Source organism: Methylobacterium carpenticola (genome assembly GCF_042748905.1).
Classification (GTDB): domain Bacteria; phylum Pseudomonadota; class Alphaproteobacteria; order Rhizobiales; family Beijerinckiaceae; genus Methylobacterium; species Methylobacterium carpenticola.
On sequence record NZ_JBHZEO010000001.1, the window covers coordinates 2,823,187 to 2,878,455 of the forward strand.

The 55,269-nt window shown below is 70.0% G+C and carries 53 protein-coding genes and 1 pseudogene; 32 read left to right on the forward strand and 22 right to left on the reverse strand.

All coding sequences use genetic code 11. The annotated features are described in order from the left end of the window. Window positions 1-564: 564 nt before the first annotated feature. The 3 genes from ACE101_RS13290 (at window position 565) to ACE101_RS13300 (ending at window position 2,887) form a co-directional block, all read left to right on the forward strand. Window positions 565-1,455, forward strand: a complete 891-nt coding sequence (locus tag ACE101_RS13290) for an alpha/beta hydrolase (protein ID WP_379130057.1) — start codon at window positions 565-567, stop codon at window positions 1,453-1,455. Between the two features lie 146 nt (window positions 1,456-1,601). Next, on the forward strand, window positions 1,602-1,793 hold the full coding sequence (locus tag ACE101_RS13295; RefSeq protein ID WP_379130059.1) for a helix-hairpin-helix domain-containing protein: 192 nt from the start codon (window positions 1,602-1,604) through the stop codon (window positions 1,791-1,793). 893 nt (window positions 1,794-2,686) lie between these two features. Continuing rightward, window positions 2,687-2,887, forward strand: a complete 201-nt coding sequence (locus ACE101_RS13300) for a hypothetical protein (protein ID WP_379130062.1) — start codon at window positions 2,687-2,689, stop codon at window positions 2,885-2,887. A gap of 472 nt (window positions 2,888-3,359) precedes the next feature. Here the strand turns inward: ACE101_RS13300 and ACE101_RS13305 are convergent, their stop codons facing one another. From ACE101_RS13305 to madL, 3 genes are read right to left on the reverse strand one after another with little or no spacing between them, the layout of a single operon-like run. After that, the gene (locus tag ACE101_RS13305) at window positions 3,360-4,028 is read right to left on the reverse strand and encodes a GntR family transcriptional regulator (RefSeq protein ID WP_379138656.1); all 669 of its coding nucleotides are present in this window, start codon (window positions 4,026-4,028) and stop codon (window positions 3,360-3,362) included. Between the two features lie 56 nt (window positions 4,029-4,084). Beyond that, window positions 4,085-4,849 (reverse strand): malonate transporter subunit MadM, encoded by a 765-nt coding sequence (gene madM, locus ACE101_RS13310; protein ID WP_379130066.1) that lies wholly within the window; start codon window positions 4,847-4,849, stop codon window positions 4,085-4,087. Between the two features lie 5 nt (window positions 4,850-4,854). Next, the gene (gene madL, locus ACE101_RS13315) at window positions 4,855-5,301 is read right to left on the reverse strand and encodes a malonate transporter subunit MadL (RefSeq protein WP_379130068.1); all 447 of its coding nucleotides are present in this window, start codon (window positions 5,299-5,301) and stop codon (window positions 4,855-4,857) included. A gap of 248 nt (window positions 5,302-5,549) precedes the next feature. On the opposite strand from madL, the gene mdcA reads away from it, so the two are divergent. From mdcA to ACE101_RS13350, 7 genes are read left to right on the forward strand one after another with little or no spacing between them, the layout of a single operon-like run. Then, window positions 5,550-7,196: a malonate decarboxylase subunit alpha gene (gene mdcA / locus ACE101_RS13320; protein WP_379130070.1), complete on the forward strand. Its 1,647-nt coding sequence runs from the start codon at window positions 5,550-5,552 to the stop codon at window positions 7,194-7,196. A gap of 7 nt (window positions 7,197-7,203) precedes the next feature. Beyond that, window positions 7,204-7,512, forward strand: coding sequence for a malonate decarboxylase acyl carrier protein (mdcC, locus tag ACE101_RS13325; protein ID WP_379130073.1), 309 nt, complete (start codon window positions 7,204-7,206; stop codon window positions 7,510-7,512). Window position 7,513: 1 nt separating this feature from the next. Beyond that, complete coding sequence (locus tag ACE101_RS13330; RefSeq protein ID WP_379130074.1) at window positions 7,514-8,434, forward strand: biotin-independent malonate decarboxylase subunit beta; 921 nt, start codon at window positions 7,514-7,516, stop codon at window positions 8,432-8,434. Continuing rightward, window positions 8,421-9,137, forward strand: coding sequence for a biotin-independent malonate decarboxylase subunit gamma (gene mdcE, locus ACE101_RS13335; protein WP_379130077.1), 717 nt, complete (start codon window positions 8,421-8,423; stop codon window positions 9,135-9,137). Before ACE101_RS13330 ends, mdcE begins: the two co-directional genes overlap by 14 nt. After that, window positions 9,130-9,786 (forward strand): malonate decarboxylase holo-[acyl-carrier-protein] synthase, encoded by a 657-nt coding sequence (gene mdcG, locus ACE101_RS13340; protein WP_379130079.1) that lies wholly within the window; start codon window positions 9,130-9,132, stop codon window positions 9,784-9,786. Before mdcE ends, mdcG begins: the two co-directional genes overlap by 8 nt. Next, window positions 9,783-10,646: a triphosphoribosyl-dephospho-CoA synthase MdcB gene (gene mdcB, locus ACE101_RS13345; RefSeq protein ID WP_379130082.1), complete on the forward strand. Its 864-nt coding sequence runs from the start codon at window positions 9,783-9,785 to the stop codon at window positions 10,644-10,646. The genes mdcG and mdcB overlap by 4 nt, the downstream gene beginning before the upstream one ends. Then, window positions 10,643-11,566, forward strand: a complete 924-nt coding sequence (locus ACE101_RS13350) for an ACP S-malonyltransferase (RefSeq protein ID WP_379130085.1) — start codon at window positions 10,643-10,645, stop codon at window positions 11,564-11,566. Before mdcB ends, ACE101_RS13350 begins: the two co-directional genes overlap by 4 nt. 115 nt (window positions 11,567-11,681) lie before the next feature. Here the strand turns inward: ACE101_RS13350 and ACE101_RS13355 are convergent, their stop codons facing one another. After that, window positions 11,682-12,698: a calcium-binding protein gene (locus tag ACE101_RS13355; protein ID WP_379130087.1), complete on the reverse strand. Its 1,017-nt coding sequence runs from the start codon at window positions 12,696-12,698 to the stop codon at window positions 11,682-11,684. 823 nt (window positions 12,699-13,521) lie between these two features. On the opposite strand from ACE101_RS13355, the gene ACE101_RS13360 reads away from it, so the two are divergent. The 5 genes from ACE101_RS13360 (at window position 13,522) to ACE101_RS13380 (ending at window position 19,018) form a co-directional block, all read left to right on the forward strand. Further along, the gene (locus ACE101_RS13360) at window positions 13,522-14,139 is read left to right on the forward strand and encodes a glutathione S-transferase family protein (RefSeq protein ID WP_379130090.1); all 618 of its coding nucleotides are present in this window, start codon (window positions 13,522-13,524) and stop codon (window positions 14,137-14,139) included. Between the two features lie 55 nt (window positions 14,140-14,194). Then, window positions 14,195-16,288, forward strand: a complete 2,094-nt coding sequence (locus ACE101_RS13365; protein WP_379130092.1) for a 2Fe-2S iron-sulfur cluster-binding protein — start codon at window positions 14,195-14,197, stop codon at window positions 16,286-16,288. A gap of 190 nt (window positions 16,289-16,478) precedes the next feature. After that, entirely contained in the window at window positions 16,479-16,841 is a 363-nt protein-coding gene (locus tag ACE101_RS13370; RefSeq protein WP_379130095.1) for a hypothetical protein, read from the forward strand. Window positions 16,842-16,944: 103 nt separating this feature from the next. Then, on the forward strand, window positions 16,945-17,835 hold the full coding sequence (locus ACE101_RS13375) for a LysR family transcriptional regulator (RefSeq protein ID WP_379130097.1): 891 nt from the start codon (window positions 16,945-16,947) through the stop codon (window positions 17,833-17,835). Window positions 17,836-18,049: 214 nt separating this feature from the next. Beyond that, complete coding sequence (locus ACE101_RS13380) at window positions 18,050-19,018, forward strand: alpha/beta fold hydrolase (protein WP_379130100.1); 969 nt, start codon at window positions 18,050-18,052, stop codon at window positions 19,016-19,018. Window positions 19,019-19,396: 378 nt separating this feature from the next. Here ACE101_RS13380 and ACE101_RS13385 read toward each other — a convergent pair whose 3' ends face one another. Beyond that, window positions 19,397-20,785: an aminotransferase-like domain-containing protein gene (locus ACE101_RS13385; RefSeq protein ID WP_379130102.1), complete on the reverse strand. Its 1,389-nt coding sequence runs from the start codon at window positions 20,783-20,785 to the stop codon at window positions 19,397-19,399. 191 nt (window positions 20,786-20,976) lie between these two features. On the opposite strand from ACE101_RS13385, the gene ACE101_RS13390 reads away from it, so the two are divergent. Next, window positions 20,977-21,381, forward strand: a complete 405-nt coding sequence (locus tag ACE101_RS13390; RefSeq protein ID WP_379130104.1) for a DUF983 domain-containing protein — start codon at window positions 20,977-20,979, stop codon at window positions 21,379-21,381. 86 nt (window positions 21,382-21,467) lie between these two features. Here ACE101_RS13390 and ACE101_RS13395 read toward each other — a convergent pair whose 3' ends face one another. From ACE101_RS13395 to ACE101_RS13465, 15 genes are all read right to left on the reverse strand, one after another. Beyond that, window positions 21,468-24,299 (reverse strand): ATP-binding protein, encoded by a 2,832-nt coding sequence (locus tag ACE101_RS13395; protein WP_379130106.1) that lies wholly within the window; start codon window positions 24,297-24,299, stop codon window positions 21,468-21,470. Between the two features lie 269 nt (window positions 24,300-24,568). Beyond that, entirely contained in the window at window positions 24,569-25,453 is an 885-nt protein-coding gene (locus ACE101_RS13400) for a helix-turn-helix domain-containing protein (RefSeq protein ID WP_379130108.1), read from the reverse strand. Between the two features lie 337 nt (window positions 25,454-25,790). After that, window positions 25,791-26,294 (reverse strand): VOC family protein, encoded by a 504-nt coding sequence (locus tag ACE101_RS13405; RefSeq protein WP_379130109.1) that lies wholly within the window; start codon window positions 26,292-26,294, stop codon window positions 25,791-25,793. Window positions 26,295-26,315: 21 nt separating this feature from the next. Then, window positions 26,316-28,529, reverse strand: coding sequence for an aldehyde oxidoreductase molybdenum-binding subunit PaoC (paoC, locus tag ACE101_RS13410; protein ID WP_379130111.1), 2,214 nt, complete (start codon window positions 28,527-28,529; stop codon window positions 26,316-26,318). Window positions 28,530-28,533: 4 nt separating this feature from the next. Further along, on the reverse strand, window positions 28,534-29,484 hold the full coding sequence (locus ACE101_RS13415; RefSeq protein WP_379130114.1) for an FAD binding domain-containing protein: 951 nt from the start codon (window positions 29,482-29,484) through the stop codon (window positions 28,534-28,536). After that, entirely contained in the window at window positions 29,481-30,116 is a 636-nt protein-coding gene (paoA, locus tag ACE101_RS13420) for an aldehyde dehydrogenase iron-sulfur subunit PaoA (protein ID WP_379130117.1), read from the reverse strand. The genes ACE101_RS13415 and paoA overlap by 4 nt, the downstream gene beginning before the upstream one ends. A gap of 264 nt (window positions 30,117-30,380) precedes the next feature. Further along, complete coding sequence (locus ACE101_RS13425; protein WP_379130119.1) at window positions 30,381-31,214, reverse strand: hypothetical protein; 834 nt, start codon at window positions 31,212-31,214, stop codon at window positions 30,381-30,383. 53 nt (window positions 31,215-31,267) lie between these two features. Further along, window positions 31,268-32,044 carry a VOC family protein gene (locus ACE101_RS13430; RefSeq protein ID WP_379130122.1) on the reverse strand — a complete coding sequence of 259 codons (777 nt, stop codon included), beginning with the start codon at window positions 32,042-32,044 and terminating at the stop codon, window positions 31,268-31,270. Window positions 32,045-32,432: 388 nt separating this feature from the next. Beyond that, window positions 32,433-33,737 carry an LLM class flavin-dependent oxidoreductase gene (locus ACE101_RS13435; RefSeq protein ID WP_379130124.1) on the reverse strand — a complete coding sequence of 435 codons (1,305 nt, stop codon included), beginning with the start codon at window positions 33,735-33,737 and terminating at the stop codon, window positions 32,433-32,435. A 45-nt stretch (window positions 33,738-33,782) separates the two neighbouring features. Further along, window positions 33,783-35,123: an MmgE/PrpD family protein gene (locus tag ACE101_RS13440; RefSeq protein ID WP_379130127.1), complete on the reverse strand. Its 1,341-nt coding sequence runs from the start codon at window positions 35,121-35,123 to the stop codon at window positions 33,783-33,785. 7 nt (window positions 35,124-35,130) lie between these two features. Next, the gene (locus ACE101_RS13445) at window positions 35,131-35,913 is read right to left on the reverse strand and encodes an amino acid ABC transporter ATP-binding protein (RefSeq protein WP_379130129.1); all 783 of its coding nucleotides are present in this window, start codon (window positions 35,911-35,913) and stop codon (window positions 35,131-35,133) included. A gap of 17 nt (window positions 35,914-35,930) precedes the next feature. Continuing rightward, window positions 35,931-36,701, reverse strand: coding sequence for an amino acid ABC transporter permease (locus ACE101_RS13450; RefSeq protein WP_379130132.1), 771 nt, complete (start codon window positions 36,699-36,701; stop codon window positions 35,931-35,933). Further along, entirely contained in the window at window positions 36,698-37,441 is a 744-nt protein-coding gene (locus tag ACE101_RS13455; RefSeq protein ID WP_379130135.1) for an amino acid ABC transporter permease, read from the reverse strand. The genes ACE101_RS13450 and ACE101_RS13455 overlap by 4 nt, the downstream gene beginning before the upstream one ends. A gap of 30 nt (window positions 37,442-37,471) precedes the next feature. Beyond that, window positions 37,472-38,257 carry a transporter substrate-binding domain-containing protein gene (locus ACE101_RS13460; protein ID WP_379138659.1) on the reverse strand — a complete coding sequence of 262 codons (786 nt, stop codon included), beginning with the start codon at window positions 38,255-38,257 and terminating at the stop codon, window positions 37,472-37,474. Window positions 38,258-39,057: 800 nt separating this feature from the next. Continuing rightward, on the reverse strand, window positions 39,058-39,255 hold the full coding sequence (locus ACE101_RS13465; RefSeq protein WP_379130137.1) for a hypothetical protein: 198 nt from the start codon (window positions 39,253-39,255) through the stop codon (window positions 39,058-39,060). 367 nt (window positions 39,256-39,622) lie between these two features. Here ACE101_RS13465 and ACE101_RS13470 point away from each other — a divergent pair, with 367 nt between their 5' ends. The 4 genes from ACE101_RS13470 (at window position 39,623) to ACE101_RS13485 (ending at window position 42,411) form a co-directional block, all read left to right on the forward strand. Further along, on the forward strand, window positions 39,623-39,769 hold the full coding sequence (locus ACE101_RS13470) for a hypothetical protein (RefSeq protein ID WP_379130140.1): 147 nt from the start codon (window positions 39,623-39,625) through the stop codon (window positions 39,767-39,769). Window positions 39,770-40,048: 279 nt separating this feature from the next. Next, on the forward strand, window positions 40,049-40,702 hold the full coding sequence (locus tag ACE101_RS13475; protein WP_379130143.1) for a PRC-barrel domain-containing protein: 654 nt from the start codon (window positions 40,049-40,051) through the stop codon (window positions 40,700-40,702). Between the two features lie 38 nt (window positions 40,703-40,740). Then, entirely contained in the window at window positions 40,741-40,980 is a 240-nt protein-coding gene (locus tag ACE101_RS13480) for a hypothetical protein (RefSeq protein WP_379130146.1), read from the forward strand. Between the two features lie 144 nt (window positions 40,981-41,124). After that, window positions 41,125-42,411: a c-type cytochrome gene (locus ACE101_RS13485; protein ID WP_379130149.1), complete on the forward strand. Its 1,287-nt coding sequence runs from the start codon at window positions 41,125-41,127 to the stop codon at window positions 42,409-42,411. Window positions 42,412-42,536: 125 nt separating this feature from the next. Here the strand turns inward: ACE101_RS13485 and ACE101_RS13490 are convergent, their stop codons facing one another. Beyond that, a complete protein-coding gene (locus ACE101_RS13490; protein ID WP_379138662.1) occupies window positions 42,537-44,522 on the reverse strand; it encodes a 4Fe-4S binding protein in 1,986 nt (661 codons plus the stop codon). A 218-nt stretch (window positions 44,523-44,740) separates the two neighbouring features. Between ACE101_RS13490 and ACE101_RS13495 the strand changes: the two genes are divergently transcribed. The 12 genes from ACE101_RS13495 to ACE101_RS13550 all read left to right on the forward strand — a co-directional run bounded on the left by ACE101_RS13495 (window position 44,741) and on the right by ACE101_RS13550 (window position 55,041). Then, window positions 44,741-45,484, forward strand: a complete 744-nt coding sequence (locus ACE101_RS13495; protein ID WP_379130151.1) for a biotin/lipoate--protein ligase family protein — start codon at window positions 44,741-44,743, stop codon at window positions 45,482-45,484. After that, a complete protein-coding gene (locus ACE101_RS13500; RefSeq protein ID WP_379130154.1) occupies window positions 45,481-46,032 on the forward strand; it encodes a DUF6505 family protein in 552 nt (183 codons plus the stop codon). The genes ACE101_RS13495 and ACE101_RS13500 overlap by 4 nt, the downstream gene beginning before the upstream one ends. 15 nt (window positions 46,033-46,047) lie before the next feature. Further along, on the forward strand, window positions 46,048-47,058 hold the full coding sequence (locus ACE101_RS13505; protein WP_379130156.1) for a DUF6352 family protein: 1,011 nt from the start codon (window positions 46,048-46,050) through the stop codon (window positions 47,056-47,058). A 10-nt stretch (window positions 47,059-47,068) separates the two neighbouring features. Next, the gene (locus tag ACE101_RS13510; protein ID WP_379130158.1) at window positions 47,069-47,572 is read left to right on the forward strand and encodes a DUF3305 domain-containing protein; all 504 of its coding nucleotides are present in this window, start codon (window positions 47,069-47,071) and stop codon (window positions 47,570-47,572) included. Beyond that, a complete protein-coding gene (locus ACE101_RS13515) occupies window positions 47,569-48,288 on the forward strand; it encodes a DUF3306 domain-containing protein (RefSeq protein WP_379130159.1) in 720 nt (239 codons plus the stop codon). The genes ACE101_RS13510 and ACE101_RS13515 overlap by 4 nt, the downstream gene beginning before the upstream one ends. A gap of 87 nt (window positions 48,289-48,375) precedes the next feature. Further along, a complete protein-coding gene (locus ACE101_RS13520; RefSeq protein WP_379130162.1) occupies window positions 48,376-49,011 on the forward strand; it encodes a TorD/DmsD family molecular chaperone in 636 nt (211 codons plus the stop codon). Between the two features lie 90 nt (window positions 49,012-49,101). Continuing rightward, the gene (locus ACE101_RS13525; protein ID WP_379130165.1) at window positions 49,102-49,344 is read left to right on the forward strand and encodes a formate dehydrogenase; all 243 of its coding nucleotides are present in this window, start codon (window positions 49,102-49,104) and stop codon (window positions 49,342-49,344) included. Window positions 49,345-49,351: 7 nt separating this feature from the next. Then, the gene (locus ACE101_RS13530; RefSeq protein WP_379130167.1) at window positions 49,352-52,294 is read left to right on the forward strand and encodes a formate dehydrogenase subunit alpha; all 2,943 of its coding nucleotides are present in this window, start codon (window positions 49,352-49,354) and stop codon (window positions 52,292-52,294) included. Window positions 52,295-52,310: 16 nt separating this feature from the next. After that, complete coding sequence (fdh3B, locus tag ACE101_RS13535) at window positions 52,311-52,907, forward strand: formate dehydrogenase FDH3 subunit beta (protein ID WP_379130169.1); 597 nt, start codon at window positions 52,311-52,313, stop codon at window positions 52,905-52,907. A 110-nt stretch (window positions 52,908-53,017) separates the two neighbouring features. Next, window positions 53,018-54,055, forward strand: coding sequence for a formate dehydrogenase subunit gamma (locus tag ACE101_RS13540; RefSeq protein ID WP_379130171.1), 1,038 nt, complete (start codon window positions 53,018-53,020; stop codon window positions 54,053-54,055). 186 nt (window positions 54,056-54,241) lie between these two features. Beyond that, on the forward strand, window positions 54,242-54,427 hold the full coding sequence (locus ACE101_RS13545) for a hypothetical protein (RefSeq protein ID WP_379130173.1): 186 nt from the start codon (window positions 54,242-54,244) through the stop codon (window positions 54,425-54,427). 56 nt (window positions 54,428-54,483) lie between these two features. Continuing rightward, on the forward strand, window positions 54,484-55,041 hold the full coding sequence (locus tag ACE101_RS13550; RefSeq protein WP_379130175.1) for a hypothetical protein: 558 nt from the start codon (window positions 54,484-54,486) through the stop codon (window positions 55,039-55,041). A 38-nt stretch (window positions 55,042-55,079) separates the two neighbouring features. Here ACE101_RS13550 and ACE101_RS13555 read toward each other — a convergent pair. Continuing rightward, window positions 55,080-55,235 (reverse strand): annotated as a pseudogene (locus ACE101_RS13555) (LysR family transcriptional regulator); the annotation flags it as partial. Window positions 55,236-55,269: the final 34 nt, after the last annotated feature.

Below are 55,269 nucleotides of genomic sequence, written 5' to 3' on the forward strand. Positions count from 1 at the left end.
AAATCGACGCCTTTTCAACAGTTGCAGACCGACTGATTATTGGTTGTATCGAGAAGCAGGTTCGGAGTTGCAATGCCTGCCGACATATGCGCCCATGGCGCGCGCCGTCCTGCTGCCGTAGCCGATGGAGTCTGCAGCCGGAGCAGAGACTCACCGCCTCGGCGTTGAAACCAGAGCGGGGCATCCAGGTTCAAGTCCAGCCATGGCCGGCCGGCGCAGCGCGTCAGGTCATGGTCGGGAATCCTGCTTCATGTCTCACCGGCGTTCGGCATCCTGGTGGCCTTATACGCCTCGCAGGCCTCTCGACAGCGCCGAATGTCAACAAGCGACTATGCCTCATATGACCGATACGATGGTTGCAGACGTAAAAACTTGGGAAATAATTTACGGATCGCCAACCTGTACAGGCGATGGCGTATTCGTCCGGCCTGATGGACGCGGCGCGTGCCTGTTGCCACGGATCGCTGGAGGCGCAGCCTGATGGGGGCGATCCTATCGCGGCGCTCCTTCATGGGGCTCTCTGCTGGCACGTGGCTCCTGTCCGGAACGCCGACCCTCGCGACGATGACGAATCTCGACAAGCCCGCGCAGCTCACCGGCGCAACCAGCTTCGATCTCGGCGGCGGTCAGGGGCGTCCGCCCTGGCGCATCACGCTCTACGTCCCGCCCGGCCCGGCGCCTGCCGCCGGCTGGCCCATCCTCTATCTGCTCGACGGCAATGCCGTGACCGGAACTGCCATCGACATCGAGCGGGTGCAGGCGCCTTACCCGGGCAGCACCGGCATCGGCGCGCGGTTCGCCATCGTCGGGATCGGGTATCCAACGGAGGACGCCTATGACGGGATGCGCCGCTCATGGGACTATACCCCGCCACCGGGTCGATCCTATCCGCCGTACAAACCAGGCGGCCCACCGATTCGAACCGGCGGCAGCCCGGCTTTCCTCGATTTCATCATGACCGAGCTGAAGCCCGCGGTCGAACAACGATGTCAGGTCGATCGGGCGCGGCAAGCTTTATTTGGCCATTCCTTCGGCGGTTTATTCGTTCTCTATGCGCTGACCCAAGTTCCCGATGCTTTCTCGCACTGGATCGCAGCCAGCCCGAGCATCTATTGGGAAGATTCCGTGCTGCTGAAGAGCGTCGATGAGTTCGAGAAGGGGCCGCGCCCATGTGCCAACGTGCTGCTGCTGGCAGGTACTTACGAAGCCGAATTGGCGCCGTTTCAGCGTGATGCTCCAGACCGGGAAGAGCGCCTCGCCCGCCTGCAGCAATCCCGCACGGTGGATTTGGCGCGCCTCATGGCGGACCGACTCGGCAAGCTCCCTGGGCTCACGAGCATGTTCCAGGTCATTCCGAATCGAACTCACATGACATTACTGCCGGAAGCTCTCAACGAAGCGGTAGCGTTCTCTTTTTCTGGAACGACGAAATCGTGCGTGATAGCGAATCCTTGAAACTCGGAGTCATTTCTGAGGCTGATGGTCATAGAGGTGATTATCACTTGCACGTACGAGTTTGAGTTTCGGAAACTCCGTCCGTCGCGGGCGGAACAAGAGCGGGCGGCCACCGTTGCGATGGAACCGTAATCTGAGGGCAAGCGATGGTCGATCTCAACACGGCAACCGCTGAGGAACTGGACAGCGTGCCCGTCCTCAAAGGCCACGGCTTCGAGATCGTGCGCTATCGGGAGGAGCGTGGCCGGTTCACCAGCTTGCGGCAGCTCGATGAAGTGCCGGGCCTCAGCGGCAAGACGGACGGCGTCGCGGATCAGATCACGATCGCTGACACCTAGGCCGCTCCGCCGCCTCCCGCCCTGCAGACGTGGGCATCGAGAAACACCGTTCTTAGAGCAACTTCCGACGAAGCGGATCCCGGGTCGTCGCAGACAATGCGGTAAAATCAAAGACCTGGAGCGGCGCCCGATCGCAGCGTGATCGGGCGCCGCTCTACAGCCCGTCTGCAAAACCGATCGTGAGGTCGGGGCGAGCGCTCCTGGCTACATCTCGGCGATCGAGATTCGGCGGGCGGCTGCGCCGACAGCGCGTCGCCTGTCTCTCGGATGATCGTTGGTGGGATGCTGAAGCCGTATGGCGACATGGCCCGGGCCGGCCTCCGCGGCGCATCCCGGCGGCGGATCCATTGGCGGCGATCCGCACGATGCGAATGGGGCCGGCTCACCGCTAACCACGACACCTTCGGCAAACCGGACAGCAACCTCGCGGCAATCTGCCAGCGCTGTCGCAGGCTATCCGATCGGCTCAGGCACCGACGACGGCGCGGGCTGACTCTGTTCCCGTGCAACGCCGCAGGTGAGCCGTTCCGTGCGTCCTGCCGGCTTGCGCGCCTGACCGCATCGCGCAGACTGGCCCGGCGCAGGATCAGAGCCTGGCCGGGCGCGGTCGCATGTAAGGTCTTCAAAGAGCCATACGTCGGAGATCAGGTTTCACCTTTCCGTTGATGTCAAGGTTGGAACAGCCAAGGATCAACTATCCTAAGATACAATCCAGTGGCATCGCCCGGCTTGTCTTTTTGACGACAGGATGGCCGGAGTGACATGGGGACAAGGATTGACTGGTGGGCGGGTTCCATTCCCCGGCGGTGATTTCGTTTGTGCGCTGCATCAGCCGCTCTCCTGCTCGCCATCGAGGGGGTTGCCGGTTGCGCCCGACGAGCCATATGGCCGCCATGGCCGAGCCGAACGTGATCGTTTTCAAGCCCGTCTCGCCCCTCGACGGCGAGCCGATCCTTGATGCCGCAACGCGGGAGCGGCTGGGACGGGAGCTGCAAGCCCTCTATGCGCCCGTCCTCGACGAGGTGCTTGATCCCCGCTTGGCCGAACTGCTCGAGCAGCTGGCACTGGATCGTGCCGCCATACGTCGCGACTGATCGGTTGTCCGGACGATCGCTTCCGGACCACGGATCACAAGCCCGCGCGGCGATCGAGCGAAGCCGGTTTCCGCAGTGCGACGCGATGGCCTCATACGGTTTCCGGATGATCGCTTCGCGATGCGGAAACCGGCCTCGCTCAGGCGCCGCGCGGGCTCGTGATACGGTTTCCGAAAGTGGTCTTCCGGAAACCGTATCAGCCATCGCCGAGCCATCAATCGGACATCGGATGACGAGCCGGAACAGCGCGCGCCTCGCCCATCCTAAGATGGTCCGACCGTTGAGGCGCAGGACGTGACGCTCGTCGCGCGGGGGCTCGGCATCGGCCCCTTCGATCCATTCGGGGCCGCCACCCTGGGGGACCAGGGTTTCCCTGCGCTGGGCGAGCGCGATTCCGCGCCAGGGCCGATATCCGCATCCGCCGGCAAGGCTCTCCTGCGATGATCATCCGGCGGCTCGCGGGCCGAGAGGTCTACGCGCTCGCGTGCTCCGCCACGTAGCGGCCGAGCGCGCTTGCGGCGTTGAGCATGTGGGCGCGCATCCGCCGCGCCGCGGCGTCGCCGTCGCCCTCCGCGATCGCCCGCAGGATCTCGCCGTGCTCGGCATGCGAGCGCCGGATGCGCTCGCCGTGGCGCAACTGCGTGCGGCGGAAGGCCGACAGGCGCGCCCGGATGGTCAGCGCCTGCTCGGCCATGAAGCCGTTGTGGGTCGCGCGGTACAGGCCTTCGTGGAAGGCGCGGTTCTGGGCGTCGTAGGCGTCATAGTCCTGCGCGGCCACCGCCACGGCCGACTGCTCGTGCAGGTTCATGAGGGCGCTGAGTTCGAGCGGCGTCATCCGGTAGGTGGCCAGCCGCACGCAGAGCGCCTCGAACTCCGCCGTGGTCTCGAACATCTCCATGATCCGCTCAGGCGTCATGCGCGTGACCACGACCCCGCGCCGCGGCCGCACCTCGACGAGGCCGCTGGAGGCGAGCTGGCGCAAGGCCTCGCGCACCGGGGTGCGCGAGGCGCCGAAGCGGTCGGCGAGGTCCTGCTCGTCCAAGGCGACGCCCGCCGGGAGGGCGCCGGAGGCGATCTCGTCCGTCAGGGCGTTGCGGATCTGGTCGGAGAGGAGACCCCGCCCTTCGACACTGCCGTCCATGGCGTCACCATCGTTCGTCTCGCCGGGCGCACCCGCCCGGTCGAGTTCCGCCCCCGTCATCCCACGAGCGCCCGCACGATCAGGAACAGCAGCGAGGGGCCCACGAGGCAGCCGATGCCGGTGTGGAACGTCGCCGTCAACGCCCCGTAGGGAACGAGCTTCGGATCGGTGGCGGCGAGCCCGCCCGCGACGCCGCTCACCGTGCCCATCAGGCCGCCATAGGCCATCGCCGAGCGCGGATTGTCGAGGCCGATCAGCCGGGCGACCAGGGGCGTGCCCACCATCACCATCACGGCCTTGGTGACGCCCGTGGCGATCGAGAGGGCCATCACGGTCGAGTCGGCGCCGAGGGCCGCACCCGTCACCGGCCCGACGATGTAGGTGATGGCGCCCGCCCCGATCGTCGTGATCGAAACCGCGTCGTGGTAGCCGAAGGCCGCCGCCGTCAGCGTCCCGACGATGAAGGGCAGCACCGTGCCGAGGGCGAGCGCGACGACGCCGAGCAATCCCGCGCGGCGCGCCTCGATGACATCCACCTCGAAGGCGGTGGCGACGATCGCGAAGTCGCGCAGCATCGCCCCGCCCATCAGGCCGATCCCGGCGAAGGCCGGGATGTCGGCCAGGCCCCGCTTGCCGCCCGTGACGAGCCCGCCGAGATAGGCGAGCGCGAGGCCGAGCACGATGGCGATGGCCGAGCCGTGAACGCGCCCGCGCGTCACGCGTTTGCCGATCAGGTTCGACACCAGCATCAGGCCGCCGATGACCGCGAAGGCCGCCACGAGGCTCTGTTCGACGAAGACATGATCCAGCATGTGCAGCATGGGGGTCACCTCCGGGCCGGCGTGGGATAGGGCGCCTCGTCGGTGTCGCCCGCGATCACCGAGCCGCCGTGTTCGACCTCGGCGCTGTCCTTCGCCGGCTGGCCGCCGATCCGGCCGAGCAGAGCCGTCGCGGCGAAGCAGAGGAGCACGCTGCCGACCGCCGCGATGATCACGATCGGGCCGCCGCTCACCGCCGCGACGACGTTCTGCTGCGCGGCCATGGCCACCACGATCGGGATGTACATGGTCGCCCAGAACTCGACACCGAGCTGGGTGGCGTGGCCGAGCCGGCCGTGACGCACGAGCCAGACCCGGGCGGCGATCAGCAGCATCATGGCGATGCCGACGCCGCCGACATTCGCTTTCACGTTGAGCGCGATCCCGAGCAGGTCACCCAGGAACACCCCGATCAGGGTGCAGAGCGCGAGGAGCGCGACGCCGAGGATCGTCATCGGCCGTCCTCCCCGCGCGTTCCCGCCCGCACGGATCTGCGGCCCGGACAGGGCCCTGCGCATGCACTCGCCATGCGGCGCCTCCTTCCCGTATCCCTAGTTTTGTTCTGACCATCCATTCGTATACATGTTCTTGACGTCGACGCAAGATGGAATACAAAGAGGCCCCATCAAGGCGTTCTCGAATGCGGCCAAGGTCGAACAGCGAGAATGCGTATACGCAGGCACCCCAGCAGGGAGCGGACCGGATGAGCGGCTGGCATCAGGAGCGGACAGCCCGCGACGCGCGGATCGCGGCGGGCCGCGCCCACGCCACGGGCAAGGTCGTGGCGGCCGACAAGGCGGTCGAGCTGCTGGAGGCGGTGCTCCGGCCGGGCGACCGGGTCTGCCTGGAGGGCGACAACCAGAAGCAGGCGGACTGCCTCGCGCGGGCCCTGAGCCGGTGCGACCCGGCCCGCGTGCACGACCTGCACATGGTCCAGTCCGGCATCGTGCTACCGGAGCACCTCGACATCTTCGAGCAGGGGATCGCCAAGCGCCTCGATTATTCCTATTCGGGGCCGCAGGGCGGGCGCATCGCCCGCATGCTCTACGGCGGGCAGATCGAACTCGGGGCGGTGCACACCTACCTGGAGCTGTTCGCCCGCTACTTCGTCGACCTCACCCCGACCGTGGCGCTGATCGCGGGGGTCTCGGCCGACCGCGACGGCAACCTCTACACCGGGCCGAACACCGAGGACACGCCGACCGTCGTGGAGGCCACCGCCTTCAAGAACGGCGTCGTGGTGGCGCAGGTCAACGAGATCGTCGACCGCGTGCCGCGCGTCGACATTCCGGGCGACCGGGTCGACTTCGTGGTCGAGGCCGACGCGCCCTTCTACGTCGAGCCGCTGTTCACCCGCGATCCCGCGGCGATGACCGAGACGCAGATCCTGATGGCCATGATGGCGATCAAGGGCATCTACGCGGAGTACGGCATCCGCCGCCTCAACCACGGCATCGGCTTCGGCACCGCCGCGATCGAGCTGCTGCTGCCGACCTATGCCGAGCGGCTCGGGCTGAAAGGCAGGATCGCCACGCACTGGGCGCTCAATCCCCACCCGACCCTGATCCCGGCGATCGAGTCGGGCTGGGTCCGCCAGGTCCACTGCTTCGGCTCCGAAGTCGGCATGGACCGCTACATCCGCGAGCGCCCGGACGTGTTCTTCACCGGCAGCGACGGATCCTTGCGCTCCAACCGCGCCTTCTGCCAGACGGCCGGGCTCTACGCCTGCGACCTCTTCATCGGCTCGACCCTGCAGATCGACCTCATGGGTCACTCCTCGACGGTGACGCAGTCGCGCGTGGCCGGCTTCGGCGGCGCACCCAACATGGGCTCGGACCCGCACGGGCGGCGGCACCCCTCCGACACCTGGATGAAGGCGGGGCGGGAGGCGCAGGGCGCGGGCGATCCGGCCCTGAGACGCGGGCGCAAGCTCGTGGTGCAGATCGTCGAGACCTTCGGCGAGAAGCTCGTCCCGGCCTTCGTGGAGCGGCTCGACGCGCTCGAACTCGCCCGGAAGCTCGGGCTCGAACTCGCCCCCGTGATGGTCTACGCCGACGACGTCACCCACATCGTCACCGAGGAGGGCATCGCCAACCTCCTCCTCTGCCGCACGGCCGACGAGCGCGAGCAGGCGATCCGCGGGGTGGCGGGCTACACCGAGGTGGGTCGCGGGCGCGATCGCGCCATGGTCGAGCGCCTGCGGGAGCGGGGCATCGTGCGCCGCCCGGAGGATCTCGGCATCGAGCCCCTCGATGCCGACCGCTCCCTGCTGGCGGCGAAGTCGATCAAGGACCTCGTGCACTGGTCGGGCGGCCTCTACGAGCCGCCGGCGAAGTTCCGCAACTGGTGAGGCCGCGATGGAAAAGCTCAGCTTCCGATACACGACGCGCCGCGCGCTGCCGGGCGCCAAGGCGCAGGCCATCATCGGCGTGGTCGCCTCCGGCAACCTCGAAGTGCTCATGGAGCGCGTGCTGCCGCCGACCGACTGCACGGTCGAGATCGAGACCTCGATCCACGGCTACGGCGAGGTCTGGGCGGCGGTGGTGGCCGATTTCGTCGCCCGCGCCGAGCCCGGGGGCCTGCGCATCACCGTCAACGACGGAGGCGCGCGCCCCGACACCGTGTCCCTGCGCCTCCTCCAGGGCGCCCGACTGATGGAGGCCTGACGTGAGCGAGCGGATCACCGACCCCAAGGCCGCGAGCTGGTACGAGGCGAGCGCCCGCGCCCGCCTCGACGGACTCCTCGATGCAGGCAGCTTCCGCGAATTCATCGGCCCCGAGCAGCGCCGGATGAGCCCGCACCTGCCGCTGTTCGACCTCCCGCGCGCCTTCGACGACGGCATGATCGTCGGGGCGGGCCGCCTCGACGGAAAGCCCGTCCTCGCCGCCGCGCAGGAGGGCCGCTTCATGGGCGGCGCCTTCGGCGAGGTGCACGGCGCCAAGCTCGTCGGGCTGCTGCGCGCCGCCCTCGTCTCGACGCCCGCGGCGGTGCTGATCCTGTTCGATACCGGCGGCGTGCGCCTGCAGGAGGCCAATGCCGGCGAGACCGCGATCGCCGAGGTGATGCGTGCCATCACGGAGGTGCGCGCGGCCGGCGTGCCGGTGATCGGGCTGATCGGAGGCCGGGCCGGGGCCTATGGCGGGGGCGGGCTGATCGCGGCCACCTGCTCGCGGCTCGCGGTCTCGGAGGGCGGGCGCATCAGCGTCTCGGGGCCGGAGGTGATCGAGACGAACAAGGGGGCGGAGGAATTCGATTCCCGCGACCGCGCCCTCGTCTGGCGCACCATGGGCGGCAAGCACCGGCGCCTCACCGGTGGCGCGGACGCCTTCGCGGACGACACGGTCGCGGCCTTCCGGCAGGCGGCCCTCGCGCTGATGGCGCGCGCGCCGGCCTTCGACCTCGCGACGCTGGAGGCCGAGCAGGCGCGGCTCGAGGAGCGCCTCGCGCGCTTCGGCGCGTGCCGTGACGGCACCGAGATCTGGGCGCGGCTCGGGGTGAACGACCCGGCGGCGGTGCCCGGGATGACGACGGCCGAGTTCGACGCCCTGCTCGCCAACCTCGGGGAGACGACCCATGACGCTCGCTGAGATCCTGTCCTCGCTGTTCCCCGAGGGGCATGCCGTCACCGTGGCGGACGGTCTCGTGAGCGGGGAGGGACCGTTCCGGGGCGGCCGGCTCGTCGTCATCGGCATCGACGGCGACGCACCGCTCGGCGTCGAGGGGGCCTGCCGGCTCGCGGCCCATGTCCTCGATGAGGTGCGCCGGGGCGAGGGCACGCCGATTCTCGTCGCGATCGATTCCGACAGTCAGCGCATGAGCCGGCGCGACGAACTGCTCGGTCTCAACGAGTACCTCGCGCACCTTGCGAAGACGCTGCTGCTCGCCGACGCGAAGGGCCATCCGACGGTCGGGCTGATCTACGGGCACTCGGCGGCGGGGGCCTTCATCGCGACGGCGCTCGCGACCCGGGTCCTCGTCGGCCTGCCCGGGGCGAGCCCGAGCGTGATGGACCTGCCCTCGGTCGCCCGCGTGACGAAGCTGCCCCTCGACCGGTTGGAGGCGATGGCGCGGGACACGCCGGTCTTCGCGCCCGGCCTCGACAACATGGTGCGGACCGGCGCCGTCCAGGCGGTCCTCGACCCGGATCGTCCGCTGGCGCCCCAGCTCGCCGCCGTGATCGACGCGATGCCGGCCGAGGACGCCCGCGACCGCGCCGGGCGCGAGCGCGGGGGGCGGCCGGTGGCGGAAGAGATCGCCGCGCAGGTGGTGCGGGAGGCCGCCCTTGGCTGAGTCCTACCGGCGCCACGACCTCCTCGCCGTGGAGCCGGGGGCGTGGGCGGCCGTGCTGACCGGCCGACCGGACCTCGCGGGCGTCCCGCACGTTGCGGCATGGGCGGCGATGGGGCGGCCGGTCATCCTGCGCCGATCCCATCCGGGGGAGGAGGGGCGGGTTCCGGCCGGCCTGCCGCTGCCGCCGCGGGACGGCAAGCGCCGCATCGGCCTTTCCCTTCCGCCCGTTTCGGTCCGGCTGCGCGCCCCGGTCGCCCTGTCCGAGGCGCGCGGCGCCTGCCCGGGACCTTGGGCGGCGACGGTCTCGGAGGTCGTCGCCCTCGGCGAGGAGCACGGCCTCGCGCCGCGTCCGTTCGGAAGCCTGCTCTGGCAGAGCCTGACGGGGCTGCCCTACCTGTCCGAGACCTCCGACCTCGACCTGCTCTGGCCCGTCGCCGGGGCGGTCCCGCGCGGCCTCCTCGATGGCCTCGCGGCCATCGAGGCGCGGGCGCCGATGCGCCTCGACGGCGAGATCCTGCTGCCCGGCGGGGGCGGCGTGAACTGGCGCGAATTGCACGCCGCCGCCCCGGGCGACGCCGTGCTCGTCAAGCACCGCGACCGCCTCGGCCTGCGCGAGGCCGCCGCCGTTCTGGCGGGAGATCCCGAATGAGCGCGCGTCCCGCCATCCCGCCATGCGCGGGGGAGGAGGACCACCGCGTCGCGGCCGCGGCCGCGATCGCGAGAGCCGCCGCGGCCGCGTTGCGGTGCGAACTCGACACCTATCCCAAGCCCGGCCTCGTCAGCCCCGTCGATTCCGGCAGCCACGCGGACATGGATGCGGGGACGTTCCGGGCGAGCGCCGCGGCGATCACGCCCTTCTTCGCCGACCTCGCGCTCGCCGGGGCGGCAGCGGCGCCGATGCCGGCCCTGCGCCGCATCGGCCTCGACGCGGAGGCCGCGATGCGGGCGGCGACGGGCGGCGTGAACACGCATCGCGGCGCCATCTTCGGGCTCGGCCTTCTCTGCGCCGCGGCCGGCGCCCTGCCGGCCGCGGCGGCGGGGGCGCTGGGCCGGCTCGTCCGGGAGCGCTACGGCGAGGCGATCCTCGCCGGTCCGGTCCTGCTCCACGCGCCGGGTGCGCGGGCGCGTCGGCGCCACGGCGTCGGAGGGGCGCCGGCCGAGGCCGCCGCGGGCTTCCCCGCCCTCTACCGGGTCGGCCTGCCGGCCCTGCGCCGGGGCCGGCGGCTTCACCCCGGCGACCCGGACGCGGCGCGGGTCGAGACCTGCCTCGCCCTGATCGCGCATCTCGAGGACACGAACCTCCTGCACCGGGGCGGCCCCGAGGGCTACGCCTTCGCGCGGATGCAAGCCGCGCGATTCATCACGGACGGGGGTGTGGCCCAGCCCGATTGGCGCGACCGCGCCCAGGCGATCCACCATGCCTTCGTGGCCCGCAACCTCAGCCCCGGCGGCGCCGCGGACCTCCTCGCCATGACGCTGTTCGTCGACGGTTTCGAGGCGGCGCCGTGACCCTCGCGGTGCTCCTCTCCGGCCAGGGCGGCCAGCATCCCGCCATGTTCGACCTCACGGCGGACGTGCCGGCCGCCGAGCCGGTCTTCGCGGCAGCCGCGCACCTCCTCGGGCGCGACCCGCGGGCGCTCGTCAGGTCCGCAGGGGCGGACCTGCACGGCAACCGCACCGGGCAGATCCTCTGCTGCGCCGCCGCCCTGGCGGGGTGGACCGTCGTCGCGGCGGCCCGCCCGGCCCGCGCGATCGTGGCGGGCTACAGCATCGGCGACCTCGCGGCCTGGGGCTGCGCGGGCCGCCTCGATCCGGAGACCGTGCTGCGCCTCGCGGCCGCCCGCGCGGAGGCGATGGACGCGGCCTCGCCCGCGGGGGCGGGGCTCGCCGGCATCCGGGGCCTGAGCCTCGCGGCCATTGCGGGGCTCGCCGCGAAGCACGGTTGTCACTTGGCCATCCGCAACGCGGCCGACAGCGGGGTGGTCGGCGGCGCGGCGGGTGCGCTCGACGCCCTCTGCGGTGATGCCCTGGCGGACGGGGCGCGGCGCGCCGTGGTGCTGCCGGTGCACACGCCCTCGCATACGCCGCTCCTGGCGGAGGCGAGCCGGCGCTTCGAGGAGAGTCTCGCACGGGTGCACCCTCGGGCTCCGCCGCCGGGCGCCCCGCGGCTGATCAGCGGGCTCGACGGTGCGGCGGTCTTCGATGTCCGGTCGGGCTTGGCCAAGCTGGCGCGGCAGATCTCGCAGACGATCGACTGGGCCGGCTGCCTGGAGGCCTGCCGGGAATACGGGGCCGACACCGTGTTGGAACTCGGCCCCGGCCACGCGCTCGCCACCATGGCCCGGGACGCGATTCCCGGCGCCCGCGTGCACGCACTCGACGAGTTCCGCTCGGCATCCGGAATCGCCGACTGGATCAGGGGCGCCTGAGGAGACCCCCGGTCACCGCCGGCATGGGCCAGCGCGGCCTCGCCGAACCGGCGGACCGGCGAGAGCGGCGGCTGCATTCGATCGGGCGCAGCCGCCGCTCCTCCGGCCTGGAGGCTCAGCTGAAGGTGAAGTTGGCAGCCGTCAGGCTCGATGCCTGGAAGTTCTGGAGCGTGATCGTGTCGCCCGAGCCATAGGAGATGACCGTATCGGACCCGACTTGCTGTGTCGCCGCTTGAACACCCGCGAACGACGTGAACGCCCCGCCATTGAAGGCGATCACATCCTCGCCCGTCACGAAGTCGCGGACGAGGTCCTGGCCGTCACCCTGTCCGAAAGCAAAGATGTCGTTGCCTGCTCCGCCGACCAGCTCATCGTTGCCGGCATTGCCGAACAAGAGATCATTGCCCTCTTCACCGTAGAGGCTGTCGATTCCGGCTCCGCCCGACAGGTTGTCGTTGCCTTGGCCGGCACCGATAAAGTCGTTGCCGTCCTCTCCGAGCAACTCGTCGTTGCCGAATTCGCCGAACAGGACGTCGTTGCCCAGCCCGCCCAGTGCGCGGTCGTCATCGGCACCGGCGAAAATGCGATCATCGCCGGCATCGCCGTAGAGGACGTCGGTCCCGGCATCGCCGTAGAGCGAGTCGTTTCCCAGATCGCCGTCGACAAGGTCGTTCCCATTGCCGCCAAGCACCGTGTCGTTGTCGTCGCCGCCCGCGACGAAATCGTCACCGTCTTCGCCACTCACGAAATCGAAGCCGGCTTCACCGACGAAGAAGTCGTTGCCGGCACCACCATACAGGATATCGTCGCCGGGATTTCCCGCGGCGTAATCGTCGCCTTCGTTGCCGAAGATGGTGTCGTTGCCGGCTTCGCCGATCAGCTGGTCGTTGCCGCCCCGGCCATAAATGATGTCCGCACCGGGACCACCGGCTGCATAATCCGTGTCGTCACCCGTATCGATGATGTCGTCACCGGCCTGTCCGTCGATGCGGTCGAAACCAGGCCCGCCGTTGATCTCGTCATTGCCGAGCAGGCCGAGCAGAACGTCGTTGCCGGCGAGACCATTGATGCGGTCGGCATCATTCGTTCCGATGAGCTGATCCGGTCCAGGGGTGCCGTCGATGGTAGCCATGCTGCTCTCTCCCGTCCCTATGAGGGCGGCGACCAACCAGCGGCAATGGGCGGTGTTCCTTGTCGGATTCGAGAAAATGACCAATACAACATATGTTGTCGCCGCTTGAGCTGCGGTATCGTGTGCATAGCAGTATCATTTAAGTGACTGCTTGATTTGAATTATTTAGCGCCGAGTTGAATAGCTCAGCTCAATCGGGCGGCCTGAATTCCCGTTGGGAGTTTTCCTGTTCCTCACTCCCATGCTTTTGGGCCGGTCATCTCAACGAAGGCAGCTCGAATTATCGAATTCGCAAGCTTCATCCGAAGCAGATGGAGGTGAGATCGGCAGAAATTCCCAAAAATTTGTCGGGCGTCTCGCCAACATCCTCTTGGCTTGGCGGGATCGCTGCACCGCGGCATGCAGTGTTGAAGGGCAGGGCCGCACCAGGTTCGCGGTTGTATTGGTCTCCGCGGGCATGTCTCTCCCTAGACTTCGGCATGCACGACCAAGCAGCATTCTTTTTTGACATGGAGCGGCGTCTGCTCGTCTGGAGCTTGCCCTGTCTGCCCTGCCATCACGCCGGCCCTGCCGCTCTGCTTGGCCAGCGTCGCCTGCGGCTCGCCCGCTGGCACGCTCCAAGGCGCCTGATGAGGCCCCCCCCGCAGGGCAGACTGCCCGATGATGCGAGCCTCGGTACCGGAGGCCTTCCGGCGATCGGCTGGATTATTCCGTTAGACGCAATGATGAACTGCCGAGAACGCTCATTCCCGGTCCGAATGAGGGGCGGCACTCTCCGGGAAGGCCTCGGGACAGACCCGGCCACGGAGCGAGGACGGCGATCATGAAGCTCTACCACCATCCCCTGTCGGGCCACGCGCACCGGGCGCGCCTCTTCCTCTCGCTGGTGGGCGTGCCGCACGAGTTGATCGAGGTCGATCTGAAGGCTGGCGCCCACAAGAAGCCTGAGTTCCTCGCGCTCAATCCGTTCGGTCAGGTTCCGGTGCTCGATGACGACGGCACGGTGGTCTCGGACTCGAATGCCATTCTGGTCTACGTCGCCAAGACGCTGGGACGGACCGAGTGGCTGCCCGAGGATGCGCGCGGCTCGGCCGCCGTCCAGCGCTGGCTGTCGGTTGCCGCCGGCGAGGTGGCCTACGGCCCCGCGGCGGCGCGCCTCGTCACGGTGTTCGGCGCGAAATTCAACCCGGAGGAGGTGATCGGCCGGGCGCACACGCTCCTCGGCCGGCTCGAAGCCCATCTCGCCGGCCGCGACTGGCTCGTCGGCCACCGTCCGACCATCGCGGACGTCGCGGTCTACAGCTACGTGGCCCGGGCGCCCGAGGGCAATGTCGACCTGTCGGGCTACCCGGACGTCAACACCTTCCTGCGCCGGATCGAGGACCTGCCGGGCTTCGTCCCCTTCGCCCGGACGCCCGCCGGCCTCACCGCCGCCGCGTGATCAGCCCGGATGCGCCAACCGGCGCGCCCGACCGAACCGAGTGGAGGGCGAGGCGATGAGTGACGTTCCGGGCAGGTCCGTGCCGGCCATGTCCGTGCCGGCCATGCCGAAGCTGCCGACCTGGCACGCCGGCGAGAAGGCCATTCAGGAGCGGGTCGGCGTCGCCGACAAGATGGAGCAGGTCGGCCAGCGGGTGGTGCGGGACTACCTGCCCGACCAGCACCGCGAGTTCTACGCCCAGATCCCCTTCATCGTCCTGGGCAGCGTCGACCGCCATGGGGACGCCTGGGCCACGCTCCTGGCCGGCGGCGCCGGCTTCATCGCCTCCCCTTCGGCCCACGCCCTCGCCATGAGGGCGCGGCCCGACCCCAGCGATCCCGCGAGCGAGGGCACGCAGGACGGCGACGCCGTCGGCCTGCTCGGGATCGAGCTGCATACCCGCCGCCGCAACCGCGTGAACGGGATCGTCCGGGCGTCGGCCGGCGGCGCCATGCACGTCGCGGTCGATCAGAGCTTCGGCAACTGCCCCCAATACATCCAGTTACGCGACGTCGCGTTCGTCCGTGATCCGCGCGAGCCGTTCACGGGCGCCGTCGAGGAGAGTTCCGGACTCGACGAGGCGGCGCGCGGCCTGATCGAGGCGGCGGACACCTTTTTCGTGAGCTCCTACGCGGAGCGCGAGGACCGGCGCCAGGTCGATGTCTCGCACCGCGGCGGCAAGGCGGGCTTCGTACGCGTCGCCGGCGACGGCACCCTGACCATCCCGGATTTCGCCGGCAACCTGTTCTTCGCCACGCTCGGCAACATCCTCTCGAACGGCAAGGCGGGGCTGGTCTTCGCCGATTTCGAGACGGGGGATCTCCTGCAGATGACCGGCGAGGCCGAGGTGATCCTCGACTCGCCCGAGATCGCGGCCTTCCAGGGCGCCGAGCGTCTCTGGAGCTTCCGGCCGCGCCGGGTCGTGCGCAGACGGGGGGCCCTTCCGCTGCGCTGGTCCTTCCGGCCGGACGGCTGGTCGCCCAACTCGCTGATGACCGGCGACTGGGGGGAAGCCGCCGACCGCATCCGTGCCGCCGCGCTCGCGACGCGCTGGCGGCCCTTCAGGGTGACGGGGATCGTCGACGAAAGCCGCTCGATCCGCTCGTTTCACATGGTTCCCGACGACGGGGCGGGTCTCATCCCGCATCGCGCGGGGCAGCACCTGCCCATCCGCGTGACGCTTCCCGGATCGGACAAGCCGGTCATCCGGACCTATACGCTGTCGGTCGCACCCTCGGACGCGATCTACCGCATCAGCGTCAAGCGCGAGGGCGCGGTGTCGGGCCACCTGCACGACAAGATCCGGGTCGGCGACCTCATCGAGGCGCGGGCGCCGGAGGGCAGCTTCACCATCGATGCCCAGGCGAAGCGCCCGGCGGTCATGCTGGCGGGCGGCGTCGGGATCACGCCGCTCCTCGCGATGCTGCGGTATCTCGTCTACGACGGGCTGCGCACCCGTGGCATCCGCCCGACCACGCTCTTCCACGCCGCTCACGCGAAGCCCGACCGCCCCTTCGACAGGGAGCTGGCGGACCTCGCCGAGGCGGCGGAGGGCGCCGTGCGGATCGTGCGTGTGCTCAGCAACGACGAGGGCGCACAGGCAGGCGTCGACTACGATGCGGTGGGTCGCATCGACATGGCCCTGCTCACGCGCTTCCTGGCCTTCGCCGATTCCGACTTCTATCTCTGCGGGCCGCCCGCCTTCACTCAGGCGCTCTACGACGGCCTGCGCGCCGACAACGTCGCCGATGACCGGATCCACGCGGAAGCATTCGGTCCCTCCTCGCTGGTCCGGACCGTCGCGGCCACGGCCGCCGTTGCGTCGCGCCCGCCTCCGTCGGCCAAGCCTGTCCCCGTGGCCTTCGTCAACGCCGCCAAGGAGGCGCGCTGGACCCCGGAATCGGGCAGCCTGCTCGACTTGGCCGAAGCCCGAGGTCTCAGTCCCGAGTTCAGTTGCCGGGAGGGACGCTGCGGGACGTGCCGGACCAAGCTGCTGGCCGGAGCGGTGACCTACCTCAAGGAACCGACCGCGGCGGTCGCCGAGGACGAAGTGCTCATCTGCTCGGCGGCGCCGGCCGCGGGCGCGGACCGTGTTCAGCTCGCGCTCTGAGGATCAGCGCAGCTCACACGGTGATCCCGTCCGCGCTTTCGACATCCCGGGACCTTCGGTCGGGGCTCATCGTGCGTGGGCCGGCGCGGAGAGACCGCCCCGGCCGGAGGCCCGTTCGGCCGCCGGCCGGACGACCATCCGGGGCTCGGCCAGCTCGGCTTCTGAGCGCTCACTCCCGGGAGGTGCCGCCATGTCGTCCTTCACCCTCGACGCGCGCGTGCGGCTGGCCATCGCGCTCGCCTTGACCATCGGCGGCCGGGACCGGTTCCTCCCTCCGGACCAGGAGGCGGCGGCCCGCATGCTGGGCCTGAGCGGTGCCGAGATCGACGCCGCATGCCAGGGACGGAGCTTCGACCTGCGAACGTCGCGGGCCCTTGCCCTGGCCTTGGCGGTGCGCGCGCAGGACGGCGAGCGGCGCAACGAGGAGCGCGCGAGGGCGGTCAGGGTGGGCATCGCCGAAGAGGTCTGCAGCCAGATCGAGAGCTTCGCGGCGCGCCTCATGGCTCCCGAGCCCGCCTCCGAGACCAAGCCGGTGCATGCCGCCAGGAATTAGGCGACGCCGTCCTCGCGCGCAGTTTACCATCCCGGGGCAAGCCGGCGGCGTGGTGCCCGGAGCAGTTGTAATCGTCGGGGTCTATCGGCGGGAGCGAGGGGCCATGGATCGGTGGCAGGCCATGCGCATCTTCGCGAAGGTTGCGGAGACGGCGAGTTTTACCGAAACCGCGCGCCTGATGCACATGAGCCCGCCGGCCGTGACGCGCGCGGTGGCGGCGCTCGAAGACACCATCGGCGCCCGTCTCTTCGTGCGCACCACGCGATCGGTCAAGCTGACGGAGGCGGGCGGACGCTATTACGAGGATTGCCGGCGCATCCTGGCCGACATCGTCGAGGCCGAGGCCGCGGCGGCCGGCTCATATGCGACGCCGTCCGGAACGCTCGCGCTCACGGCGTCGGTCCTGTTCGGGCAGATGCACGTGCTGCCCATCGTGACCGATTATCTCGACACTTACCCGACCATGGCCGCGCGGACGCTCTTCGTCGACCGCCCGGTGAACATCGTCGAGGAGGGCATCGACGTTGCGATCCGCATCGGCCACCTCTCGGATTCCGGCTTCACGGCCGCCAGGGTCGGCTCGGTGCGCCGCGTCATCTGCGGGTCGCCCGCCTATTTCGAGAGGCATGGGGTTCCGACGACGCCTGCGGACCTGAAGGATCATCGCATCGCGGTCTCGACCGGTGCCTGGGCCTCGCCGGAATGGCGGTTCGGGCGCGACGAGCGCGTGACCATCCGTCCCGTCCTGCAGAGCAACACGAACGAGGCGCCCATCGCCGCTGCCCTTGCGGGCTGGGGTCTGACGCGGGTGCTGCACTATCAGATCGGCCCCGCCCTGATCGAGGGCCGCCTCCAGATCGTGCTCGCCGACCACGAGGAGCCGCCGCTGCCCATCCACGTGCTGTACCCCGAGGGACGGCACGCGCCGGCCAAGGTCAGGACGTTCGTCGACCTGGCCGTATCGCGCCTGCGTGCGAACCGGCTGCTGAACTGAGCGGGCGGCGGACCACCTCGAACCTTGCCGCTCCCGCGAGGCTTGGCGTGACCCATCGTCCGCAGCGCGGTGCGCCGGCAGGCCGTCGCCGCATTGTTCCGCGGGCGGCAACAATGCCTTTCCCATTCCATCGATTAACGTCTGCGGACAGAAGATCAATGATCTCTCGGACGGGCAACGAAACGTTCGGATGCCTCGCACCGGGAGAACACCCATGAAACATCTTCTGCTTTCCCTGATGCTCGCAACGGCCGGCGTCACCCTTTCTCCTCAGGCCAAGGCGGACCAAGCGCCGGCCGTCGCGGCCCGCGCGCCGGTGGTCGTCCATTATCGCTCCGCCACGATCGACGGCGTGAAGGTCTTCTATCGCGAGGCCGGCCCTGCCGACGGGCCGGTCGTGCTGCTCCTGCACGGCTTTCCCACATCCTCGCACATGTTCCGCGACCTGATCCCGACGCTGGCCGATCGCTACCGCGTCATCGCGCCGGACTATCCGGGGTTCGGCCAGAGCGACGCTCCCGACCACGCCACGTTCGCCTACGGCTTCGGACGCTACGCCGACATGGTGGATGGGCTGCTGGGCCAGATCGGCGCCAAGTCCTACGCCATGTACGTGATGGATTACGGCGCCCCCGTCGGATATCGGCTGGCGCTCAAGCATCCGGAACGGGTGACCGGCTTGATCATCCAGAACGGCAATGCCTACGACGAGGGCCTGCGGGAGTTCTGGGACCCGATCAAGACCTACTGGGCCGACGGCAGCACGAAGAGCCGCGAGGCCCTGGCAGGCCTCGTCACGCTCCCCACGACGATCTTCCAATACACGGACGGCGTGAAGGATGTGTCGCGCATCAGTCCCGACAACTGGGTCCACGACCAGGCTCTGCTCGACCGTCCGGGCAACAGGGACATCCAGCTCGACCTGTTCTACGACTACCGCACGAACGTGCCGCTCTATCCCCAGTTCCAGGCGTTCTTCCGCACGCGGAAGCCGCCGACGCTGATCGTCTGGGGCAAGAACGACAAGATCTTTCCTGAGGAGGGAGCGCACCCCTACCTGCGCGACCTCCCGGATGCGGAGCTGCACATCCTCGACACCGGCCACTTCGCGCTGGAGGACAAGCTCGACGAGATGGCGCCCCTCATCCGCACCTTCCTCGACAGGCAGGTGGCGAGGCGTTGACCGCTCCGGCAGCGGCTGCCGGGCCGGTCAGGTTTCCCACACCGCGACGGCGCGGAGCCGATGCCGTCCGCGCCACGCCAACGCACCTCATGAGGAGCACGTCATGGAAGCGGCGGTTCCCGAGCGACGTCGCTTCGGCGGGCCGCCGCGCGGGCCTGGCGGCTTCCCGCCCGGGTCGGAGAGGCGATCGACCTGACCGCCGGCGCGGTCTGGCTGAGCCTCGTCGTCCTGTCCCTTCTCAAGGCGCGGCTTCGTGGCTGGCGATGGAATCGGTGTTGCGCCATCGCCTCCTGACCGGACCCGCGACACCGGTTGCGCCGCGCCCGACGCTCGGCATCCAGCCGGCACCGGTCGGCGCGGTCGCCTACGGCGGCGATGTCAGACGATCGTCGAGATCGCGCCGGGCGGGTGCGCCAGCAATGTCGAGAGCAGGCTGAGACCGTAGCGCAGCGTCTCGCGATCGGGCGCGGCGCCGAGCGAGACACGGATCGCCTCCGGGGCCGGACCGACCGCGAAGGCATCGCTCAGGACGGTGGACAACCCGAGCTGGCGCGCATGCGCCCCGAACTCGCCGCGCCGCCAGGGCTCCGGAAGCGGCAGCCAGAGGTGGTGTCCGCACGGATGGGCTCGGACATCGAGGCCGCGCAAGCTGTCCCGGGCGACGGCTTGGCGAAGGCCGTTCTCCTGCCGGATGGCAGCGATGATCGCGTCGAGTTCGCCCCCGACGATCCACCGGGCGGCGAGCGCGGCCGTCAGCGGCGACGCCATCATGCTGATGGCGCGCAGTTCTGCGGCGAGCCGGACCGCCTCGTTCGTTCCAGGCACCGCGACATAGGCGATGCGCAGGCCGGGGCTGACGCATTTCGACAGCGTCGCGATGTGCCACGTGACGTCGGGAGCCAGGGCGGCGATGGGAGCCGGCGCATCGGGCGCAAGCACGCCGTAGGCGTCATCCTCGATGATCGTGACCCCGTGCGTGCGCGCGATCTCGGCGATCCGCCCACGGCGCGCCATCGGCAGCGTGGCGGTCGTCGGGTTGTCGAGGGTCGGCACCAGGTAGAGGACACGCGGCGGCTCCGTCCGGCAGCATGCGAGGAACGCCTCCGGGATCAGTCCCTCCTCGTCGCAGGCGACGGATACGAGCCGCGCGCCCCGTCGTTCGGCGGCCATCCGCAAACCCGGATAGGTCAGGGCCGGGACGCAGAGAGCGTCGCCGGGCTTGAGGAGAGCGGCGAGAGCGCCGGCGAGGGCCGCCTGCGCGCCTGCGGCCACGAGGACCCGCTGCACGGGCAGGAGGCCGAGCCGGCGGCCCAGCCATTGCGCCGCCGCTGCGCGATCGGCGAGGTTCCCCGCGCTATCCTGGTACTGCATCCGGTCCAGGAAGCCGGCCGTGCCGGCAAGGGCCGACAGGCCAGCCTCCACGCGTTCGGCCAACCTCGCTGCCGCCGGCCGGGGCGGCATGTTCATGCTGAGGTCGACGCTGCCGGAGGGGTCCGGCACGCGCGCAGCCACGGGCGGCCGCGCGGGGCCGCGAACGAAGCTTCCGCGACCGGTCGTGGCATCGATCAGGCCGCTCCTGCGCGCCTCGTTGAAGGCCCGCGTGACCGTGGTGAGATCCACCTTGAGGTGCTTGGCGAGGGTGCGCTGCGGCGGCAGGCGTGCGCCGGGAGGCAGGCGCCCCGTGCGAATGTCCTCGGCCAGCGCCTTGACGATGGCCAGGTATTTCGGGCCCGGATCGTCGGCAATTGTAGGGGTCCAGGATTCCATCGTTGACCCTCGCTCTCGCCCGGGTGTATGCATACAATGATCCTCAGGCAGGGCGGCGCCCGCCGGCCTTCCCACCGCCCTCCGAGCATCACGCTCGATGTCCGATTGTATGGTAAGATATCCCATACATTTGGGGCGCACAAGACATACTCCGCTGTCGGACATGGCGGGAGGTTCGGGATCGTTGGGCCATGCGAAGGATGACCGATCAATCGCTGCTGTCGGTCGGGCTGCGGTGCCGCTGCCCGCGTTGCGGGGACGGGGCCTTGTTCAACGGCTTCATCACCCTGAAGCCGCGCTGCGAAGCCTGCGGCCTCGACTACAGCTTCGCCGATCCGGCCGATGGGCCGGCCTTCTTCATCATGATGACGATGGCCTTCCCGGTCACCGCCTTCGGCATCTGGCTGGAGCTGGCCTACGAGCCGCCTCTGTGGATCCACGCGGTCGTCACGCTTCCGTTGCTGCTGCTGGCCTGCGTGCCGGTCATCCGGCCGCTGAAGGGGTTCTTCATCGCCAGCCAGTACATCAACAAGGCCGAGGAAGGGCGCTTCGCTGTCCTGAATGCGCCTGGTCCCGGAGCCGGGACCAGGAACTGACCGGGTTGCGCCATGTCGGGAGAGAATGCGGCCGCCGATCGCCGGACCGTGATCGGAACTCCCGGCCAGATCGGGAGGTCTGACGTTCAGCTCGGCAGCGGCAGCGGGACCGCGTCCTCCCGAAGATCCGGTCGGGGCGCCGGCATCCCTCGCGCGGACCGAAGGCGCGAGAGATCGGCCTGCGCGCGTGCGCGCCAGGACTCCGCTCCCATCTCGCGAGCGAGACCGATGGCGGCCTTCAGGAGGTGTTCGGCCTGCGCGGGCTGCCCTTGCCGCGCCCTGACACCCGCCTCGATCCGTCTCAGCTCGGGAACGATCCAGCGCTCCTGCTGCACCGCCGCGCGGGCAAGCGCGGTCTCGATCACGCGCTCGGCTTGCATGAGGCGTCCGGCTTCCCCGAGAGCGTCGGCGAGCATGCCCATATAGGCAGGGATGCGAAGGGAGGTGCCGGTGGCGGCGACGTCGAGGATGTCCCGCTGCAAACGCGCCAAGCCGCCCGCCTCACCGCGCCGTACGGCGAGGGCTGCGGCGGGGCAGCGTGCAAGTTGCGCCCACCAGCGCAATCCGCCCCCGGCGAACTGCTCCCGGAGCAGGTTCAGGTAGCGCTGCGCATCCTCCAGCCGTCCATCCAGCAAGGCGATCGTGAGAGCGTGCTGGACGAGGGCATTGCACAGGGAAACGGGATGCTCCGCGGCGATCGCCCCGGCGATCGTCCGCTCCGCGAGCCGCGCCGCGCCGGCCCGGTCGCCGGTCAGCCACGTGACCATGGCGAGCGTGGAGCCCGCCGCCAATCCGCGGTGGAGCTGGAACATCATCTTGCCGGACGGGCCGCCGCCGCGATCCCGCGTCGACAGCACACGCTCCAACCGCGCGGATGCGCTCGCGAGGTGCCCGAGATACATTTCGGCTGCGGCACGAAGCCGTTCGCCATCGGGCACGAGCGAAGGATCGGCCAGAGCCCGGCCCAACTGATCGAAGCGGCGCATTCGCTCGATCGTCCGTGCCGGTCGGCCGGCATGAAGGTCGTGCACCGCGCAGCCCCAGAGCGCGGTCATGACATCATCGGGCTGTCCGAATGTCTCGCTGAGCGTCAAAGCCCGTTGGAGGGCGGCGGCGGTTTGCCGAGTCAGGCCTCGGGCGTGGAACAGCGCCGTCGCGAGCGCCGTCTGCAAGCGGATCTCGGCCGCCGGGACCTCCGGCCCGCGCAGACGGCCTCTCTCGATCGCCATCCCGAGATACACGACGCTCTCGTCGAGCATCGAGAAGCTTTCCCACATCGGAATGGCCGAAATCGTCAGCCTGATGCCGAGCGGAATCGATCCGTCATCGCCCAAGGCCCAGGTCAGCGCACGGCGCACATCGGCCGCCCAGCGTGACGGATCCGCCTGCTCGTGCGCGCCGGATGCACGGTGCCACGCATCCTGTGCCCGTTCCAGCGACAGACAGACGTGCTCGGCGTGCCGTTGCTGAACGCGGCGACGAACAGGATCCGCTCGCAGCAGATCGGCGGCGAAGGCCCGCGTGCTTTCCAGGAGGCGGTACCGCGTCCCGTCCTCCCGCCCATCGGGGGAGAGCAGGGACTTCGAAATCAGGCTGGCGATGCTCTCGAGCGCCTCGACCGGCGCCACCTCCGTGGCCTGAGCGATCGCGAGGGCGTCCTCGATCGTGAAAGCGCGCGCGAAGACGGCCAGAGCCCGCAGGATCGCGGCCTCCTGCGGACGGAGGAAGGCGTAGCTCCATGCGAGCGTGGCACGAAGCGCGCGCTGGCGAGCGGGCTTCGCCGAATCATGCTCATCCAGGAGATCGAACCGGTCATCCAGCAAGCCCAACACCTCGGCCGGCGCGTAGGCGCCGCAGCGTGCCGCCGCGATTTCCAGAGCGAGCGGTATGCCGTCGAGCCGCCTGCATATCTCGGCCACGGCCGGGAGATCATCCGGCGCAACCGCATTCCCGGTCGCTTCCCGGGCACGCCGCGCGAAGAGTTCGACCGCCGGGAAGGCGAGTATCGCCTTCATGCCCAACGGAGGCATCGGACCCGGCGGGCAGGCGAGCGGCGCGATCCGGCGAACGCGTTCCCGCGTCAGGCGAAGAGGTTCGCGGCTGGTGGCGATGATCCGCGTGAGGGGCAGTGCCGCCGCGAGCCGGTCCGCCGCCGCCGCGACCGCCGGCAGGAGGTGCTCGCAATTGTCGAGAAGCAGGAGCCGGTGCTCGTCCCGGAGCGCGTGAATCACCGCGCCGAGCAGATCCCCGCTGTCCGAGCGTACACCGAGTTCGGCACTGATCGTCGCGACGAGATGCCTTTCGTCAGCGACGGATGCGAGGTCGATGAAACACGCTCCGGCCGCGAAGCGCGAGGCCATGCGATTCGCCGCGGCCAACGCGACGGCGGTCTTGCCGACGCCTCCCGTACCGGTGATCGTCACGAAGCTGTGGGCTTCCAGCTCGCGGCCGATCTCTTCGACATCGTCCGACCGGCCGACGAGCGCGGTCGCGACCGGAAGCGAGGCACACTGCACCGCGGACTTGTAGGTCACGGTCGGAGCAGTCTCCCGGCGCACGGGACAGACGAACCTGTATCCGCGCCCCGGCACGCTCACGATGTAGTCCTGGCGTGGATCGTGGGCCGCCAGCACGCGCCGCAGGTTCGCGACGTTGACCTTCAGGTTGCCTTCATGAACGAAGATGTTCGGCCAAGCCGCTGCGAGCAGGTCGCCCTTGCTGACGAGCGATCCGGCCTGCTCGACCAAGTGGGTCAGGATGCCGAGGGCGCGGCTGCCGACCGTGACCGGACTGCCGGCATGAACGAGAAGCTGCCGGGACGCGAGCAGTTCGAAAGCGCCGAACCGGTAGATCGTGTCACCCGTGCCGGGTGTCACGATGCGCATCGCGATAGCCGGGCGGACCCGCGAGTCGTGCATCCCTGATCGTCATCGCTCCTCCGGAGTTCATCGAATTTCCGGGCAGCACCGGATACCCGGTCCGGGCTCCACGACGGTGACAATCATGCGCCACCAAGGTGTGGATCCAAGTTGTAGCAACGTACATGCCCTGAGCGCCGGCGCATCTGCCGATCTTGCGGTTCCGCTTGCCGATCTTGCGCTGCTCCGTCCGGGCCGGCGAAGCCGGCTCCGATCGGGGAGATCGTCCGGCGGGGCTTCCTCTCGATCCGGGCCGGGGGCCTGCGGTGTCAGCGCCCGGAACGGGACAGCTGCCGAAACTCGCCGGGTGTCAGTCCGGTGCTTTTGCGGAACACTCTGATGAAGTTCTCCTGAGAGCCGAAGCCGGTCTTCGATGCGATCTCGAGGAGTGAGGATCGGTCGAGCGCCAGGGCCTCCCGGGCTGCGCGCACCCGGCGATCGGTGAGGTAGCGGTGCGGCGTGAGCCCGGTGGCCTTGCGGAACAACCGCGAGAAGTGGAACGGGCTGAGGCAGGCCTCGGCCGCGAGGCGGTCGAGGGAGATCGGCTCGGCGAAATGCGCATCGATGTAGTCGAGCACCCGCTTCAGCCGTCGCGTGTCGAGTCCTCGCGGTGCGGTCGACGGCTTCCAGCGGTCGATCGTGTAGTTGGCGATGAGGTGGGCCGCCAGCGCGGCCGTCAATCCGTCAACGAAGAGCTGGTCCGTGGGCCGATGGGGTCTGTCCATCAGGCCGTGAAAGGCTTGGGCGAAGCTCACGAGGAGCGGGTCGGCCAGCCCGCCGACGAAAGCAAGTTCGACCTGGGAAGGATCGATGCCGTAATCGGCGAGGGCGCTGTGCCGGAGCAGGGCCGGCGGCAGGCAGACATGAACACACGCGATCGCTTCCGAGAGTTCGGCCTGTTCGAGAAAGCCGACCGGTCCGGTCCATGCCGTTCCGGCCCCGGCCAGGCAGCTCTCGACCTGACCGTCGCCGGTGCGGCGCACGATCGCGCGGCCATCGAGCATCACGATGAGTTCATTACAGGGATAGGCCTGCTTGGGATGCGAGCCGGCTCCGTTCACGCGACGCTCGACGACCACCCGCGACCAGTGATCGAGCCGACCATGGACTTGGCAGGTGCTGCGCCGCTGATCCCCCATCGTCTCGAACGACATCAGAGCACCTCCGACGTGATCGGCCGAGCCGCATTCCGCGCGGCGATGAGCCGGCAGCCGCGACCGAAAGACGACGGCGCGAACCGCTCGGGCGGTTCACTGCCGCGCGTCCTCTGGCCGGCAGCTCACCCGCTCCCGGTCGAAGCTACAGCAGGATCACGGCGAAGTAACACGCTATTCCGGTCCGCGGCGCGCAAAGCCCGATCAGCAGGGCCGCCGATCCGCGCCCCATCCGACGAAGTGGATGCCGGTTCGTGGGAGACGATCATCGAGTCCGGCGGGCATCATCGTGGCGCCTCGCCGCGACCCGTAGCCGGCCGGCCGTGGCCCACCGCGATCAGGTCGCACGGTCACGGTTGGCGTACATGAGCTCGGTCGAGTGGGAATAGATCTCGATCAGGTTCCCCCACGGATCCTCGCAATAGACAGCCTTGAAAGGCTCCCCGTCGAACAGCGTCCAGATCTTCGAGCGCTGTTGTCCGCCCTTCTCCGCGATCCGTCGTGCCAGCCCCTCGATATCGGGATCGACCAGACAGAAATGGAAGACGCCCGTCTTCCAGTACAAGAAATTGTCGTCGGCCCGCTCCGACTCGGGCGTGACAAACTGGAACAGCTCGATCCCCACGCCATTTGCCGTCGCAAGATGAGAGACGAAACACTCCCCGAACCGGCCTCCGAAGATCCCCTTGAAGACCTCGCCGATATGGGAGCCATCGTGCTTCACATGCATCGGGCCGATGATATGCCGGCAGCTGAACGCCTCGGTATACCATCTCGTCGCGGCATGGATGTCGGTGACGGTCAAACCGACATGCGTCACGGGAACAGGGTGATAGGACATGAATCCTCCATTCCGCCGGGTTCAAGCGACGCTCGGCATCCTGTCCAGCATCTTGTCGAGCGTGATGGGGTAGTCTCGGACGCGGATCCCGGTCGCGTTGTAGACGGCGTTCGCGACGGCGGCGGCGACGCCGCACAGGCCGATCTCGCCGATGCCCTTGGCCTTCATCGGGGATGAGACCGCATCGGGATGGTCGAGGAAGACGACCTCCTGGTGGGGGATGTCGGCGTGGACCGGGACTTCGTAGCCGCCGAGGTCGTGGTTGATGAAGAAGCCGTGGCGCTTGTCGACGGCCAGAGCCTCCATCAGGGCGGAGCCCACGCCCATGGTCATGGCCCCGATCACCTGGCTGCGGGCGGTGAGCGGGTTGAGGATGCGGCCGGCATCGATGACGGCGAGCATGCGGCGGATGCGGGTCTCCCCGGTGAACCGGTTCACCGCGACTTCGGCGAACTGCGCCCCGAAGGTGGCCTGCACGAAGGTCTTGTCGAGGTCGCCGTACTGGATTCCGTCCTCACCCGTCAGGGGCCCGCCCTCTGCCGCCTCGGCGAGCGCCGCCCCGCGGCTCCCGTCCGTCACCATCCCGCCCGCGAAGGCGGCCCGTGCGGGATCGAGGCCGAGGCGCGCCGCGACGGCGTCCCGCAGCTTGAGGCAGGCGCAGTAGAGCCCCGAGGTCGCGTTGGTCGCGCCGAACTGGCCGCCGGATCCGGCCGCCTCCGGATAGGCCGAGTCGCCGAGCCGGACGGACACGGCCTCGACCGGCACGCCCATCATCTCCGCCGCGGTCTGGGCGAGGATCGTGTAGCTGCCCGTCCCGATATCCGTCATGCCGGTCTCGACCGTCAGCCGGCCGCCGCGCTCGAGCCGGATCCGCGCGGCCGACGGCATCGGGAGGTTGAGGCGGAAGCCCGCCGCCATGCCCATGCCGACGAGCCATCGGCCGTCGCGCATCGAACCCGGCTCGGGATTGCGGCGCGCCCAGCCGAAGCGCTCCGCCCCGGTTCGGAGGCACTCGGCCAAGTGGCGTTCGGAGAAGCGCCGCTGCGGGTTGCGCGGGTCGACCTGCGTGTCGTTCAGGATGCGGAAGGCCACGGGATCGAGCCCGAGCTTCTCAGCCATCTCGTCCATCGCGATCTCGAGGGCCATCAGCCCCGGCGCCTCGCCCGGCGCGCGCATGTCGTTGCCCTCGGCGAGATCGAGGACCGCGAGCTTCATCGAGAGTTCGCGGGTCGGCGCGCCGTAGAGGAGCCGGGTCGGCGCGATCGCCGCCTCCGCGAAGGCGCCCGGGAGGTTGCCGTTGATGCTGTGGTGGCCGATCGCGGTGAGCCGCCCGTCGCGGGTCGCCCCGAGGCGGATCCGCTGGATCGTGCCGGCCCGCCGCGTGCCGCCGTTGGCGATCAGCGGGCGCTGCAGGGCGATCTTGACCGGACGTCCGACCGCCTGGGCGCCGAGCGCCGCCAGGAGCGCGTCCGCCCGCATGATGAGCTTGGCTCCGAAGCCGCCGCCGATGAACGGCGATTCCAGGCGGACATTCTCCTTCGGGAGCCCGAGGGCCTGCGCGAGGCTGTTGCGGTGCCAGGACACGACCTGGGCCGAGGTCCAGACGGTCAGCCTGCCGCCGCTCCATGCAGCCGTGGTGGCGTGCGGCTCCATCATCGCGTGGGTATGGTCGGGCGTCGTGTAGGTCTCGTCGAGGCGGACCGGCGCGGCCGCCAGCGCCGCCTCGACATCGCCGATCCGGTCCACGATGGGATAATCCGGGCTGTCCCGATCCGCGACGGGTTCGGCCTTCGGTGCCTCGGCCGCGAGGTCGCAGCGCGACGAGGCGGCCTCGTACTCGACCCCGACCAGATGCGCGGCGGCGCGCGCCTCCTCGAACGTCTCCGCGACCACCAGCGCGACGGCCTGATGGTAGTGCCGCACCTCGGCCCCGCCGAACAGGTGGAGCGTAGTGCGGAATCCCGGCGGGGCGGCGTCGCGGTCGAGGGTCGACAGCACCGCGAGAACGCCGGGGGCCGCCTTCGCCGCGGCGGCGTCGATCCGCCGGACGCGACCCCGCGCGATCGTCGCGCCGAGGATCCAGCCATAGGCCGGGTTCGCCACGGCGTCGTGCCGCTCATACGCGTAGGCTGCCCTGCCCGTGACCTTCAGGGGGCCGTCGATGCGGGGAAGAGGGCGTCCGACGACCTCCAGGCGATCGATGGGGTTTCGGCCCGCGGGCGCGTCGTACTTCATGGCCTCACGCCCTCCCTTCCGCGATCACCCATGCCAGCGTGCGCTCGGCCAGCGGGATCTTGAACGCGTTGTCGGCCGTCGGCGTCGCCCCCTCGAAGGCGGCCTTCGCCACCGCGGCCGGCCCGCCCGGCAGGAGCGCATCCGCCGCCTCGACGCGCCAGGGCCGCGGCGCGACCCCGCCGAAGGCGACGCGCCCGGTTCCGTCCTTCTGGAGAATTGCGGCGACCGACACGATCGCGAAGGCGTAGGAGGCCCGGTCGCGGACCTTGCGGTAGTGATGCGTTCCGCCGAGCGGCTTCGGCAGGATCACCGCGGTGATCAGCTCGCCGGCCGCGAGCGGAAACTCGATCTCGGGCGTGTCGCCCGGCAGGCGATGGACGTCGCCGATCGGGATCGTGCGCCGGCTCCCGTCCGGCCTGACGGTCTCGACCGTGGCATCGAGCAGGCGCAGCGCGACCGCCATGTCGCCCGGGTTCTGGGCGATGCAGTGCCGGCTGGTACCGATCACGGCGAGCGCGCGCGAGATGCCGCCGACCGCCGAGCAGCCGGATCCCGGCGCGCGCTTGTTGCAGGGCAAGCTGGTCTCGTAGAAGTAGGGACAGCGGTTGCGTTGCAGGATGTTGCCGGCCGTCGTCGCCTTGTTGCGCAGCTGGCCCGTCGCCCCGGCCACGATCGCCCGGGCGAGCACGCCGTATTCCCGCTTCACCCGCGGATGGGAGGCGAGTTCGGTGTTGGTGGCGAGCGCTCCGATCCTGAGCCCGCCCTCCGCCGTGTCCTCGATGGCGCGCAGCGGCAGGTGCCGGATGTCCACGAGATGGGTCGGGGTCTCGATCTGGAACTTCATCAGATCGAGCAGGTTCGTTCCGCCCGCGATGAACATGGCGCCCGGCCGCGAGGCAACCGCCGCGGCGGCCGCCGCCGGGCTCTGCGCCCGCTCGTAGGTGAAGGGCTTCACGGCGTCCTCCCGGCGACGGTTGCGACGGCCTCCGCGATGTTGGCATAGGCGCCGCAGCGGCAGATGTTGCCACTCATGCGCTCGCGCAGTTCCGCGGTGTCGAGGGTCATCGGCGCCGTGAGGTCGCCGGTGACGTGGCTCGGCACGCCGGCTCCGATTTCGCCGAGCACGGCGACGGCCGAACAGATCTGGCCCGGCGTGCAGTAGCCGCACTGGAAGGCGTCGTGCGCGAGGAAGGCCGCCTGCATGGGGTGGAGCGCCCCGGGATGGCCGAGGCCCTCGATTGTCGTGACCCCGTCGCCCTCGTGCATCGCGGCGAGGCTCAGGCAGGCGTTGATGCGCGTCCCGTTCACGATCACCGTGCAGGCCCCGCAATGGCCGTGGTCGCAGCCCTTCTTCGTGCCGGTGAGATGCAGATGCTCGCGCAGGGCGTCGAGCAAGGTGACTCGCGTGTCCAGCGCGATCCGCCTCGCCTCGCCGTTGACCGTGAAGGAGACGGTGATGGAACTCGGCATCTCCGGGCTGGCGGCCTGAGCCGGGGAGAGAGACGGCAAGCCCGTGGCCGCAACGCCTGCGGTCGCTCCCGCGATGACCTCGCGGCGGTTGATGGCGGGTGGAATGGGAACGCTCATGGGCCGACCTCCCGTGCCGTCGAAAGCTGCGCGTGCCGAGGGAGCCCGCACCCATCGGCGGTCCCTGAGAAGCCGAACGGTGAAGAACCCGCAGATCGGATCGGCCCTCTGGAGACCAGATCCGGGTGCTTCGCCGCGAACGAGGGCGGTCCGTGTCCGTTCGTCCGGCTGCCGCGCAAGCAGCCGATGGGAAGTGTAGAGGCCCGCGTCCGGCACGTGGGTTAAATCTGGTAAAATCCCGCAGCCGACCCGCCGGACACGAACTCAGCCACCCGCGGGCGGCGGCCCGTAATTCACGACGACGTAAGCGACCGAGAAGCCGCTGCGCCCGTAGTTGCGGAACGAGGGCGGAGCCGGCCCCCGGCCGGCCGCGGACCGCGCGGTCTCGGCGACGAAGCCGCGCAGCCCGACGCCGATCCCGTCCGCCACCCGCGCCGCGATGAGCGCGCCTTGCGAGCCGCGTCCCCTGTGACTCGGCAGGGTCGTATCGAAGCCGAGCCAGCCGAGCCCGTCCGCGATGAACATGGCTCCGACGCCCGCGGGCGCCCCCCCGTCATAGGCCGCATAGACGCTCCAGCGCGAACGGCCCGCGAGCGCGGCAAACCACCTCCGGAGGACCGGCGGGAGCCCGAAGCCCTCGATCGCGACCCGGCCGAAATCCTCGGCCGCGCCGGTACCGAGCCGACGGACCTCGATATCGGTTCGTTGCGGCCGAACGGGGGGCGCGGCATCGCGAACGTGCTTGGCCCAGCCGCTCCCCGCGGGAGCGAGCCCTGCTTCGACGAGCCACCCTCGAATCGGGTTGGACAGAGCAGTGAGCGGCATCTGAAGCGCCCAGCCCGGTGCGCCGTGGGTGCGGAGCCACCGGACGATCCGGCCGAACTCGGCCTTCCCGAGGGGTTCGCCGAAACCCATGCCCCGGTTGAACTCCGTCCAACCGACGCCCGGCAACGCGATCAGCCCGACCCGTCCGATCCTTCCGGAACGGATCCGCAAGGCGGCGGCGTCCTCCGGGCTCGCTGCCTCGTAGAAATCGAGGAAGGCGTCCCGGGCGATCGCTTCGGCTCGCGCCGCGGAGGAGGGATCGGGAGGAAGCATCGATGGTCCCCTTCGGGCTCGCGTCTCGACCCCGCGCGTCTCGACCCCGCGCGTCAGCCCCGGCTGGCGATCATCTGACGACGCCGGTCCAACGCTTCCGCGAAGGTCCGCTTCACCGGATCGAGCACTTGGACGAATTCGAGCTGCTCGCCCTCCGGTCCCTTGCAGTAGATGAGGGACCAGCCGTTTGACTTACCGTCCCGGATCTTGATGGCGTTGGCGCTCGTCGGCGCCGCCCGTCGCTCCTCCTCGGTCCTGACTGCGACGGTGCGGTTGGCTTTCACCTGCGTCATGCCGCGCCGGGCGCATTCGGCTTCGAGGTCGGTGATGAAGCGGTCGAAATCCACGTCGTCACGGATGTAGAAGCAGATGTGCATCGAGCGCGGATAGGCCGGGCTCATGTGGTCGCGCGGCTCGGCCCAGCTGTCGCCCGTGCCCATCGGCTGGCCGGCGTCGCGGTATTGCAGGAGCTCGATGACGACGTTCTCGAACTGGACGAAGCGCACGTCGAGCCGCTGCGTTCCGCCGGCGAGGTCGGGCACGCCGATCGTGCGCGGATCGACCCTGCGCTCGTGCGCGTCGATCTCCTGGTCGGCCAGGATCGTGTAATGGATCGGCTCACCCTTGAAATCGCCGTCCCGCATCACCTCGGTTCCGCCGAGGACTTCCGTGTAGAACGCGAACGCCCTGTCCATGTTCTGGACGGTGACGCCGAAGTGCTGCACGCCCTGCAGGCGCGCTCCGAGGGGTGCGCTGTTCCGGTCATCCGCCCGTCCGGCTCCGGTCGTCGCTGCCAGCGTGGAAGAGGTTCCGACAACGCTGGCAGCCAACGATGCTCCGGCCGCTTGGAGGATCTCCCGGCGGTCCTTGTCGCCGGAATCGGCGGATTCACTCGGAGTCATACGGCCTCGCCTCGTCAGGTTAGCTGTCGGCGCCGAACGTAGACGGAATGAAATGGCGTGGCCGGTAAAATCGGGTAAAATCTTCCTGATCCAGCAAAGTAGGCAGCCGATCTGCTGGTTTGAGAGCGCGTATTCGACGTCTTTGTTTCGACGCTCGACTTCTGATCGGGTCCGGCGGCAATCCCGATGGTCGATGGACCCTGCGGGCGTCTCATCGGCGGCAGGAGCCGGTGGAACTGCCCCGAAGCGGACGAAGGTCCGCTTCGGGGCACGCGCCTCGATTCGCCGGCGGCACGCCGTCGGGGGTCCAGCGGGCTCACGCGTCGGGCCAGGCCGGACGCGCGAGACCGAGATGGTCGCGCAGGGTCCTGCCCTCGTACTCGGTACGGAACAGGCCGCGCTCCTGCAGGATCGGCACCACCTCGGCGACGAATTCCTGGAGGCCGCCGGGGAAGTAGGGCGGCATGACGTTGAAGCCGTCGGCCGCACCGTTCTCGAACCAAGTCTGCATGCGATCGGCGATGTCGGTCGCCGTTCCCACCACCATGTGATGGCCGCGGCCCGCGGCGACACGCAGGGCGAGCTGGCGGATCGTGAGCCCCTCGCGCCGGGCGAGTTCCGTCAGGAGTTCGGCGCGGCTGCGCAGCTGGTCGGACGCCGGCAGGTCCGGCAGCGGCCCGTCGAGGTCATAGCCGCTGAGGGAATGACCGATGCGCTCCTCGAGGAGCGGCATGGCGCTGGCGATGTCGGTCCAGCGGTCGAGCTCGCTGAGCTTCTCGCTCGCTTCCTTGAGCGTCCGCCCGACCACCGGCAGGAAGCCGGGCATGACCGCGACGGAGGCGGGATCGCGCCCGAAGCCGGCGACCCGGGCCTTGAGGCTGCGGTAGAAGCCTTGCGCCTCCGCCAGGCTCTGCTGTGCCGTGAAGACGATGTCGGCGGTGCGGGCGGCGAGATCCTGGCCCGGCCCGGAGGAGCCCGCCTGGATCAGGACCGGATGCCCCTGCGGCGGGCGGGGGATGTTGAGCGGGCCCTTGACCGAGAAATACGGCCCCGCGTGATCGAGCACCCGCACCTTGGCCGGATCGGCATAGACGCCGCGGGCCTTGTCCTTGAGGAAGGCGTCGTCGGCCCAGCTGTCCCACAGGCCGCGCACGACATCGACGAACTCCTCGGCGAGGGCGTAGCGGGCGTCATGCTCGGGATGGCTCTTGGAGAAGTTGTTGGCCGTGCGCGCGTAGGAGGTCGTCACGATGTTCCAGGCCGCGCGGCCGTGGCTCAGGTGATCGATCGACGCGAAGGCGCGGGCGAGGTGATAGGGCTCGCCATAGGTCGTGGACGCCGTCGCCGCGAGGCCGATCCGGTCGGTCACCATGGCGAGAGCCGCGAGCAGCGTCAGGGGTTCGAACCGCGCGATCATCGACGGATGGGCGTCGACGCCGCTGGTGAGGCCGTCCGCCAGGAACACCATGTCGAACTTCGCCGCTTCCGCCATCTGCGCGACCCGGCGCAGGAGGTCGAGGTTCTCGCTGCCCGACTCGGCCTCGGGGTGGCGCCAGCCGGAGACGTGGTGGCCGGCGCCCTGGAGGAAGAGCCCGAGATGGATGCGTCGCGTGGCGGTCATGGTCCGGCGTCTCTCAAGAGGGATCTGGTCACGGCTGGTCATCCGTCAGGACCGGGGCCGGCCGAGGCTGGCGAGAAGGCGGGCGAGGTCGGCGGCGTCCGTCATCGCGGCGACGAGGTCCGGGATTCCGGCGAAGGCGTCGGCGCCGCCGGTCGCATCGCGGAACTTCGGCCCGGCATCGGTCAGGCCCGGCAAACCCGCGACCCGGCGGGTCAGGATGCCGCCGTCGCGCAGGCCGATGTCGAGCCGCACGAAGCGCGTCGCCGGGTCGGCCGACAGGCGCGGCGCGGCCTCGTCGTGGCGCCGCGTCACCCGGCCGGCGAGGCCGGCGAGATCCGGCCGCACCGGCCGCTCGTCGAAATGCCCGATGCCGAGCGTGCCGTCGACGAGCGCCGCGGCGAAGACGTATTCCGGGCTGAAGCGCGCCTCGATCCCGGTATGCGGCCGGGAGACCACCAGGGCCGCATCGCCGCCGGGCGGGAAGGTGAGGGTGACGCTCGCGACGGCCTCCGCCCGCAGGCCGTCGGCATCGCGCAAGGCGAGGGCGCCGACCGCGACCGGATGGGCGGCGGTGCAGCAGGGGAACGCCTTCAGGGTCAGGCCCGGCGCCACGATCTGCCAGGGCCGGCCCCAGCCCTCGAGGAGGCGGCCGGGCGCCGCGGCCCCGAAGCCGAAGGCGGTGAGAAAGCCGATCGGGCTGTCGAGGAAGTCGGGGGCACCGGAGAAGCCGGCCGCGGCGAGGCGCGCCGCGGTCAGCCCGGAGCGCGCCGCGAGACCGGCATGCAGCGGCTTGGCGTCGTGGCCGAATTGCAGGCGCAGACCCGCCGCTTGCGTGGCGGCGAGGCCGAGCGCCACGGCGATCCGCTCCGGGGAGAGGCGCAGGAGATGCGCGATCGCCGCCGCCGCCCCGAGCGGCCCGAGGGTCGCGGTGGCGTGGAAGCCCGTCTCGTAATGCCGCGTGCCGAGGGCGAGGCCGAGCCGCGCCATCGTCTCGAGCCCGACGACGTAGGAGGCGACCAAGTCTTCCCCGGCGATGGACCGGGTCGCCGCGAGGGCGAAGAGGGCCGGCAGGATCACGGTCGTGGGATGGCCGCGCACGCTGGCATGCACGTCGTCGTAGTCGAGGACGTGCCCGCTATGGCCGTTCACCAGGGCGGCGGTGAACGGATCGGTGCGCTCGGCCCGGCCGATCAGCACCGCCGGTCCCGCCCCCGCTCCGAGGGTCTCGATCAGGAGGCGGGTCGAGCGGTCGTCGGCGCCGCCGAGCGCGCAGGCGAGGAAATCGACGATGGCGAGGCGCGCCGCCGTCATGGCGGCGGCGTCGGCCGCGGGGTCCGAGGCGGCCACGGCCTCGGCGAGGCCGCGCGTCAGGTCGGGGCTGGTCATGGTCGCGTCAGATCCCTTCGCCGGGCTGCACCGCCTCGCGGGCCCCGAGACCGCGCACGAACTGCCGGATGCGCGGATTGACGGAGTGGTGGAATATCCGGTCGGGCGGTCCTTCCTCCACGATCCGCCCGTTCTCGGTGAACACCACCTTGTCGCTGATCTCCTGCGCGAAGCGCATCTCGTGCGTGACGAGGAGGCTGGTCATGCCGTCCCGCACCAGCCCGCGGATCACCGCCAGGACCTCGCCCACCGTTTCCGGATCCAGGGCGGAGGTCACCTCGTCGAACAGCACGAGGTCCGGCCGCATGGCGAGCGCCCGGGCGATGGCGACCCGTTGCTGCTGCCCGCCCGAGAGCTGCCCCGGATAGGCCGCGACCTTGTCGGCGAGGCGCACCCGTTCGAGGAGTTCGCGGGCGTGGCGCTCGGCCGCCGCCCGCTTCTCCTTCAGGATGCGGACCGGCGCGATCGTGATGTTGTCGAGCACGGTGAGGTGCGGAAACAGGTTGTACTGCTGAAAGACGATGCCGATGCGCTTGCGCAGGGCGATGCGCTCGGCCTCGCTGCGCAGGGCATCGACCCGCACGCCGCTGACGGTGATGCGGCCGGCGCTCGGCGCCAGCAGCGCGTTGATGCAGCGCAGGATCGTGGATTTGCCCGAACCGGACGGGCCGATGATCGAGACGGCCTCGCCGCGGGCGACCGTCAGGTCGATGCCCTTCAGCACCTCGTTCGGGCCGAAGCTCAGATGCACGTCCTCGAGGGCGACGAGGGGAGTGGACAGCGCGGTCATGGCGGACCCTTCGGAACTCACCGGGCGAAGCGCCGCTCGAGCCGCTGCGTGAGGCGCGACACCGGATAGCAGAACAGGAAGAAGGCGATGAGCACCGTGACGTAGGTCAGGACGGTGAAGTCGGTGCGGCTCACCGCCGTGCTGGCATCGGTGGCGGCGTGGAGCAGCTCGTGCACCCCGACGAGCGAGGCCAGGGCCGTTCCCATGCAGATCGAGGCGTAGAGGTTCATCCAGGGCGGCAGCGCCCGGCGCAGGCACTGGGGCAGGATGATCCAGCGCAGCGCCTCGATGCGGGAGAAGCCGAGCCCCTTGGCGGCGTCCCATTGCGGGGTCGGGATCGACTGGATGGCGCCGCGGGTGATCTCGGCGGTGTGGGCGCTCGCCGGGATGGCGAGCCCGATCACCGCCTTCACCCAGTCCGGGAACGGGATGTAATGGCCGAAGGCGACGATCTCGAAGGGGAAGATGTAGGTCGTGGCGAAGATCAGCACGAGGTGCGGCGCGTTGCGGAACAGTTGCACGTAGGCGATGGCCGCGGCCCGGACCGGGCGGAGCGGGGCCAGCTCCATCGCGCCGAGGACGATGCCGGCGAGCGTGCCGAGCGCCATGGCGAGGAGGCTGATCCAGACGTTCATCGCGAAGCCGCGGGCGAGATAGGGCAGCCATTCCAGCAGCACGCGCCCGAGCGACGGATCGAGGGCGAGCCAGAGACCGACCGCAGCGCTCAGGCCCGCGGCCAGGACGACCGGTCCGGACCGCCGCGGCGAAGGGGCACCGGACGCCGTCATTGCCCGAATCCCGGGACCGCCAGCCGGCGCTCGATCCAGGCGCCGAGGCGCGCGACCGCGAGGTTGATCAGGCTGAAGAACAGGAGCAGCACGATCATCAGCTCGACCACGTTGTCGCGCTGGGTCCAGATCATCAGCGAGGCATAGGTGATCTCGTTGACCGCGACGGCGTAGCCGATCGTGGTCAGCTTCACCAGGTTGACGAGGTTGTTGACGATCGCCGGCAGGGCCGTGCGGAGCGCGAGCGGCAGTTCGACCACCCGCAGCACCTCGAGGCGCGAGAAGCCGAGCCCGCGCGCCGCCTCGACGGTCGCCGCCGGCACCGCCTCGATGCCGCCGCGCAGGGCCTCGGCGTGGAAGGCCGCGACATGGAGGCCGACGACCGAGACCAGCCAGAAGAAGGCCCCGAACGGGTTGTTCTGCGCGCCGCCGAGCGCCTTCGAGATCAGCATGTTGACCACCAGGACGGTGAACATGAGCTGCACCAGCGTCGGCGTGTTGCGGGTGAGCTCGACATAGGCCCGCGCGGGCCCGGAGAGCCAGGGCCGGCCGGAGGTCAGCGCCGCCGCCAGGGCGACGCCGCCGGCGAGGCTGAGCGGGATGGTGAGGGCGACGAGGACGAGCGTCGTCGCCATCCCGTCGAGCCACATCCGGACCTCGAACGGGCTCGTCAGGAAGTCGAAATTGAGCCCGACTTGGCTCGCCAGGGCGATGAAGCCCTGGATCACGGCGTCCCGCATCGGTGTCGGCTCCCTGGGCTCACGCCGCCGTCACCGGGCCGCCGAGAGCTTCTTCTGCTCCTCCTCGATGAAGGTCGTGTTGTGGAGCCGATTGGCCTTCGCGATCTCCAAGAGCTTGCCGGAGGCGATCAGCTCGCGCAGCGCCTTGTCGAGGGCGGCGGCGGTGTCCTTCTCGCCCTTGCGGATCCAGACCACCGAATCCGCCGGCACGATCTCGGTCGGGACGAGGATCGCGTAATCCTTCCACTCGTCGGCACGGTCCTCCAGCATCAGGGCGACCGTCGCGCCGGTATGGACGGCGACGACGCAGGTGCCGCCCTTCAGCGCCAGGAGCGATTCCGGCTGGCTCGGGAAGCCCTTCACCACGGCCCCGTACTGCTCGATCAGCGGCTGGGTGAAGTTCGAGCCCTGCGAGACGCAGACCGGCTTGCCCTTCAGGTCGGCCCAGTCCTTGATGCCGCTGTCCTTGCGCCCGACGGCGGCGCCGCCGGCGCGATCGAAGACGGTCGGCGGAAAGTCCATGATCTTCGCCCGCTCGTCGGTGACCTGCATGTTGGCGAGGAGGGCGTCCACCTTGCCCTGTTGCAGGAACTGCACGCGGTTCGGCGGCGTCACCGTGACGGTGGCGAGTTCGACGCCCAGCTTCTCGGCGAGCGCCTTGGCGAGATCGATGTTGAAGCCCTTCTGCTCCTGGGTCTTCGGATCGATGGAGCCGAACGGGGCACCCGACAGGATCACGCCGACGGTGAATTTCCCCCGCGCCTTGATGCGGTCGAGGGTGGCGTCGGCCGAGGCCGCGGAGAGACCGGCGATCATGCCGGCGACCAGCGTTGCGGCACGGAGGAGGTGGGTGTTCAGGGTCATCGCGATCGGCTGCTTGAGGGCTGGCGCAAGGGCCCGGGAGGCGGGTTCCTCCGGACCGTGCCATGCGGAAGGGGAGCGAGGGGCGTCTGGCGCATTCCGTGTTCGATCCGACGCAGTCGGAAGCGGGCCGGCCGGCGCGGCATATCCCAAATTCGATGGGTTTTGTAGATTTCATGCCGGGCGGACGCGGTGTCCCCCGGCGGGCTCCGGAGCGCGGAGGCGATCGTGACGGCCCCCGCGTCCCTGTCGCGGTGTGCCGCGACCGAGGGGTGCCGGGCATTTCGGACCGGCCGGAGCCGCACCTGATGCCGACCACCTGAGGCCGGGCCCGACAGGCAACCTGAGTGAACGACGACACGCCCGTCCGGTGCCATAAAGGGCGCGTGCCGGTGTGTGCGCTCTTCGAACGAGACCCCGAACGGCATGCGCAGCGGCACCAGCGGGTCGGGAACGGCCCCTCCAACGCACAACCCCGACCCGCTGCCATCCGTCGAGAACGGCCGCCGCGATCGTGGCCGAATGGCCGAGGCCGGCCTGGATTAAACCAAAGTTGAAGACAGCGGGCGGAATCCGGGACACAGCTGACGTGTGGCGCCCATCTCCTGCTGCCCGCAATAGAACGGCGTCATCGGCGGGTCAGGTTGCTGGCGAGTCGACCCCCCTCAGCAACCTGATCCGCTGCCCCTTCCGACCGCCGGCCCCTGAGGTGTCGGCAGGCGGGCCTCGAAGCCAGGCGCATAGGCTCCGGGGGTTCAGGCAGCCTCCGGCTTTGTGCCGGCAGCCTGGGTGACCTCGGCCATCGCCGCCGCGCGCGCGACCTGATCGGGAACATCCTCCTCGGAGCCCCACCAGATCGTCTCGCCGGTGCTCATCCGCGCGTAGCGGGCCTGCCCGTACGTGCCCAGCTCGATGATCCGTGCCGGCCGCCCGCTCTTGCTCACAGCGATCATCCGTCGGCTCCCTCACCACCCTCGTCCATGAACGAGGAGAATCGCACGAGGGTTCACGGACGCTTCATCATCTTACGGGGTAGCGGTCGGGGCGCAGATCATGGCCGCCGGTTCGTGTCGCATGGACGTGACATCGCAAGAACAGCCAAATCAATCACAAATCCAACAACGAAGACCGCCGATGCGGGCGCCCGGACGGCCGAGACCATTACTGGCGACATCAGCATTCCGTCGACTCTCGCGAGCTTGCGAATGGGCGCTCAAGGGGCGTTTCGCAGGCTCGGCCGCCACCGGCCCCTGACGCAGCCCACCCCTTGCGCTCCGGGTGCCGCGCGCCATTTCGCCGCGTTCGAGGAGGAGAGGCCCGATGGATCGTGAGCGCGACCGAGACGTGGCGGAAGAGCTGATCGACGATGCCAGGACGCTGACCGGCGGACGCGAGCCGATCCACCGGCCGGGGCAGGGAACGGACCAGCCGGGCGGCGACGAGAGCACCAGGACGCCGAAGGACTGAGGCCGCTCAGGCGGGTGGCCGGCATCCGCCGCGCCGGCAGGGTTCGGGCCTGAACTCAGCCAGCGTGACCGTCTCGGCCGCCTGCTCCCGGCCGGACTCGGACGGTGATCCGGGCCCCTTCAGGTCGGGTCGTGCGGAGGTTTTTCGGACGCCGGCCGTCTGTCTCCCACCCAACCCCAACCCGGGCGTCTGGGCCGGACATGAACCGCGGACGGGCCCGCGTTGTTGACGCCTTGTATGACTGCCGCGAAGCGTGGAGCGCCGGGGATGCGTCGTGACATGGCCGGAACCGTGGTTCTGGGCGCCGTTTTCCTTCTGGCCGCGGCGATGCCCGCCCGCTCGGCGGAAGCGGACTCGGCGGAAGCGGAGACGATCCAGCCCGGCCAGGCGAACGCCGCGATCCCGCCGTTCCTCCAGGGTCCTGAGCCGGGAACGCTGCGCGCCTCCAAGATCATCGGCGTCCCCGTGATCGGCATGGACCACGTGCGCGTCGGCCGGATCGAGGATGTGCTGGTCGATGGAAGCGGGCGCGTGCGAGCGGTCGTCATCGGCGTCGGCGGCTTTCTGGGCGTGGGCGAGAAGTCCGTCGCCGTCCCGTTCGATCAGCTTGCCTGGAACCTCAGCGACGTGCCGCTGACGGGTGGGCCGGGCGCGGTCGTCTCACCGCAGACCGCGCCGAGCGCCCAGGCGGCTGCCGAGGTCGCGCCGCACGCGATGCCGGGTGCGGGGACCACCCGGGACGTGCTCGCGGCGGTCCAGAACCAGCACAGCGGCCGCGTGACCGAGGCGACCGGTCCGGTCGAGCCGCAGCGCCCCGCTGCTGCCCCCGCGACGATCTTCGCCGGCGATACGCCGTGGCACGCCGAGATCCGCCTGACCAAGGCCCAGCTTCAGGACGCCCCGGCCTTCCGCTTCAAGGCGCCCCGCCCCTGAATATCATTCGCGTGCCCGTCCTGTCCGGAGGGAACCCCATGAGGAACGCCGTCGCCGCCAGCCTGGTCTGGGCCTCAAGCCTGCAGGGCGCGCTGGCCCAGCAGACGAATCCGGGACCACCGATCTCCGAAACGGGGCCCTCAGGATCGAGCTCCGGAGCGGCCACCGCCGCCGCGACCGACTTCAACTGGGTCTGGCTGAGCGCCCTGGTGGCTCTGGTCGTCCTGGCGCTCTGGTACGTGGCGCGCCGTCGCCAGTCCGGCCCGCCGCCGCGCTGAATGTCGTCGCCCGCGAGGCGGGCCGTCTCTCGGGACGAACACCGGCCCGCGGGGATCCGGTCGCGGATGCGTGCGAACCGCCCCGCAGGGGGGGTTGAACGGGCGTGGATTGCCGATGAGCCACCACCAGCAAGGCCGATCCCCATGACGATGCGCCTGTCCCGGATCCTCGGTCTGATCGCCGGCCTGCTCGTCGCCCTACCGGCCGTGGCCCAGATGCGCGGACATGGGGGGCCGGTGCGCGCGCTCGCCGTGAATCCCGACGGGCGCCTCGTGATCTCCGGCAGCTTCGACCAGTCGATCATCCTGTGGTCCCTCGACACGGGAGCGGCACTCGGCGTGCTGCGCTTCCACGACGGCGCGGTGAACGCGGTCGCGGCCCTGCCCGACGGGCGCTTCGCCAGCGCCTCGGAGGACGGGCGCGTCGCCCTGTGGCGGCTCGGACGCTCCGATCCGGAGCAGGTGCTCGACGCTCATTCGGGGCCAGTCGTCGGCCTCGCCGTCTCCCCGGACGGCACGGCTCTCGCCTCGGCCTCCTGGGACGGGACGGCGAGGCTCTGGCCGCTCGCCGGGGGTCCGGCCCAGGTGCTCGAAGGGCATCAGGGCAATGTGAACGCGGTCGCCTTCCTGCCCGATGGTCGGCCGGTCACCGTGGGCGCCGACGCCACCGTGCGGATCTGGCCGCGCGGCAACGCTCCGGTCACCACCGCGACGCTGCCGACGGCTCTCAGCGCGGTTGCCGTGACCGGGGACGGGGAGATCGTCGCGGCCGGCGCCGACGCGACCGTGCGCTTCCTGCGCCCGGACGGTGCGGTGCGTGCCGCCGTGGAGCTTGGCCCCGATCCCGTGATCGCGCTTGCGCCGTCGCCGGACGGCACGCGGATCGCGGCGGCGACGGCGGGCGGCACCGTGGCCATCATCGAGCGGGCGACGGGGCGGATCCTGCTGCGGCTCGTCGGACCCGGCCTGCCGATCTGGTCCGTGGCTTGGCGGCCGGATGGGACCGAACTCGTCACCGGCGGCGGCGACCGGCTGGTGCGGCGCTGGCAGGCGAGAAGCGGCGAGCCGGTCGGGACGCTCGCCATGGCGCGCCGGGACGATCCCCTCGCGGGCTTTCACGGTGACCGCGGCGCCGAAGTGTTCAGGGCCTGCATCGCCTGTCACACTCTGACGGCGGATGAGGGCAACCGGGCCGGGCCGACCCTCGCCGGAATCTTCGGCCGGCGGATCGCCAGCGTGGCGGGCTACCGCTATTCGGAGCCCTTGAAGCGGATGGATATCGTGTGGACGCCCGAGACGGTCGCGCGCCTCTTCGAGGTGGGCCCGTCCCGGTACACGCCCGGCACGAAGATGCCCGAGCAGACGATCGGCAGTGCCGTCGATCGGGAAGCGCTCGTGCGCTTCCTCGAGAAGGTCACCCGCTCGCCCTGAGCAGGGTCGCACCGGGCGGTTCTGCCCGACTTACGGCTTGCATGATGGTCTCCGCCGGTCCGGTGATCGCCTCGGCGGGAAGCGCCTCGGAGCAGCGTCCGATTGCAATGTGGTCGGGCGCGGCTCTAGCCGCCGGAGCGCTCGCGGATGTAATCCTCGCTCGTGCGCGGTTTCGTGCGCTCCGGCATCGCATGCGGGTCGAAGCCCTGATTGAGCGCGGCTTCGACGCGGCAATCCTCGCACATCATCAAGGAGCGGATGCGGTCCTCCCCGCCCGCGCCACTGAACATCCAGTGCTGCCCGCGCAATCGCTCGATCACACGCTCGATCGTCGCCCGCGTCCCGAACGGCTTCGCGCACTGGGTGCAGCAGAAGGGCTCCTCCTCCTTCATGATCCGGCGGGGGGCCGCCCATGCGCCGAAATCCACCTGCGGGCGCAGGGAGATCACGTCCTCCGGGCAGGTTGCGGCGCAGAGCCCGCACTGCACGCACAGGCTCTCGTTGAAGGCGAGAAGCGGCTTCTCGGTGCTGTCGGAGAGGGCCTGGGTCGGACAGGCGCCGACGCAGGCGAGGCACAGCGTGCAATCCTGCGAGCGGAAGTCGAGGCCGCCGAAGGGCGCGCCGGCCGGAAGCGGAACCCGCGCCACCGGGTCGGGCGCGGCGATGTGCATCTCCCGCAGAGCATGACGCAGCACGTCGCGCTTGGGCCCGTCCGGCACCAGCCCCGCCGGAGCCGAGGTGGGACGGCCGAGCGCCGCGGCGCGCAGCGCCTCCCCGAGCACGTCCGGATCGTCGGTCTCGATCGTCGCGACGACCGCGGCCCCGGTCTCCGGGCCGTAGCCGAGCGCCCGCGCCACCGCGTCGCCCAGGCCGATGGTGCCATGGAGGGGGGTCAGGTCGTGCTTGGGACGCGCCCGAACGAGCATCCGGATGGCGGCGGCTCCGTAGGCGAAGAGGGCCACGATCGCCTCGGGACCGATCTGGGTGACCTCGTTGACCTGCACCGGAAGCACGTGGGCCGGCAGTCCCTCGCCGGAGCGGCCGAGCGCATCGATCAGGGGCTCGCCGTGCTCGCCGTCGTGGAAGAGGACGAGCGCGCGCGCTCCACCGGCGGCCCGGTAGGCCCGCATCAGGCTCCGCAGCCGCCGCATCAGCGCATCGGCCGGCGGCAGCGCGTAGGCGGCGGCCCCGGTCGGGCAGACGGCCGCGCAACTGCCGCAGCCCGCGCAGACGAACGGGTCGATCGCCACGCTGTCGCCGGCCGGGGCGATGGCGCCGGTCGGGCAGACCTCCAGGCAGCGGGTGCAGCCGGTGATGCGCGAGCGCGAATGCGCGCAGAGCGCGCCGTGGAAGTCGATGAAGCGCGGCTTGTCGAACGCGCCGACGAGGTGGGAGGCCTCCGCCAGCGCGCGCTCGACCGCGGCCGGGTCACGCGGATCGGCCCGCAGATAACCGCTGCGCAGGTCGTGCGCGGGAAACAACGGCGGGTTCCCCGACAGGTCCAGCACGAGATCGCAGGTCGAGACGGCGCCGTCGCGTGCCGGCCCGAAGACCAGACGGTTGCGCGAGGACGGCGCCGGCAGGGCGTAGTCGTCGATGCGCAGCTCGAACGCGCCGAGATGGCCCTTCGCGCCCCGCACCCTGCCTTGCAGCACGGGGAAGGTGTTGCGGTGGAGGGGGGCGACCTCGCCGCCCGGCGTCAGCAGCACGGTCACGTCGAGATGCGCGGCGAGCCGTCGCCCGGCCTCGACCGCGGCCTCGTCGCGCCCGTAGATCAGAGCGACGCCGCGGCTCTCCAGCGGCACCGTTCCGGCGACCGGCACCGGCTCGCTCGCGGCCGCCAGCAGGGCCGCCATCTTGGGCCCCGCGGAGGCGGCCTCCGTCGACCAGCCGGCCGTCTCGCGGATCTTGGCGTAGGCGACGCGGTCCTCGGCCGCCATCTCCTCGGCGACCTCGTCGAAGAGCGGCGCCTGCAGGGTGCAGGAGACCGTGACGGGTCCGCCCGCCGCCAAGGCCTCGCGGAAGCGATCGAGCTCCCGGCCGCAGAGCTGGTCGGCGGTGACGAGGCGGCCGCCGCAGCCCTTGCCGATGGCGGCTGCGTCGAGGGACATCATCCGCTCGCAGGAGCAGGCGAAGACGAGACGGTCGGACACGGATGAACCCGGAACGAGGCGAGACACGCGGGTCCCTTCGCGCGAAGGGACGAAGCCCTTATAGTCGAACGGTTCGAGAGTACGATCCGACATGCGGGCGCAGGGTGCGACCGCCCCCTGCCTCCCCGACCACCTCATGCACGAGGCCATATGCACGAGGCCATGACGACGAGGCCATGACGTCCCGTCCCGTTTCATCCCCCCGTGCCGGGCTGGTCCTGCCGCCGGGCTTCAGCGAGCGCGTCGCGACCGGGGACGCCCATGCCGAGGCGTGCCGGCTTGCCGGCGCCGGCGAGGCCCCCGCGACCCTGGTGCTCGGCACGCGCAGCGACCTGATCGACCTCGCCGTGGTGCTCGCGCCCGACGAGCCGTTGCGCAGCGCGCGACGCGCCGTCTTTGCCGGCATGGCGGCTCTCGCCGATGCGGTCGGCGTCTTCGGACCGCCGGACATTCCGGTGCGGTTTCACTGGCCCGCCACCCTGATGTTCAACGGCGCGCGGCTCGGCGGCGGGCGCCTCGGCTGGCCGGCGACCTGCGCCGAGGACGCGGAGCCGGATTGGCTCGTCTTCTCCGCCATGCTCATCGTCTCGAAGGCCGCGTCCGGTGATCCCGGGCTGACGCCGGATTCGACGGCCCTGGAGGAGGAGGGCTTCCCGCCGGACCTCCACGGCCCCTTCGCCGAGAGCTTCGCGCGCCACCTCACCAAGACCTTCGAAATCTGGCGCGAGGACGGGTTCGGGCACGTCGCGGCCCGCTACCTCGCCCGGCTGGACGGCGAGTCCGGCCGGCGCGCCGCGCTCGACGACGCCGGCGATGCCCGGTTCTCGCACCCAGACGGCCGGACCGAACACGCGCCCTTGGCCCGCGCCCTCCTGGCGCCCGGCTGGCACGATCCTGAGACCGGAGCAGTTCGCCTGTGAGCCTGAAACTGCCGCGGACCCTCCGGCTCGACCCGTCTGACACATTCGTGTTCGAGCAGGCCGCCGAACCCGGCGAGTGGGCCGTGACGGGCTCGTTCCTGTTCATGGACGCCGACATCGCGGCGCTGTCCGGGAAGACGCGGGCCGCCTTCCGGTCCGGCTTCGTCGGCGTGCGATCGCTCGGCTTCTCGACGCTCGTCGTCGTGAGCGAGGCGAGCGAGGCCGAGCGCGACGCGGCGGTGGAGGCCTTGGCCGCCCACATCCACGCGCGCTTCGGCGCGCCGGACCGGGATGCGGCCCGCGCCGCGGCGCGCGAGGAGATCGACGTCGCCGCCTCTCTGTGCAAGGTGCCGGTCGGCAGCGTGGTGGCGATGCATCGCACGGCGGGTGACGGGGAGATCCGCGAGGATTTCCGCACCCTTCATCAGCGCCCGGGCGCGGAGCAGCGGCACGGGCGCGCCTTTCACCTCGTCGAGATCGACGAGGCCGGGCCGGAGGAGGAGGCCGACCTCGTCGGGCTCCTGCGCGACACGACGGCGGAACGCTGACGGGATGCTGACGGGATGACCGAGTTCTGGGTTTCGAGCGGCCATCATCTCACGCGGAGGACCGAGGGCGGCGGCTTGGCCGTCACGGACGAGCTGATCCTCGCCTATCTGGCGCGGCCGGAACTCGTGCCGCCGGCAGAGGCCTGCCCGGCCGAGCGGGCGCTCCACGCGGCGCTGATGGCGGCGCCGCGGCGGCGTGTGACACCCGGGGAGGTCGCCGCGATCGCCGACGCCGACGCCCGCGAGAACTGGGGCGTGATCCTCGCCTTCCGGGACCGCCTCCTCGCGGCGCGTTCGATCGAGGCGGCCTATCTGTCGCTCGTGCGTGGCAACCTGCAGGGCGTGCCCTCCTTGTTTCTGAACCAGCTCGTGCACCTGATCCTGCGCAACGGCCTCGACGGCTGCGACGACCCGTTCGTGCTGCGCGCAGCCGAGCTGTTCTTCCGGCCTCAGCGGGTGAGCGTCCACGAGGGCGCGGTGCTCCTCGCCGACGCCGAGGTGATCGCCGCGCGCGTGGGCGGCGCTCCGCTCTCGCCCCTCGTCGCGATGCTCGGCCGGGATCCGGCCGGCGAACTCGACGTGCTCACCGACGAGAACGCCTGGACCTACTGGAGCCGCTCGGACGCCTTCACCATGGCGCTCAATCTCGGCTCCGATCCGCGCAGCCGCGCGGGGCTGGCGCGGGCGATCGAGGTCTTCGTGCAGCATCTGCTCAATGTCCGCGTGCGGGTGACGCCGCTCGACCGGCTGGAGGATCCCGACTGGCGCTGGTTCGTCGGGCTCGATGCGGAGGGCACCCGCATCGGGAATGCGCTGTGGCACGGCGAGACGCTCGACGCGGCGGCGCGCGAGCGCCTGCTCGCCGCGTTCAGCCTCGTCTTCGACGATCCCGCGCAGGTGGAGCCCGCGGTCGGCACCCGGCCGGTCTATCTCCTGCTCGCCGCGTCGCCGGACCGGACCTTGCAGCTCAAGCCCCACAACCTCGTTGTCGGATTGCCCCTGGCCGGCAGCCGGGAGGCGGCCTGAGGTGGATGCAATGCCCGAGGATCGGTTCGAGGTCGGCATCATCGTCGCGCGCAGGCGCCTGAAGGGCCCCTGGGCGAGCCATGCCTGGCTGCCGGTCGGGGCGTTGCCGGCCGCCGCGGACGCGGCCCCCGGGACCACGCTGTCCGAGACCGAGGACGAAACGACCTTCTACGCCGGCTCCTACGAGGTGTCCCTCCACCCGGGCGCGACCGCGCATTACCGTGACAATCTCGTCTCCGGGCGCCCGTCCCTGTGGGTCGCGTTGCGGAGCACCGACGAGGATGCTTACGCCGTGGCGAGCGTCACGGCCGATCCTTACGAGGGCGAGGCCATGGCCGAGGGGATCGGCGAGATCGTCGAGGCCGTGCCGATGCCGCCCGAGGTGCAGGCCAAGCTGGTCGCCTTCTTCGAGGCCTTCCACGTCGAGCGCAAGTTCGAGAAGCGCAAGCGCGACCGCGCCGATCCCGAAGCGCTCGCCCGTCGTACGCCCGGGACCCGGGAGGGGCTGCCATGAGCGAGGACTTCCTTTCCCGCTGGGCGCGCCGCAAGCGCGCCGTCCGCGCCGCGGAGGAGGCCGAGCGCGCGACGGCCGCCGAGGACCAGACCGCCTCCGCCGTGGCGGCCAGCCCCGGAACCGAAGCGGCGGCCGGTGTCCCGGATCCGCTTTCGGATCCCGGCCCGCCGGAGCGGCCGGAGGCCGAGGATCCGCAGGTGGATCTGCCACCGCTCGAATCGCTGACGCCGGAGAGCGACCTCGCGCCGTTCCTGCGCGTCGGCGTGCCGGCGGTCCTGCGCAACGCCGCCCTCCGCCGGATGTGGTCCCTCGATCCCGCCATCCGCGACTTCGTCAGCGAGGCCCGGGAATACGCCTACGATTGGAACAGTCCCGGCGGCGTGCCCGGCCTCGGCCCGCTTCTGCCCAGCGACGACGTTCAGGCCATGCTGCGCCGGATCGTGGACGGCCCGCCGCAGGAGGCCCTGACGCCGGCCGACGGGTTGCCCCGCCTCGACGAGGACGAGGCGGCCTCTCCAGCGGCTCCCGCAACGGCGGAGCGGGCGATGGCCGAGGCCGCGGCGCCTCCGGCGGAGACGATGCCGACCGTCCAGCCCGCATCCGATGCGCCTTCGCAGCAGCCCGACGCGCGTTCTCCGGCCCGGGATCCTGCTCCCCGCTCCGAGGCGGCATCGAGGCCGCGGGTGCGGCGTCACGGCGGGGCGATGCCGGCGTGAAACACGCAAAGATTGAGTTGCGTGCAATGCGAATGCTTCTTAAGGTCGTTACAAAGTACGCGTCTCGGGGTGGGCTCGAGGAGATCGATGGGTTCGGTAGCGTCTGCGTTGGGAAGTCCGGCGGGCGAGGCGTCGGGGACAGGCGATCGCCCGGATGATGTCGATCTGCTGCGCGCCCGGCATTACGACCTTCTCGCCGTTCTCATGGGCCGCGCCCCGGAGCCATCCCTGCTCGACGGCCTCGCCGCCCTCGGGCCGGGGGACGGCATCCTGGGCCGCGCGGTCGCGGATCTGGGCCGGGCGGCCGCGCAGGCGACGGCTCCGGCCATCGAGCGCGAGTTCTTCGAGCTCTTCATCGGGGTCGGCCGGGGCGAGCTGCTGCCTTACGCCTCCTACTATCTCACCGGCTTCCTCAACGAGCGCCCGTTGGCGCGGGTCCGCCAGGATCTCGCGACGCTCGGGCTCGCCCGCGTCGAGGGGATGAGCGAGCCGGAGGATCATCTCGCGTTCCTCCTGGAGGTCATGGCCGGGCTGGCGGGCAGGCGTTTCGCGGCCGAAGGCGTGTCGCAGGCGCAGTTCTTCGCCCGTCACCTCGCTCCCTGGGCCCCCCGCTTCTTCGCCGACCTGGAACAGGCGAAGGCCGCGCGCTTCTATCGGGCCGTCGGTGGGCTCGGCCGCGCCTTCCTCGAGGTCGAGGCGGAAGCCTTCACGATGGATGCGTGAAAATCGCCGCGGGTCCGACGCCCGCGCTGCGACGAACAAGTTCGAGGCGTGTTGTCCTTGCGGGCGAGCGCTGCACGAGGAGATGGATCGATGCGCCAGGACCCGAAGCCGCTCGGTCGCCGCCAGTTCTTTCGGGCGCTCGGCGGCAGCACCGTGGCCGCGGCCGCCGCGGTCGCCACGCCCATGGGCGCGACCGAGGCGCAGGCCTACGACCCCGGCGACGCCGAGACGAAGGCACGCTACCGCGAGAGCGACCACGTCAAGGCGTTCTACCGCACCAACGGCTACGAGACGTTGCTGAAGAACCCCGATCCGGCGCCTGGGACGAAGTGAGGCGGCTATGCTGACGAAGCGCAAGAGCGGCGAGGCGAGCCGCAGCAAGCATCAGGCGATCGCCGCGGGCCTCGCGGCCGGCGTGCTCGACCGGCGCGCCTTCCTGCGCAAATCCGGGCTGACGGCCGGGGCGCTGGCCGCCGCCGGGTCGATCCAGCTCGGCGCGGTGCGCAAGGCGGAGGCCGCAGGCTCCTCGGCGGTCGGTCCCGAGACGGTGATCCGGAAGAACATCTGCACCCATTGCTCGGTCGGCTGCACGGTTACCGCCGAGGTCGTCAACGGCGTCTGGGTCGGTCAGGAGCCGTCCTGGGCGAGCCCGATCAACCGCGGCACGCATTGCGCCAAGGGCGCGGCGATCCGCGAGCTGGTCTCCTCCGACCGCCGCCTCAAATACCCGATGAAGCTCGAGGGCGGGCAGTGGAAGCGGGTCTCCTGGGACCAGGCGATCGACGAGATCGGCGACAAGCTCACCGCGATTCGCGAGAAGAACGGCGCCGATTCCGTCTACTGGCTCGGTTCGGCCAAGTTCACCAACGAGGCCGCTTACCTGCTGCGCAAGTTCGGCGCCTTCTGGGGCACCAACAATATCGATCATCAGGCGCGAATCTGCCACTCGACGACGGTTGCCGGCGTGGCCAATACCTGGGGTTACGGCGCCCAGACGAATTCCTACAACGACATCCGCAATTCCAAGACGATGATCATCATGGGCGGCAACCCCGCCGAGGCGCACCCGATCTCCATGCAGCACGTGCTGTCGGGCAAGGAGATCAACCGCGCCAACATGATCGTCATCGATCCCCGCTTCACCCGCACGGCGGCGCACGCCACCGAGTACGTGCGCATCCGGTCCGGGACGGACATCCCGGTGGCCTGGGGCATCCTCTGGCACATCTTCCAGAACGGCTGGGAGGACAAGGACTTCATCCGCCAACGCGTCTACGCCATGGACGACGTGCGCAAGGAGGTCGCCAAGTGGACGCCCGAGGAGGTCGAGCGCGTCTCGGGCGTCCCCGGCGAGCAGCTTCGTCGCGTGGCGGAGAAATTCGCGAAGGAGAAGCCGGCAACTCTGATCTGGTGCATGGGCAACACCCAGCACACGGTCGGCACCGCCAACGTGCGGGCGCTGTGCATCCTGTGCCTCGCCACCGGCAACGTCGGCAAGCCGGGCACGGGCGCCAACATCTTCCGCGGGCACACGAACGTGCAGGGCGCGACCGACCTCGGCCTCGATGTGACGACGCTGCCCCTGTATTACGGCCTCGTGGAGGGCGGCTGGCGGCACTGGGCCCGCGTCTGGGACGTGCCCTACGAGTGGCTGCAATCGCGCTTCGACGACGTGCCGGCGGCGGCCGGGCGGAAGGCCCGCTCCCGCAAGGAGAACATGGAGGCGCCGGGCATCACCTCGACCCGCTGGTTCGACGCGGTCAACCTGCCGGCCGAGCAGATCGACCAGAAGAACCCGCTCAAGGCGTTCATGATTTTCGGTCATGGCGGCAACACCGTCACGCGCCTGCCCGAGGCGATCGAGGGCATGAACAAGCTCGACCTTCTGGTCGTGGCCGACCCGCACCCGACGACCTTCGCGGCGCTCGATGCCCGGCAGGACAACACCTATCTCCTGCCGATCTGCACCTCGCTGGAGATGGACGGCTGCCGCACGGCCTCGAACCGGTCCCTGCAATGGGGCGAGCAGATCGTTAAGCCGGCCTTCGAGTCGAAGAACGACTACGAGGTGATGTACCGGCTGGCGCGGAAGCTCGGCTTCGCCGAGACGATGTTCAAGAACATCAAGGTCGAGAACGACGTGCCCGTGGCGGAGGATATCCTGCGGGAGATCAACCGCGGCGGCTGGTCCACGGGCTATTGCGGCCAGTCGCCCGAACGCCTGAAGGCGCATATGCGCAACCAGCACAAGTTCGATCTCGTCACGCTGCGGGCGCCGAAGGACGACCCGGAAGTCGGCGGCGACTATTACGGCCTGCCCTGGCCGTGCTGGGGCAAGCCCGAGATCCGCCATCCGGGCTCGGCGATCCTCTACAACACCGCGCTGCACGTGAAGGAAGGCGGCGGCACCTTCCGGGCCCGCTTCGGCACCGAGCGAAACGGAGAGACCCTGCTCGCCGAGGATTCGTTCTCGAACGGCTCGGACCTGACCGATGGATATCCCGAATTCACGCTTGGCGTGTTCAAGAAGCTCGGCTGGGACAAGGACCTGACCGCGGATGAGCTCGCCACGATCCTGAAGATCGGCGGGGACAAGCCCGATACCGTGAGCTGGGCGACCGACCTGTCGGGCGGGATCCAGCGTGTCTGCCTGGAGCACGGCGTCTCGCCCTTCGGCAACGGCAAGGCGCGCGCCAATGCCTGGAACCTGCCGGACCCGGTGCCCGTCCACCGCGAGCCGATCTACTCGCCGCGGCCCGATCTCGTCGCCAAGTACCCGACCCGGCCCGACGAGCGGCAGTTCCGGATCCCCAATATCGGCTTCACGGTCCAGAAGGCGGCGGTCGAGCGGGGCGTCGCCCGGGACTTCCCGATCATCCTCACCTCGGGTCGCCTCGTCGAGTACGAGGGCGGCGGCGAGGAGACGCGCTCGAACCCGTGGCTTGCCGAGTTGCAGCAGGACATGTTCGTCGAGATCAATACCGGCGACGCGGCCGAGCGCGGCATCAAGGACGGCCAGTGGGTCTGGGTGACCGGCGCAGAGAACAAGTCCAAGACCAAAGTGAAGGCGCTCGTCACCGATCGCGTCGGGAAGGGCGTGGCGTTCATGCCTTTCCATTTCTCTGGCTGGTACCAGGGCAAAGACATGCGTGATTTCTACCCCAAGGGCACGGATCCGGTCGTGCTCGGCGAAAGCGTGAACACCGTCACGACCTACGGCTTCGATCCCGTCACGGGCATGCAGGAGACGAAAGCCACCCTGTGTCAGATCCAGGCAGCCTGAGAGGAGCGACCCGACAATGGCCCGCATGAAGTTCCTCTGCGACTCGGATCGCTGCATCGAGTGCAATGCCTGCGTGACGGCCTGCAAGAACGAGCACGAGGTGCCATGGGGCATCAACCGGCGGCGTGTCGTGACCCTCAACGACGGCAAGCCCGGCGAGCGCTCGGTCTCGATGGCTTGCATGCACTGCACCGACGCACCGTGTGCGGCTGTCTGCCCGGTGAACTGCTTCTACACCACCGCCGACGCGGTGGTGCTGCACTCCAAGGACATCTGTATCGGTTGCGGCTACTGCTTCTACGCCTGCCCGTTCGGCGCGCCGCAATATCCCCGCGTCGGGAATTTCGGCTCCCGAGGCAAGATGGACAAATGCACCTACTGCTCGGGCGGGCCGGAGCCGGATTTCTCGACGGCCGAGTACGAGAAGTACGGCTCGAACCGCCTTGCCGAGGGCAAGCTGCCGCTCTGCGCCGAGATGTGCTCGACCAAGGCCTTGCTCGCCGGCGACGGTGAGATGATCGCCGAGATCTACAAGCAGCGGGTGATCAAGCGGGGCTACGGTTCGGGCGCGTGGGGCTGGAAGACCGCCTATCGCGAGACCATCGCACTCTGATCGCGGATGCACCTTGGCCGACGCGCAAGCCGGTCCGGCCAGGGGCGCACCGCACACCGGATCAGCGGGAAGCACCTGCGGCTTCCCCGACCGACCTGAAAGGAACGCCCATGCGGCGGGCATTGACGCTTCTCAGCACTCTTCTGGTGGCGGCGACGCTCTGGGCTCTGCCGAGCGCCGGCAGGGTTGCGCACGCGCAGAACCCGATCCAGGCCGACGGTCAGAACCCCATGGGCGCCAAGCCCACCGCCGACTCGGTCAACGAGGAGTTCCTGTTCAAGCAGAGCCCGACGATCAGCGGCCGCATCAGCATCCCGGACCGCAAGGCCGCCAACCTGATCCAGCCGCAGGGCCGCACGTATCAGATGTTCCGCGAGGGCTGGCTGCCTTGGATCGGGGGTCTCGTGATCCTCGGCATGCTCGGCGCGCTCGCGGTGTTCTTCCTCTGGCGCGGCCGGATCATCACCGAGCACAGCCAGGAATCCGGCAAGAAAATCCTCCGCTTCAACGCCTTCGAGCGCTTTACGCACTGGATGACGGCGGTGTGCTTCATCGTCCTGTCGTTGTCCGGCCTGAATTACATCTTCGGGAAGCGCCTTCTGATGCCGCTCATCGGCGCCGACGCGTTCGGTGCGCTGGCGCAGTGGGCGAAGTACAGCCACGTCTATCTGGCATGGCCGTTCATGCTGGGCGTGATTTTCATGGTGGTCGTCTGGATCAGGGACAACATCCCCAACCGGGTCGACTGGGAGTGGCTCAAGGCGGGCGGCGGCATCATCGGCAATCGGCACCCGCATGCCGGCCGCTTTAACGCAGGCCAGAAAGGCGTGTTCTGGATGGTGGCGGGGTTCGGCGCGGCGATGGGCGTCACCGGCCTGATGATGCTGTTCCCCTTCGCGCTGCTCGACGTCAACGGGATGCAGGTCATGCAGGTGATCCATGCTCTGATCGGCGTCGTGTTCATCGCCGGCATCCTGGCCCATATCTACATCGGCACTCTCGGCATGAAGGGCGCCTACGACGCGATGGGCAGCGGGGAGGTCGACCTTGCCTGGGCGCGCGCGCACCACGACCTGTGGGTCGAGCAGGAGCAGGCGCGCACCGCGAGCGGTCCGCAGCTCGGCACCCGGGCCGCACCGGCCGAGTGATGGACAGGGGAGGGCCGGTCGACGTCGCGTGCGCAGGGCCGAAGCGCGTCCCGCCGAAGCGGAAGCCGGTTCGGCGAAACGAAGCGCCTCCAATCAGGAGCTGAGAGCTGTGCCCGATCGGGAGCTGCAACGATGAAAGCGTTTATCGCCGGCGTGATCACCGCCGTCCTGCTCGGAGTCGGAGCCATGCTGGCGCTCACGAGCAATCAGAAATTCGCGTATCAGGCGTTCGCCACCTCGGGCGCACGGGTCTCCGAACCCGGGACCAATCTCGTCGGACCGCGATGGGATGGCGACCCGTCCCCCGACGAGTATGCGGGGGAGCCGCGCGGCAAGGCCGAGGGCGCAGCCTCCCGGCCGAAGCGCTCCTGAGATTCGCAGCGGATGAAGCGGCCATCCGGAGACGCATGTTTGAGGGAGCCTGACCGATGAAGCGCCCCGTGATCGATCTGCTGGCGGCAGCGAGCCTGGCGAGCATCCTCCTGGCCATCGGCGGTGCCGCCGCTCAGGAGGCCGGCGGACCGTCCAGGGCATCGAACCCGCCCGCCAATCTCTGTCACGAACTCCTCGCCTTCGTGAAGCAGCCGGAGCCGGCGAAACAGGCGGCCGTGACCCCGCCGCAGCAGGCGACGGCCGTTTCCAACCCCTCCGGTCAGAGCCAGGGCGCCCCCTCGTCCGCAGGTGGCGACGTCCAGCAGAAAGCCGGTCTGAGCGGCCCGACGACGGGTGATAAGCCGCTCGGAACGGGATCCAATCCCGAGCATGCGCGGGCGAACGCGGCTGCGAAGAACGCACCCGCAGCCGGTGTTCCCGCGCCCGCGCCACGGCCGGACGACGCCATGATCGCGCGGGTCGAGACCGCCGCCGCTGCCGACGATCAGCTCGGCTGCCGCGCGGCCGCGCGCGCGATGCGCGTCTCCGGGGTCGCGCTCCCACCCCCGCTCCTCGCGCTCGCGGCACTCGATCCCAAGTACTACGCCCGCTAGAATACGACGCCCGCTGGAACCGACGTTCCGGCAGCCGACACGGCGTCGCGGGTGAGAGGAGGCTGTAGCCAGTCCTCGAACAGGGTGAGGATGCCGACACCTGCGACCGCTGCGTCGACCGCGAGATCGGTGGCGGCGCCGACCCGCACGATGAGCGGGCCGCTGGGATCGATGCGAACGATCTCGCCGTCGCGCGGCCGGAATTCTCGCCGGTGCGCAGTGGCATGC

Excerpts from the sequence above, each read along its gene's own strand:
- ACE101_RS13290 (WP_379130057.1), top strand. The coding sequence starts at position 565 with ATGACGAATCTCGACAAGCCCGCGCAGCTCACCGGCGCAACCAGCTTC.
- ACE101_RS13380 (WP_379130100.1), top strand. The coding sequence starts at position 18,050 with ATGAAACATCTTCTGCTTTCCCTGATGCTCGCAACGGCCGGCGTCACC.
- ACE101_RS13370 (WP_379130095.1), top strand. The coding sequence starts at position 16,479 with ATGTCGTCCTTCACCCTCGACGCGCGCGTGCGGCTGGCCATCGCGCTC.
- mdcB (WP_379130082.1), top strand. The coding sequence starts at position 9,783 with ATGAGCGCGCGTCCCGCCATCCCGCCATGCGCGGGGGAGGAGGACCAC.
- paoC (WP_379130111.1), bottom strand. The coding sequence starts at position 28,529 with ATGAAGTACGACGCGCCCGCGGGCCGAAACCCCATCGATCGCCTGGAG.
- ACE101_RS13390 (WP_379130104.1), top strand. The coding sequence starts at position 20,977 with ATGCGAAGGATGACCGATCAATCGCTGCTGTCGGTCGGGCTGCGGTGC.
- paoA (WP_379130117.1), bottom strand. The coding sequence starts at position 30,116 with ATGAGCGTTCCCATTCCACCCGCCATCAACCGCCGCGAGGTCATCGCG.
- ACE101_RS13355 (WP_379130087.1), bottom strand. The coding sequence starts at position 12,698 with ATGGCTACCATCGACGGCACCCCTGGACCGGATCAGCTCATCGGAACG.
- ACE101_RS13520 (WP_379130162.1), top strand. The coding sequence starts at position 48,376 with ATGGGTTCGGTAGCGTCTGCGTTGGGAAGTCCGGCGGGCGAGGCGTCG.
- madL (WP_379130068.1), bottom strand. The coding sequence starts at position 5,301 with ATGACGATCCTCGGCGTCGCGCTCCTCGCGCTCTGCACCCTGATCGGG.
- ACE101_RS13425 (WP_379130119.1), bottom strand. The coding sequence starts at position 31,214 with ATGCTTCCTCCCGATCCCTCCTCCGCGGCGCGAGCCGAAGCGATCGCC.
- ACE101_RS13465 (WP_379130137.1), bottom strand. The coding sequence starts at position 39,255 with ATGATCGCTGTGAGCAAGAGCGGGCGGCCGGCACGGATCATCGAGCTG.
- madM (WP_379130066.1), bottom strand. The coding sequence starts at position 4,849 with ATGCTGCACATGCTGGATCATGTCTTCGTCGAACAGAGCCTCGTGGCG.
- ACE101_RS13495 (WP_379130151.1), top strand. The coding sequence starts at position 44,741 with ATGACGTCCCGTCCCGTTTCATCCCCCCGTGCCGGGCTGGTCCTGCCG.
- ACE101_RS13365 (WP_379130092.1), top strand. The coding sequence starts at position 14,195 with ATGAGTGACGTTCCGGGCAGGTCCGTGCCGGCCATGTCCGTGCCGGCC.
- ACE101_RS13360 (WP_379130090.1), top strand. The coding sequence starts at position 13,522 with ATGAAGCTCTACCACCATCCCCTGTCGGGCCACGCGCACCGGGCGCGC.
- ACE101_RS13445 (WP_379130129.1), bottom strand. The coding sequence starts at position 35,913 with ATGACCGCGCTGTCCACTCCCCTCGTCGCCCTCGAGGACGTGCATCTG.
- ACE101_RS13530 (WP_379130167.1), top strand. The coding sequence starts at position 49,352 with ATGCTGACGAAGCGCAAGAGCGGCGAGGCGAGCCGCAGCAAGCATCAG.
- ACE101_RS13550 (WP_379130175.1), top strand. The coding sequence starts at position 54,484 with ATGAAGCGCCCCGTGATCGATCTGCTGGCGGCAGCGAGCCTGGCGAGC.
- ACE101_RS13460 (WP_379138659.1), bottom strand. The coding sequence starts at position 38,257 with ATGATCGCCGGTCTCTCCGCGGCCTCGGCCGACGCCACCCTCGACCGC.
- ACE101_RS13450 (WP_379130132.1), bottom strand. The coding sequence starts at position 36,701 with ATGACGGCGTCCGGTGCCCCTTCGCCGCGGCGGTCCGGACCGGTCGTC.
- ACE101_RS13375 (WP_379130097.1), top strand. The coding sequence starts at position 16,945 with ATGGATCGGTGGCAGGCCATGCGCATCTTCGCGAAGGTTGCGGAGACG.
- ACE101_RS13455 (WP_379130135.1), bottom strand. The coding sequence starts at position 37,441 with ATGCGGGACGCCGTGATCCAGGGCTTCATCGCCCTGGCGAGCCAAGTC.
- ACE101_RS13485 (WP_379130149.1), top strand. The coding sequence starts at position 41,125 with ATGACGATGCGCCTGTCCCGGATCCTCGGTCTGATCGCCGGCCTGCTC.
- ACE101_RS13545 (WP_379130173.1), top strand. The coding sequence starts at position 54,242 with ATGCTGGCGCTCACGAGCAATCAGAAATTCGCGTATCAGGCGTTCGCC.
- ACE101_RS13475 (WP_379130143.1), top strand. The coding sequence starts at position 40,049 with ATGGCCGGAACCGTGGTTCTGGGCGCCGTTTTCCTTCTGGCCGCGGCG.
- ACE101_RS13305 (WP_379138656.1), bottom strand. The coding sequence starts at position 4,028 with ATGGACGGCAGTGTCGAAGGGCGGGGTCTCCTCTCCGACCAGATCCGC.
- ACE101_RS13505 (WP_379130156.1), top strand. The coding sequence starts at position 46,048 with ATGACCGAGTTCTGGGTTTCGAGCGGCCATCATCTCACGCGGAGGACC.
- mdcE (WP_379130077.1), top strand. The coding sequence starts at position 8,421 with ATGACGCTCGCTGAGATCCTGTCCTCGCTGTTCCCCGAGGGGCATGCC.
- ACE101_RS13400 (WP_379130108.1), bottom strand. The coding sequence starts at position 25,453 with ATGTCGTTCGAGACGATGGGGGATCAGCGGCGCAGCACCTGCCAAGTC.
- ACE101_RS13470 (WP_379130140.1), top strand. The coding sequence starts at position 39,623 with ATGGATCGTGAGCGCGACCGAGACGTGGCGGAAGAGCTGATCGACGAT.
- ACE101_RS13295 (WP_379130059.1), top strand. The coding sequence starts at position 1,602 with ATGGTCGATCTCAACACGGCAACCGCTGAGGAACTGGACAGCGTGCCC.
- mdcC (WP_379130073.1), top strand. The coding sequence starts at position 7,204 with ATGGAAAAGCTCAGCTTCCGATACACGACGCGCCGCGCGCTGCCGGGC.
- fdh3B (WP_379130169.1), top strand. The coding sequence starts at position 52,311 with ATGGCCCGCATGAAGTTCCTCTGCGACTCGGATCGCTGCATCGAGTGC.
- ACE101_RS13525 (WP_379130165.1), top strand. The coding sequence starts at position 49,102 with ATGCGCCAGGACCCGAAGCCGCTCGGTCGCCGCCAGTTCTTTCGGGCG.
- ACE101_RS13440 (WP_379130127.1), bottom strand. The coding sequence starts at position 35,123 with ATGACCAGCCCCGACCTGACGCGCGGCCTCGCCGAGGCCGTGGCCGCC.
- ACE101_RS13480 (WP_379130146.1), top strand. The coding sequence starts at position 40,741 with ATGAGGAACGCCGTCGCCGCCAGCCTGGTCTGGGCCTCAAGCCTGCAG.
- ACE101_RS13405 (WP_379130109.1), bottom strand. The coding sequence starts at position 26,294 with ATGTCCTATCACCCTGTTCCCGTGACGCATGTCGGTTTGACCGTCACC.
- ACE101_RS13300 (WP_379130062.1), top strand. The coding sequence starts at position 2,687 with ATGGCCGAGCCGAACGTGATCGTTTTCAAGCCCGTCTCGCCCCTCGAC.
- ACE101_RS13510 (WP_379130158.1), top strand. The coding sequence starts at position 47,069 with ATGCCCGAGGATCGGTTCGAGGTCGGCATCATCGTCGCGCGCAGGCGC.
- ACE101_RS13435 (WP_379130124.1), bottom strand. The coding sequence starts at position 33,737 with ATGACCGCCACGCGACGCATCCATCTCGGGCTCTTCCTCCAGGGCGCC.
- ACE101_RS13490 (WP_379138662.1), bottom strand. The coding sequence starts at position 44,522 with ATGTCCCTCGACGCAGCCGCCATCGGCAAGGGCTGCGGCGGCCGCCTC.
- mdcA (WP_379130070.1), top strand. The coding sequence starts at position 5,550 with ATGAGCGGCTGGCATCAGGAGCGGACAGCCCGCGACGCGCGGATCGCG.
- ACE101_RS13385 (WP_379130102.1), bottom strand. The coding sequence starts at position 20,785 with ATGGAATCCTGGACCCCTACAATTGCCGACGATCCGGGCCCGAAATAC.
- ACE101_RS13515 (WP_379130159.1), top strand. The coding sequence starts at position 47,569 with ATGAGCGAGGACTTCCTTTCCCGCTGGGCGCGCCGCAAGCGCGCCGTC.
- ACE101_RS13395 (WP_379130106.1), bottom strand. The coding sequence starts at position 24,299 with ATGCACGACTCGCGGGTCCGCCCGGCTATCGCGATGCGCATCGTGACA.
- ACE101_RS13540 (WP_379130171.1), top strand. The coding sequence starts at position 53,018 with ATGCGGCGGGCATTGACGCTTCTCAGCACTCTTCTGGTGGCGGCGACG.